Origin of the sequence: Microbacterium sp. CPCC 204701 (genome assembly GCF_004010105.1) — a bacterium.
Lineage (GTDB): Bacteria > Actinomycetota > Actinomycetes > Actinomycetales > Microbacteriaceae > Microbacterium.
Window position 1 is genome coordinate 1 of the sequence record NZ_RRYE01000003.1, and the last position, 56,161, is coordinate 56,161.

Genomic DNA, 56,161 nt, shown 5'->3' on the forward strand with positions numbered 1-56,161 from the left:
ACACCCGTCGTCGCCGGCTGCGAGCAATCACCCTCCGCACCACCACCACCGATCGCGGATCCCCCCGCACAACCAGCCAACCCGACCACCGCCACCATCACGGCGGCAACGGCCAACGTTCTCCTCATATCCATGCTTTTCCTCCTCAGTGAGATGTCGTACAGGTGTGGACTCGGACACACGCCACGTTCCGAGTGGCGGGGTCGTCAGCGGCCGGAGGCATCGACGACCTGGAACGGCGATAGCGTGCCGGCGCCAGCGTCATATACATCTAGGCCCTCGCCGCGGACGATGTAGGGCTCGCCTGGCGAGGTGTACAGAGGTATCCCGTCCTTCACCACCGTGATCGCGTCGTAGCGGAAGTCATGGACCGCGTCGATGAAGCTTTCACGATCGACGGACTCCAGCGACTCCAGCACCTTCACCGTCAACTCCCCCGCGATCCATCCGCCGAGAGCATGCGCTTCGGAGTACCCGCTCGCGTTTGGCTGCTTGGCGAACTCCTCGAGGAAGAGCCTCATCGCCGGATCGTCCGCATCGCGCTCGGGGTCCTTGAATACATTCCCGATCAACGCTCCGTCCGCCGCCCCCGGATCGAGCTTCCGCAGAACGTCCAAGCTGACAGCGGCCCCCTGGGGGACCAGGATCTGCGGCGTCCAGCCCAGCGAGTGCGCGTTGTTCATCGCCTGGAGCACGGCGTTGCCCGTACCGACGATAAAGAACGCGTCCGCACCCGAGGCTGCGAGCGTGGTCACCTGGGCGCGCACGTCGGTATCAGTGGGCTCGTATGTCTGCGTGTCGACGATCGTGACGCCGCTGCCCTCGATCGTCTCGGTGAACCCCTCGACGAACGGCACCCCGAAGTCGCCGTTCTGCGCGAGGATCGCCACTGTCGCATCGGGCATGTTCTCCCGCAAGTACTGAGCCATCACCTGCCCCTCCACCACGGTGAGGACCCCGATGCCGACAAGATAAGGGTGCTCCGGATCGGAGATCGCCGGGTTGCCGCTGGCGATCCATACCGACGGTGCACACGCCTCCTCCAGCACCGGCCGCGCCGCGAGTTGCTGCGACGTGCCGAAGGCGTGACTCAGGGCGAACACCTCCTCGCGGTTGACCAACTCGTCCGTGTTCGTCTTCGCCTTCGACGGGTCATACGCATCGTCTAGCACCACGAGCTCGATCTGACGGGTCTTCCCGTCCTTGGACGTCACCCCACCCTCCGCGTTCACCATGTCGAAATACGCCCGCTGCGCCGCGATGGCTCCGCCGTAGACGGACAGCGCCCCCGACAGCGGGACAGTGGCCCCGATCTTGATCGTGTCGTCATCGACACCGGTCGTCGGAGGCTGGGAGCAGTCGGACTCTTCGCCTGCGCTCAGCGCCGACCCGCCGGCCGCGCATCCGGCCAAGCTCGAGCACACCACGATCGAAGCGACGGCGATGGCCCTGCGGATTGTTGATTGCATGCTGCTCTCTTCCTTGAGTTCGCATGAGCGCGGGCGCGCTCGTCAGGTCCTGTCGCCAGTAGCGGCAGTTCGGTTACGGATGAACCGCCGCCAAAGTTCGGCAACGCGTGACGGGATGCCTGCAAGCCCTTGAGGGAGGAAGAGGAGCGCGAGGATGAGGATGACGCCGGTAACCGCCGGCGCCAGTATCAGCGGAACGCCTGCCGCATCGCTCACGTCGGGAATGAACCGAAGGAAGATGGCGCCTAGGAGCGGGCCGGCCACCGTTCCCGCTCCACCGAGCGTCATGGCGAGAAGGATGTTCAGCGAGAGGAACACGCCGAAGTCCGCGGGACTCACGAAGTGGTGCTGCGCGGTGAACATCCAGCCGGCAAGCCCCGCGAGCCCGGAGGCACCAGCGAAGGTTACGACCTTGACGACGCGCACGTTCGTTCCCAATGCGGCGGCCAGGAGAGGCTGGTCTCGGATGGCGAACAGGGTTCGCCCGGTCCGACTCTTGAGCAGATTGTGGGAGGCGAGGAGGACGAGGAGCATGACGATCGCGAGCACCCAGTATGTCCACACCGAGTCGGCGAACGGGAACCAGGGCGGCATCTCGAGCGACTTGTCAACCGAGAGCCCGGCCGGTCCACCACCCGCGTCGCCGAGCCGGAGTATTGCGGTGGGGAAGACCAGCGCCAACCCCAGGGTCACCAGCGCGAGATGCAGTCCCGCAATCCGAAGCGCCGGAAGGCCTGCAATGGCTCCGACAGTCGCCGCGACGAGCACGGCTATCGGAAGGCTCGCCCAGTAGCTCATATCAAGGTTCTGCACCAGCATCGCGGTCGTGTATGCACCCATGCCGAAGAACGCGCCCTGTGCGAGTGAGATCTGACCGGTGACGCCCGTCAGCAGGTTCGAGCTCATGATCACGACGGCGAACACTGCCACATCGCCGACTGCTCGCATGGTGATGCGATCCGTCAGGAGCGGCACGAGGAGGACGATTAGGGCCACCGCGATCCACACACCCGTTCGCGCCCACCGCGTCGGATCGGCCGTGACGACGGACGTGCGGACCGTTCCCGTCGCGACGACTTCCTTGATGCTGGTCATACTCGCTCCAATCGTGCGCGCCCGAAGAGGCCTTGAGGACGAATGAGAAGAATCGCGACGACGACCACCAGCGCGGATGCCAGCTGCAGTTGCGTCCCGATGAAGTCGATGTAGCCGCTCGACAACGCCTGGACCAGCCCGACGAGCAGACCACCGACGACCGCGCCGATGGAGCTGTCGAGTCCGCCGACGACTGCGGCAACGAAGCCGTAGAGCATGACGTTCGCCATCAGATTCGGACTCACGTACAGCGACGGGGCGATCATGATCGCGGCCGTCGCCCCGAGCAGACCGGCGAGTCCCCAGCCCACCAGCAGATTGCGGCGGACATCGATGCCAAGCAGTTGACTGCTGTCGGCGTTCTGGCTGGAGGCTCGGAGCGTGACGCCGAGGGTCGTGCGAGTGAACAACAGCCAGAGCAGGAGTGCGACCACCCCGAGTACGACGAACTGCCCGAGCGTGTCGATGCCGATCGTCGCGTTCCCGATCTGGACGCTGCCGTTTCCGAAGATGCTCGGCAACCGCTGCGTGGTCGTGCCGAAGATGAAGGCCGCCAGGGAATTGAAGATGAGCAGCAGACCCATGCTCGCGATCCCCAACCGGAGATGATCGCCTCCCTCGAACGGTCGGATGACGATCCGCTCAGTGGCTGCGCCCAGGACGAACCCCGCCACGATCCCGACCAGGATGGCGGCGGCGAGGGGCCAGCCGAACCCCAGATTCGGGTCGAAGAACTTCCATGCGATGAATGCGCACACCATGGCCATCTCGCCTTGGGCGAAGTTGATGAACCCCGTCGTTCGGAAGACGAGGACCACTGCGAGCGCGAAGAGTGCGTAAACCGCACCGTCGCTGAGGCCGTCGAGAACACGCTGCAGAAAGAGGTCCATAATCAGATTCCCAAGTAGGCGCGACGAACGTGGTCATTAGCGGCGAGGTCGGCTGCCGCCCCTTCGACGGTTACTCGGCCGGCTTCCAGGACGTACGCTCGGTCAGCGATGCTCAACGAGGCCGTGGCGTTCTGCTCCACGATCAGGAGCGCCGTGCCGAATTCGCTGTTTATGCGCTTCAGCTCCGCGAAGACGCTTTTCACCATGAGGGGAGCGAGTCCGAGCGACGGCTCATCCAGGAGGACGAGCTGCGGATTCCCTGCCATCGCCCTCGCGACCGCGAGGAGTTGCTGCTCACCGCCGCTCAGGCTTCCCGCCATCTGGTTGCGTCGTTCTCCAAGACGAGGGAAGACATCGAACCAGTGCGCGATGATCTCCTTGCGCTCTCGGCCAGATGCATGCGCGCCGGCCCAGAGGTTCTCGGCGACCGTGAGGTGAGACAACGTGCCGCGGCCCTGGGGCACATGAGCGAGCCCGGCGCGTGCCCGCTTGTACGGCGGGCGTCCGGAGAGCGACTGTCCGAGGAAGACGACCTCGCCGCGGGACTTGAGGAGGCCGGAGATCGACCGGAGGAGGGTGGTCTTCCCTGCCCCATTCGCACCGAGGATCGCGACGGCTTCGCCACCCGAGACGGAGACGCTGATGTCCACCAGGACGTCGCCTGCACCGTATCCCGCATGAAGCCCCGAGACATTCAGGATTTCGCTCATGCCGCCACCCCCAGGTAGGCCTCGATGACTTTCGGGTCGGATGACACTTCGCGCGGTGTGCCCTCCGCGATCTTCCGTCCGCCGTCCAAAACGATCACCGTCTCCGCCAGGGACATCACAAACCCCATGTGGTGCTCCACGAGGAGCACCGCAGTCTGAAAGTCGTCCCTTACGCGGCGGAGCAGCTGTGCGAGTTCGCCGATCTCGTTCTCGTTGAGGCCACCGACGGGCTCGTCAATGAGCAGAAGAGTCGGTTCCAGTAGGAGAGCGCGCGAGATCTCAGCACGCTTGAGAGTGCCGAACGACAATTCCTTCGGCTTCCGCTGGGCGGTGTCCAGCAGATCGAGCGCGTCCAAGGCGGCCAAAGCACGGTCGCGGAGACGCTTTTCTCGAGCGACCGACCACGGCAGCCGCAGCGTGTCCCCGAAGGAGCCGAGCCGGCGCGCGGTCGGATCGGCGATCATGAGGTTCTCCAGAACGGTGAGGCTGGGGACAAACGAGATGTTCTGGAATGTCCTGGCGATTCCGATCCGCGAAATCCTGTGCGCGGGGAGATGCAGGACAGATTCCTCCCCGTAGGTGATCGAACCGCTGTTGGGTGTGTACAGCCGGTTGATGCAGTTGAAGAGGCTGCTCTTGCCTGCGCCGTTGGGGCCGACGAGCGCGACCATCGCGCCGGCCGAGACCGTCATCGACACGTCCGTCAGCGCGTTTACGCCGCCGAACTTCAGGGTGAGGTCGGTGATCTGGAGATCTGGCACTTGATCGCTCCTTTGCGAGTCACGCCGACGATTCGGGTGAGTCAATAGTAGATCAGCATTCTAGTGAGGTCCAGCGATGGACCTGAAATGCCTTGGGCCCCGAGTCGTGTAACCTCATGGGATGCGGGCCGCGGCGATGGCACGGTGTTACGACACCCCGCACAGAGCCGCCCGTAGTCAGCCCCGAGGCCGACGTAGAGAACTGGGTTCTAGTTCAGCGGTCGGCGTCGAGGCCCTGGACCGCCCACCGGATCTGACGTCGAGCTAGGTCAAGGCCATCCGCCATGCTCCTGCGGCCTACGAACCACTGAGTGAGCAGGTCCCACCACAGCGACTGGACGAGCTCGGAGAGGGCGAATGCGTCCGCCTCGGGGTAGCCGGGCATGCTGCGCACCAGCGCAAGCCTCGTGGTCCGCCTCAGCTCCGCCATGATCTCGCTGACGTATGGATCGCTGGAGACCGAGGACTGCACCATCATCGCTAGCAGGTTGGGGTGGCGGAGGTACGCGTGGGTCCCGCGCCTGACGGTCGCGACGAGCTGCTCGTCGAGGCTCTGCTCCGGATCCGGGTCGGGAGTCCTGGCCGCAAGGGGCTCACCCCAATACGTGATCGCTGATGCGAACAGGTGCTCTTTCGAGGAGAAGAATCGGTAAATGGTGGCAAGGGCTATCCCCGATTCGGTGGAGACCGACTTGACGCCGACCGCATCCACGCCGTCTCGATCGACGAGTTTGATAACGGCGTCGAGGATCAACTTCCGCTTCCGGAGTTGCACCGGCGACATGGCCTCCACCGGCACGATCTCGTACATCGCTCCACCATAGCCGTGCGACGCGGGTGCTAAATCGACCCGCGCGCGATGAGCGCGTCGGCGATCTCCACGCGATGGCGCGCCGCATCGCCCTCCCACGCCGAGAGCAGCATGGCGCGCTTCAACCAGCGATGGATCGGGTGATCCCAGGTCATCCCGATTCCGCCGAGCACTTGGATGGCCTGTTCCGCAGCGAAGACGGCAGCGCTGCCTGCCTGCGCTTTCGCTGCTCTCGCAAGCACGTAGTGCGTTGCCTCCGAGGCCACCCCCGTCTCGACGGCCCAGGCTGATCGGTACGCGAGCGAGCGTGCGAGTTCGATCTCCTTGAAGACTTCGGACAACCGGTGCGACACACCTTGGTATGTGCCGATGATCTTGCCGAACTGCTCGCGCTCCTTCGCGTAAGCGACCGCGATGTCGAGGGCACGTCGCGCGACACCCACCGCCTCGCAGCTCAGCGCGGAAAGGACGCGGACGTGAAGCGCCGCGAGGTCCAGTCGATCGGTCACCAACCGCACTGGACGGGCGGTGACCCCATCGAGGTCGATCTCGAAGAGACGCCGGGTTCCGTCAAGCGACTGCAACGGCCGTCGCACGTCTGGACCAAGGGCCACCTCGCAGAGCAGGACGGCATCCCCTTGCCGCAACGGGACGAGCGCAACGTCTGCGTCCTGTGCGTCCGGAACGAGGATCTTCCTCCCGAACGCGATTCCGTCGGCCTGAATCTCCGCACGCGTGTCGACGATATCGAGGACCGAGGTGTTCCCGGCGTTCTCCGCCCACGCGAACGTCGCTCGCACCTCCCCGGCATCGATGCGGCGCGCGAGCGGATCGTCGTTCGAGAGCAGCGGGCGCACGAAGGCCGTCGTCATGAACCATGCGCCCGCAAGCAGGGCGTAGCCGGCCTCTTCAAACAGCACGGCCTGGTCTAGGAAGGAGAGGTCTGCGTCGAACCACCCCAGCCCTGCCAGTTCGTTCACCAAGTCCGGATTGCTGCCGCCCTCGCCGTCGGCGATCTCGGCCACCCGCGAGGGCGGAAGATTTGCTGCCAGGAACTCTCGCGCATAGGCACGAAGCTCGCCTTGTTCTTCGCTGAAGGAGAAATCCATTCGAGGTGCCTATCTGCTTCGGGGAAGGCCGAGTACTCGCTCGGCGATGACGTTCTTCAAGATTTCGGACGAGCCGCCCTCGATGGTGTTCGCTCGTGCTCGCAGTCGCTGCCCCTGCCAGAAGCCGTTGCTCCAGGCATCAGCACCGTCGAGCCCGCCCACGAGCCCCTGTGCATCCAGCGCCGCCTTCGTGAGCGCCTGATTGGCGTCGCTCCAGGTGAGCTTTGCAACGGAACTCTCCGGTCCGGGCACCCCATCGACGTTCTTCGGATCGCTGAGCATCCGCATATTGGTGAACCGAAGGGCATGCAGACGAACCCACGCGTCGCCCAGGGCTTCCCGCAGTCGAGGATCCTCCGTGAGGTCACGCTCGACCAGGAAGTCGAAGAATGCCGACAGCTGCTTCTCGAGGCTGAGCGCCATTCCCATGGCGGCTGTGCCGCGCTCGTGTCTGAGCGTCGTCATGGCGACCTTCCATCCTTCGCCGCGTGCGCCGAGCATGCTGTCCCTCGGCACGCGAACGTCGTCGAAAAACATCTCGTTGAACTCCGGTACGCCCGTGATCTGCGGCAATGGACGGACATCGATGCCCGGACTTTTCATGTCGACCAGGAGGAAGCTCAGTCCGAGGTGCTTCGGGGCGTGCGGCTCCGTACGCACGACGAGGATGCAGCGGTCCGCCATGTGAGCGAACGACGACCACACCTTCTGACCGTTGACGACCCACTCATCGCCATCCAGGACAGCCTTGGTGCGCGCGCTTCCGAGGTCGGATCCCGCTCCCGGCTCGGAGAATCCCTGGCACCAGACCTCATCGCCTCGGAGAATCGCCGGAAGGTAAGTCGCCTTCTGCTCTTCCGTGCCCCAGTTGATGATCGTGGGCCCGGCGAAGCCAATGCCGATCACGTTCACGTGGTCGGGAGCATCGGCACGCGCGAGTTCCTCCAAGTAGATGTTCTGGTAGGACGGCGCGAGACCTCGCCCGCCGTACTCGACGGGCCAGGTGAGACCGACCCAGCCTGCGTCGGCGAGCTTGGCGCTCCACTCGCGCAGGAACGTCTCGTCGTGCGCTGCGAAACCCTCGCGCTCGCGCCACTCGGTAGGGATGTTCGCTTCGAGCCACGACCTCAGCTCCAGCCGGAACCGCTGCTCATCCTCGGACTCCGTGAAATCCATTCCTATTACCGCCTCGTAACTAGAACGCTGATCTAGGTATAGGTTTCACCGTAGCTCATGAAGCGACCTCGGCAAAGCTACCAGACGAGCGTGATCGGTCACGTTGACATTGACGACGAGTAGAACGGGCATCTAGTGTTGGTGTGCCGGCAACGGTGAAGCAGCGTAGCTCAGCGAATGGAGTCTCCTCATGAGGACGTACGAGCAGATCCTGGTGGATCGCGTCGGAACGGACGGGCGGGTCGCCCGGATCACCTTAAACAACCCCGAGAAGCTCAACATCCTCTCTCCTCAGATGGTCGCGGAACTGATGGACGCGCTCCGCGTCCTCGAGTCCGACATGACCGCACGGGTCATCATTCTCCGTGGCGCGGGAAGAGCGTTCAGCGCCGGGTGGGACCTCGGCAACCCCAACGTCGGCAACGAAGACCCGGCGTATACGGGCGGCGCCTACCCGATCTTCGACGGGGACGGTCGCCCGCTCGCCATGAACTTCGCCAACGGGCTGAAGCGCGGCGCCGAAGCGCAGCTTTACATGTGGAGCATGGCCAAGGTGACGATCGCGCAAGTTCACGGGTTCTGCATCGCCGGGGGTCTTGAGTGGGCAGCGATGGCCGACCTCGCGACCGCATCCAAGGACTGCATCATCGGGCACCCCGGGAGCCGCGGCCTAGGAGTCGCTCGCAACGCCGCACTTCTCCCGCTCGTCACGAGTTGGCGCAAGGCGAAGGAACTGCTTCTTACCGGTGACTCGGTTTCGGGTGAGCAGGCGGCGGAACTAGGCATCGTCAACTACGCGTGGGACGAGGAGGAGCTCGACAGCCGCACGATCGCCCTCGCGGATCGGGTTGCGAACATGTCCGCCGACCACCTCGCCGTCACAAAGGCGGCCGCGAACAGGTTCGTCGAAAACATGGGCGTGCGGTCGTCGATCGCCTCGGCCACCGAACTCGACGCACTCGGACAGAACACCGTCGCGAATCATGCTTGGACCGACAAGCTCCGGAACGAAGGCCTGAAGGCCGCTCTGGAGTGGCGCGACAAGCCGTACGGCGACTATGGTTTCCGCCCGCGGTGACGCGCTGCCTCCGCTGAGAGCCACGAGCCTCGTGCGCCCGTCGGATCTGCAGGAGTTCGGCGCCTGGAGTCGGAGGTCCATCCCCGACGTCTCACGCGTCGCGGAGCACGTCTGGTCGATCCCCGTCCCGGCGCCAGGGTTGCCGATTCGCTACACGCTCTGCTACGCGGTCCGTCGCGCGAAATCCTGGGTGGTCGTCGACCCCGGCCTCTCCAGCCCGCAGGGCTGGGATGCCCTTGTGGAGGGGCTGTCGCGCGCGGGGGCGACGATGACATCCGTGCGCGGAATAGTCGGAACCCACGCACACCCCGATCATGTCGGACAGGTAGGACGACTGCAGGAGCTGACTGGAGCCTGGTTCGCACTCGGAGACGGCGAGGTGATTCCCGTGCGTGATGGAGCGGACGCCGCCGCACGCGACGACGCGCTTCTCAGAGCCTGGGGGGTACCGGACGGATTACGCGACGCTCTGAACACCTATCGGTCGCCGGAGGCGATAGCGTCGGTGGTTCCTCCGGTGGACATCTTTCTCCAGGACGGCGATGTACTTCCCGATGTGGGCCTGATCACGGTCTCCACGCCCGGCCACACTCCCGGCCATGTGTGCTTCATCGACGAACGGTCGGATGCTGTCTTCACCGGAGACCATGTTCTCCCGAGAATCTCGCCCCATGTATCCGTCTGGACTGACGGCCTCACCGACCCGCTGAAACGCTACCGCGCTTCGCTGCGCCACTTGCTGTCGAGGCCGGCATCCCTCGTACTTCCCGGCCATGAGTACCGATTCGAGGGACTGAGCCAGCGGGTCGAGGAGCTGGACCACGCACTCATCCGAAGGAACGCCGAGGTGGCCGCGGTCGCACACGAGTCCGAAGCAACGGATGTGTGGGGCCTTGCACCCCTGATCAGGTGGTCCCGCGGCTGGGATTCACTTCACGGTCTGACCCGGCGGCTAGCCCTGTCCGAATGCGCCAGCCACGTGGAGTACGCGAACGGCGTCAACGCGATGACAGGACGAATTGCGACCCGCCCTCGTTCTGAAGCGGGCCAGCGGGATGCGCTCCTCAGCCGGGACGGGTCGTGACGATGTTCGATCGAGTCGGGGTCATCGGACTGGGTCTCATGGGAAGTGGGATAGCCGAGGTGGCGGCGACGGCAGGCTGCCAGGTAGTGGCGATCGAGTTCGATCAGTCCCGCCTTGCCCGGGGGACGGGGAGGATCGACGCGTCCCTGGAAAAGGCCCTGGCACGCGGCCGGATCGATTCGTCAGCGGTCGATGCTGCGCGCGGTCGGATCCGGGGCGCGACGGACTTGAATGCTCTAGCCGATTGCGACCTGATCATCGAGGCGGCGACGGAGCTTCTCGACGCCAAGCTTGCGATCTTCCGCACGCTGGGAGCGGTGAGCCGACCCGACGCGGTCTTGGCATCGAACACATCGTCTATCCCGCTCACTGATCTCGCCGCTGTGGCCGACCGCCCGGAGCGTGTGGTGGGGCTGCACTTCTTCAACCCTGCTCCCGTTATGGCGCTCGTGGAGGTGGTGTCCGCGGTACAGACCGATCCGGCCATCGCCGATGCGGTCGCGGACTTCGCTCGCAACCGGCTTGGGAAGACACCGATCGTCTCACCCGACCGGGCGGGGTTCGTCGTGAACGCCCTGCTGATCCCGTACCTGCTGTCCGCATTTCGAATGCTGGATTCAGGCAGGGCGACGGCCGAAGACATCGACACGGGCATGCGGCTGGGATGCGGGCACCCGCTTGGGCCCCTGGAGCTGAGCGACTTCGTCGGGCTCGACGTGGTGGCGGCCGCCGCAGAGTCCATGCACCGCGAGTACGCCGACGACGCCTACGCCGTCCCACCGCTGCTCCGAAGGCTCGTCGGGTCAGGGCGATTGGGGCGCAAGAGCGGGCGTGGAGTTCTCGACTATCAATAGGGCGATCGAACGCCAGCGCGACCCGCTCACGGTCTGACCAGCACGTTGGGACTGTCTGCTAGCTCGCGGCGCGGGGGCTGACGCGCGAACGGTGCCCGCACGGCGCTTGACTCGGCCTTGGTCAAAGCTGGACGATCACCGCTTTCGGCTCGGTGAAGAACTCGCGGCTGAAGGCGCCACCCTCACGGCCGATGCCGGAGTCGCCGGCACCGCCGAAGGGTGCACGAAGATCCCGGATGAAGAAGCAGTTGACCCACACACTGCCCGCTTTCAGCAGCGCCGCAACACGATGGGCCCGGCTGAGGTCGGTCGTAAACACCATCGCGTTCAGGCCGTAGGGTGTGTCATTCGCAAAGGCCACCGCTTCACCCTCCGTCTGGAATTCCGAGAGCGTCACGACCGGGCCAAAAATCTCCTCGCGCATCACCCGAGCGTTCGGGCCGGCGCCGGTGACGACGGTTGGAGCCACGGACCATCCGGCACCTCGGCCCCCTGTGACGATCTTCCCGCCGTCTTCGGCCACCGTGTCCAGGTACGACGACACCTTCTTGAAGTGTGCCTCGGACGAGAGGGGCCCGAGTTGAGTCGCCGGATCCTTAGGGTCGCCGAACCGCATGGCTTCGGACTTCTCGACGAACCGGGCGAGGAAATCTGGATAGATCCCGGACTGCACGTACAGCCGACTTCCTGCCAAGCACACCTGCCCCGTGTTCGTGAAGATGGCGCGCATGGACCAGTCGACGGCGTTGTCCAGATCGGCATCGTCGAACACGATGTTCGCGCCCTTCCCGCCGAGCTCGAGGGAGACGCCCGCAAGGTTCCCTCCCGCCGCTCGAGCGATGGTCCGCCCGGTGGCCGATTCGCCTGTGAACGTAACCCGATCCACGCGGCGGTCGGCGGTGAGCGCTTCACCCGCAGATGAGGGACCGAACCCCTGCACAACGTTCAAGACGCCGGGCGGAAGACCGGCTTCGAGGGCCAGCCGTCCGAGGATGGTGCCGCTCACGGGGGAATGCTCAGAGGGCTTCAAGATGACCGTGTTTCCCCAGGCGAGAGCCGGCGCCACCTTCCATGTCGCCATCATGAGTGGGAAGTTCCACGGCGCGATTGCCGCCACGACGCCGGCCGGCTCGTACCGGCTGTACGCGTGGAAGCCGTCACCCATCGGGTAGCTCTCAGCAGTGGCCAACCGGGCGTGGTCTGCGAAGAAGCGGAAATTCATCGCGCTCCGAGGGATGTCGTTGCCGACGCTCTGCGCGATCGGCTTGCCCATGTCATGAGTATCGGCCAATCCCAGTTCTTCGCCGTTCGCCTCGATGAGGTCCGCGATTCGATGCAGAATCTGCCCGCGTTCCACCGAGCTCATCCTTGGCCACGGGCCCTCGTCGAAGGCGGTTCGGGCTGCATGGACAGCGCGCTCGGCGTCCGGCGCGGAGCCGAGCGCGACGTCCGCCCAGCTCTGACGAGTCCACGGATCGACCGTGGGGAAGCGCTTCCCGTCCACTGAGTCGACCTCTACTCCGCCGATGACGTGCCCGTATCGATTCATGACGCACCTCCTGAAACTCGTACCTCTACGGAGCCGAGACGACCAAACCGCGCCGCCACCGCAACCCCCGCCCGCAACGGGATCGCGTCGGTCATCCCGCCGGTCAGCACGATGGATCCGCGAGGCACTGCGAGGCCTTGCTCGGCAAGCGCGTTCACAGCCCAGGCGAGCGCCTCGCCGGGGTGGCCGTACACAGCCGCACCGGTCGCGCTGTCCACCACGATCCCCGCTTCGGTCAAGAGAACTGGCTCGAAAAAAAGATCGACGTCATTCGGCCGGAGCCCTACGGGGCTGATGACGAAGCCGCCCGACGACGAGTTGTCCGCGATTGTGTCCTCGATGCGGAACTGGAAGTCGGTGTACCGGCTGTCGATGATCTCCACGGCTGCGTGGACCCGTTCGACGGCTGAGAGCGCCTGCTCCGGAGTCACTCTTCCGCGGAGTTCTCTGCCGAGGACGAACGCGATCTCCGGCTCAGCCCGGGGGTGAATGAATCCGGAGGCGGCCACGGGCTCATTCAGCCGGAGCCGCATCGCATCGGTCAGCCACGAGACCGTCGGCGAATCGATCCCCATCGTCGTTTGTTTAGCCCGAGACGTGAGACCGAGCTTGATCCCCACAACCGACTCGCCGCGGGCCACCCGCATGCGCAGCGTCTCACGTTGTACGGCGTACGCGTCCGCTTCGGACATGTTTGGCCACGCGACGGTGAGCTGAGGAAGCGGCCGCCCACTCCGCTCCGCCTCTAGGAGAATGCCGGCGGCCTTGGCGACGTCTGACGCGTTCATCGGGCGCGGCTCCGCTCCGCGGACAGTTGCAGCGCCACATCGATGATCATGTCCTCCTGTCCTCCCACGTAGCCGAGTTCACCGACTTTCCGCAGGATCTCGTGAGGAGGCACGCCATACCGCGCGCCCGCGCGCTCGGCGTGGAGAAGGAAGCTGGAGTAGACACCGGCATAACCTTGGATGATCGAGGACCGATCCATCTTCGGCCAGCGACGGATGTAGTCGGCCACGATGTCGTCCGCGGCACCGAGCACGCCGTCGAGGTCGACGCCCGTGCGCACGCCCAGCTTGTCGAAAACCGCCGTCAGCACCTCCGTGGGCGAATTGCCGGCGCCCGCTCCAAGCGCGTAGAGGGTGCCATCGATCTGGCGGGCACCGGCGCGGTAGGCCAGGATCGAGTTCGCCACTCCCAGCGACAGATTCTGATGACCGTGGAAGCCGACCTGCGCGTCGACACCGAGCTCGGCGACAACGGCCGCCACCCGGTCTGCGGCATCGTCGAGGATGAGGGCGCCGGCTGAGTCGACAACATACACGCATTGGCATCCAGCGTCGGCCATGATCCTCGCCTGCCGCGCGAGGATCTCCGGCGCCACCGAATGCGACATCATCAGGAAGCCCACGGTCTCGAGCCCGAGGTCACGAGCAAGTCCGAAGTGCTGGATGGAGACATCGGCCTCGGTGCAATGCGTCGCGACCCGAAGCACCGATACCCCCGCATCACTCGCCCACTTCACATCGTCGAACGTGCCGACTCCCGGTACGAGGAGGCACGCGATCTTCGACGAGCTCGCTTCTTCCACGGCCGCGGCGATGAGGATCTTCTCGTCCGTTCCAGAGAATCCGTAATTGAACGAGGATCCGCCCAAGCCCTCGCCATGCGAGACCTCGATGACTGGGACCCCTGCCCCGTTCAAGGCTCGCACCGTGTCACGTATGTTCTCCTCCGTGAATTGATGTGACATCGCATGACTGCCGTCGCGAAGCGTCGTGTCGGTAAGCCGTACGTCGATGCTCGGAGAACTCAACACACGACTCCTTCGTTCGGCGAAACCAGAATGCGGCGGGCCACCAGCTCGCCGACTTGTGCGGCGGCGGCCGTCATGATGTCGAGATTGCCCGCGTACTCCGGCAGGTAGTCTCCATTGCCCGCCACCCGGAGGAAGACGGCGACTCTGCCACGACCGCCCCATTCCTCACGGGGATCGTCGAACTGGGGTTCAGTGACGAGTTCGTACCCCGGCACGTACCGTTGGACGTCGCGGACCGCACGCTTGATCGATGCGGTCACAGCATCCTGATCGGTCCCCGGCTCCAGCGAACAGTAGACGGTGTCACGCATGATCATCGGCGGGTCGACAGGGTTGAGGATGACCACCGCCTTGCCTCGTTGCGCTCCTCCCACGCGCTCGACGGCAAGTGACGTCGTATGCGTGAACTCATCGATGTTCGCGCGGGTGCCGGGTCCTGCGGACCGCGACGAGATGGATGCGACGATCTCGGCGTACGCGACCGGTGTCACACGCGATACCGCGTCCACGATCGGAATCGTGGCCTGACCCCCGCACGTGATCATGTTGATGTTCTGCGCAGCCAGGTGCTCGTCGATGTTGACCGCCGGTGACACATAGGGCCCGATGGCGGCAGGAGTCAGGTCGACCGCGACGATGCCGGCATCGCGATACTTGTCGGCGTTGGCTTCGTGCGCTCGCGCCGAGGTCGCTTCGAACACGATTCGAGGGCGCGGCTCCTGTGCGAGGAGCCAGTCGACGCCGTCCGCGGACGCGTTGAGGCCGGCTTCACGGGCTCGGCGGAGGCCGTCCGACGAGGGGTCGACTCCCACCATGTAGCGGAGATCGATCAGCTCGCTCCGTCGCAGTTTGACCATCAGATCGGTGCCTATGTTCCCGGGTCCCACGATCGCTGCGATCACCTTGTCCATGTCTTCTCCTTTGGTGTGGCAATCACGCGAAGACCGCACTGACGTGTCCGAGGCCCGCGACCTGCAGATGAAAACTGCATCCGCGTGTGACAGGGACAGCCTTGGTCATCGACCCCGGAAGCACGACCGATCCCGCCGCGAGCGACTCGCCGAATCCACCCAGCGTGTTCGCAAGCCACACGAGTGAGTTCAACGGGCCTCCGAGAACCGCACCGCCCGCTCCCGTTCCGACGATTTCGCCGTCGCGAGTGAGCACCGCACCCGCGAACGCCAGATCCACCTCGCGCAAAAGACGTGGACGCTGCCCCACCACGAACCCACCCGAGGAGGCGTTGTCCGCGACGGTGTCCACGATTCCGATCCGCCAGTTCGCGATCCGGGAGTCGATGATCTCCAACGCCGGGAGGACATAGTCGACGGCGGAGATCGCCTGCGCGAGCGTCACCCCAGGTCCGCTTAGGCCGCGACCGAGCACCAGCGCGATCTCTGGTTCGATCCGGGGCTGGAGAAAACCTGCCGTGATCGGCGCCTCGTCCGTGAATGCCATCGACTGGGTCAGATGACCGAAGTCCGGACGGTCGACGCGCATCTGACGCTGCATAGCGCGGGAGCTCAGCCCGACCTTGTGGCCGACGATGCGGTCGCCGTCGGCCACCCACCTCCCGACCTGGATCATCTGTACCTGGTAAGCATCCTCCACGGTGAAATCGGGAAAGTCGGCGGAAAGCGGCGACGTCGCCTGCCCAGACCGGTAAGCCTCGAGCAGTCGAGCGGCGGCGGATTCGTGCGCTGACGATGTCATATCCGGCTCACCCGTCAGTTGATGCTTTCGGTCACCGGAAGCTTCACGAACTCAGGGTCGAGCTTCCGCACCCGGCTGGGTACGTTCGAGGGCGCCAGCAGGCTCTTCTGGTCAGGCAGCGGCGGAGTCCCGTAGATGAAGTATGTCTCGGCGGGCAGCTTTGCGCCGCCGATCGCGAGGCCGGTGTCGAAGTCGGCGAGATCCCACGTCACCGTCTCGAAGTCGGGCTCGAGCTCGAGGATGCCGGAGTTGCCGAACAATTCGATCCGGTTGCCGCCAGGCTCAAAGACGTAGAGGAAGGCTCCTTGGGTGATCCCGTGGACGTCGGGGCCGGTTTCGATCTCGATCCCGTACTCGCGGCATAGCTCCGCCGCATCGGTGTTGTGCTGCGGCACGCCGTACCAGAAAGCGAGGTGATGGAGCCGGCCCTTCGCCCCCGTCATGTCACGCATGATCGCCAGCTCGTGCCCCAGGATGTTGACGCTCATCCACGCCCCGATCTCGGTGTCCGTCGTGAAGTCCACGACGCGCTCGCGCGTCTCGAAGCCGAGTGCCGACTCGAATACGTCTTTCTGCACCGTGACGTCGGATGCCATCAGATTGACGTGGTCGAGTCGGCGGGGCGGCATACCTTGGAGAGGGCGCTTCGAGCGCCGGGTCAGGATCCTGCTACGAAGATCCTCCGGCGCCTGATACTTCTCCACATCCCAGATGATCTCCATCTGGTGCCCGTCGGGGCTCTCGAAGCCCCAGGTTCGGCCGACCCCGAGATCGCCGCTCTTCCACCCCGTTCCAAGACCGGCCTTGTCGAGCGCGTCGGCACGACGTTCCAGCGCTTCACGGGAGGTCGCGCGCCAGGCCATGGAACCGAGGCCGGGTTCGTCCGCTGCCGTCAGTTTGAGACTGTGATGATAGGGGTCCTCGTAGCACCGGAGGTAGACGGAGTCTTCCTGCCGAGCGACCTCGCGCATTCCGAGCAGCTCCTTGAAGAACCACAGACTGCCCTCCATGTTCGGTGTCAGCAGCTCGACGTTCGCGAGGTGGGCTAGTTCGTGTCGTGGGTGACTTTGGATCATGGTTGACTCCTCTTCGAGTGATAGCGCGTGTGAATCGTGCGTGTGCCGCTCAGCGGTCGGTGACTGCGGCGGACGGAACGCCGCCGACTCCCCAAGCGGTCGCGGGAAACTGGGTGATGTAGGTCCGCACGCTGTCGAGAGGCACTTCGACGATCTCTGACACCACTGTCGCGAGACGCCGGTGCAATTCTTCGATCTGAGCAGGCGTGCGTCCTTCTTTGAGGTCAACTCTCACAAGAGGCAAGGTCGTGCGTCCTCCCTATCCGCGGCGCGAGTCAGCCCGGAGAACGATGTTTCAATCGGGCATTCGATTCGTCGACTTGTTTGGACCGTACGCGCTACCGGAGCCCTCGAACCGACGCGTCCGGAATAGCAGAACGGTGGCGATTGCCAGGAGAACACCATGTGCGTACGGGTTCGGATGAGAGGAACTCGTTTCCTGATCGTTCTAAGTAGATTAGGGTTCTATTACATGCAGAGCCGGCAGGCCGTCGCGACGTCGCGCTGATCAGCCGATACGGACGGCCGCCGCCACCAGTTGAGGACTGACACTGATGTTAGGAACCGTGAATCGCGTGGGATCCGTCTTGGACCTATTCACCCAGGAAGAGCCGGAATGGGGCACCACCCGCCTCGCTCGTCGTCTCGGCTTGGCGAAGTCGCAGGCGCACGAGATCTTGGTCAGCATGACCGCGATCGGACTGCTACAGCGGACTCCCGGGGCCCGCTATCGCCTCGGCTGGCGAACCGTTCGACTCGGCGCGGTGGCGATGCGCAACGAGGGGCTCGCCACTGTAGCCGCCCCGTGGATGCGACGCCTCGTCGGCATTCATCCCGAGCTCTCCGCCCATCTCGCCGTCTGGGATCTCGACCGCGCGATCTTCGTTGGCCGCCAAGTCGGGCGGGAAGTCGACTCTGAAGTCGCGCAGACTTCCGCTGCCGGCAGTGAGGCTCCGATTCACTGCACCAGTCTCGGAAAGGTGCTCGCAGCGGCGCAGAGTGACGCACGCATCGACCAGACGCTGGCGAACGCTTCGCTGGATCGTTTCACCGATGAGACGATCACGGGAATCACGGCGCTCCGCGATGAGCTCGCGCGCGTCCGCGAGCGCGGTTTCGCGACGGATCTCGGCGAGCTCAGCGACCGCATGACCTGCATGGCCGTCCCGATCTCGCACGACGACCAGGTGGTCGCAGCACTCGGCGTCGTACTGCCGCGTCGTGAGTGGCAGCCCGGGGCCGATCGATATCTGAGGACCGTTCGTGAGATGTCGACATCGATCTCCCGGAGCCTCAGGGTCTACAACCGTACCGCGGCCGTACCCGCGTGATCATGTTGGGCGGGCTGCGCTGACCCCGCGGCGTCCACGCGGCGAGCGTGGCGCCGCCGGCCTGACGGTGAGCTACGTCGTGGTCACGGACGCGCGTTCGGCATACGCGAACACCGGCCCCGGAGGTCGGCCGGGGAGTGCCAGCATCGCTCGCAAGCCACAGTGCCGACGTCTGAAGTCGAGCGCGGAGCAGCGGTATACGAGGAGATGCAATGACGCAGATCGCAACGGTTCGTGGACCTATCGATGCGGCTCGACTTGGTAACACTCTCGTGCACGAGCACCTGTTCGTGATGAACACCGAGTACACCGAGAACTATCGGCCGGACTTCGAAGAAGCCGCCATGGAGCACACCGCGGTCGAGCAGCTGACGGCACTCAAGGCGGCCGGCATCGACTCGATCATGGATCTGACGGTCCTGGGTCTAGGGCGTCACATCCCCCGCATCATCAAGGTCGCCGAGCAGGTTGAGATCAACATCCTCGCCTCAACGGGCATCTACTCGTATGACTCCGTCCCTTTTCCGTTCATGCATGTCGGCCCGGGTCGTCTCGTCGACCGTCCCGATCCCCTCGCCGACCACTTCATCCGTGACATCACCGAAGGGATCGCTGGAACGAGCGTGAAGGCGGCCTGTCTCAAGTGCGCGATCGACAAGCCGGGGCTGACGGAAGGCGTCGAACGCATCATGCGTGCGATCGCTCGCGCTCATCTCGTCACCGGCGCACCCATCTCGGTGCACACCGACGTGGGTTCGCGCAACGGCCTCATCGCCCAGCGGGTTCTGGCCGAGGAAGGGGTCGACCTCCGGGATGTCATCGTCGGCCACTCCGGGGACACACAGGATCTCGACCACCTTATGGAGATCGCGGATCAGGGTTCCATCCTCGGCATGGACCGGTTCGGGATGCACACGACGATGACCCACGACCAGCGCGTCGACATCGTCGTCCGCCTCATCGAGCGAGGCTACGTCGATCGCATCGGCCTCTCTCACGACAATTTCTGCTACGCAGATCACTTCCCCGCCGGCGAGCCCCATAACGGCGTGTTCAAGGGCTTGCGCTACACCTACATCAGCGAAGAGGTCCTCCCCTCCCTGCGGGAGCGAGGAATCACCGAAGGCCAGATCCATCAGATGCTCGTCGAGAACCCGCGCCGGCACTTCGAGGACTCCTACCGCCGTGCCGCGGGACGCGACATCGGGAGCGCGACAGCCTGACACAGCCCCGATCGCCGCGCCGTGCGCATAGAGGCGCACGGTCTACGAGTTCGCGATCGCGGACCCTCGATCACTCAGAGAAACGAGGCATCATGCACAGCCAGGCATCGACCTTGAGAACGGTCAGAGTCGCGCTTGCCGCTGCGGTAGTAGCGACAGCGGCCGTCGCTTTGAGCGCATGTAGCGGAGGGGAGGCGGCCAAGCCCAGTCCGGCCGTTTCCGTGAGCTCTTCACCGCTCGCCGAACTTACAGGCTCCAACCCCGATGCCCTCGGTGGAGACCTAACGCTGAAGCTCGGCGCTGTCCTCCCGCTCACCGGCCCCCAGAACTACTACGGCCGCGGTCCGCTACGAGCTGTCGAGCTGGCGATCGCTCAGGTCAGGGCGGCAGGAGGGCCGCAATTCGAGCTGATCACGAAGGATCACAAATCTGGCGACGCGCAAGCGGCCGTACAAGCCACTCGGGAACTCGGACAGGATCGGGTGCCCATGGCGATTTACTCATTCGCGGCTGTCAACGGAGCCGCCTTGCCCGGCATCGAGCAGTACAAGATCCTCTCGCTGGACGGGATCGGCGGAACCGGCAGCTTCGGGCAGGGGAAGCCGTGGTTCTACGGCACGCGATCTCTCGTTCCGGAGGACACCTATGCCGGGGTCGCCGAGTACCTGACCACGAGCTACCCGGATGTGAAGAAGGTGGCGAGCGTGCTCACCGATTACGGTCCCGAGGTCGTAGACGGGCAGGTAGGCGCCATGGAGGACGCCTTGAGTGATGCCGGTATCGAGGTCATCAGCCGCGACATCGCTCCGGCTGGCACGACGGACTTCTCCGCGATCATCTCGAAGATCAACGCCTCGGACGCCGATGCCGTCATCACGGTGCAGTTCGGTGCCGACCCCGGCGCGTTCTACAAGCAGTACCGCGACTCGGGTGCCGACGAGCTGGTGATCGGATCCGACATCAATTCGGACATGATTGCGAACGCCGGCGCGGCCTTGGAGGGCTGGGAATTCGCCTCCGAGTACTTCGACCCGTCCGTCGCACGGAACCCTCTTGGTGAATACTTCGTCGAATCCTATGAGGATGCGTACCCGGACGCAGGCCCGCCGGACTCCTACGCCGCGGGCGCGTACGAGGACGTGTTGGTCTTCTGGCTCCTGGTCCAACGAGTTATCGCCGCGGGCGGCGACCCGAGCGACTCTCAGCAGCTGCTCGACGCGCTCGAGGCCGATCCGGTGTTCCCCACCGTTTACGGCAACGGAGAGACCGGCACGTTCTCCATCAATCTCGACACGCACACCGTCGATTCGCGCTTCCTCGGTCTGTACTCGTACGACGGCTCGAAGGTCGTTCCCATCGCGTCATACAACATCGGCGGGCGCGATTTCACCCTGCAGTAGTCCTCGGAGCGGAGCCGAGTTCCCCGCTCCGCCGTCGATCATGTAAAGGACGATCATGGACCTGGGCACCACCGCTCAGCTCGTTCTCAGCGGCATCATCAGCGGCACGCTCATGGGAGCTCTCGGGTTGGGTCTGGCTCTCATCCTCGGAGTAACGGGGCGCTTCCACTTCGCCTATGGGCTCACCTTCACGGGCGGCGCGTACACGGCGGCGCTGCTCGTGCGCGACCTGGCCGTGCCGCCCTGGCTCGCGCTCGTGGCGGCGAGTGTCGCCGCGGCCGCCATCGGCCTCGCGATCGAACTGTTCATCTACCGTCCGCTCGACCGCGGCGGCGCAAAGAAGTCTCTGCTTCCCGTGTTTGTGAGCTCCCTGGGACTGACGATCATCGGCACCAACCTGATTTCGCTGCTCTGGGCAGGGAGCAGCCCGAGTATCGCGTTTCCTCTCATGGGTGCATCGACGATGCACTTCGGCTCCGTGTATATCACCGCGCTCGACCTCACGGTCACCATGGGGCTGCTCGCGCTGGTCGCTCTGCTCAGCATCATAAGATCCGCGACTCCGTGGGGTCATGCGGTCAGAGCCGTCCAGAGCAATGTCGTGATGGCGCAGACCGTCGGCATCCGACCGTCGCTCGTCGCCGCAGGCGCGTTCGCAGTTGGCTCGGCCATCTCGGGCCTGGTCGGAGCGTTTACAGCCGCAGACCTCGCGGCGAGCCCCACCATGGGCGTTCAGCCGCTCTTTTCGGCATTCATCGTCGCCTTCCTTGCCGGCACGACGTCGCCGCCATGGAAGGTTCTTCTGGCAGGCATCGCACTAGGGCTCCTTCAGACGCTGAGTTCCCTGTGGATACCGACCCAATACACGTCGATCGTCGTATTCGCGGTGCTGTTCGTCTTCTTGGTCGCGCGAGCCATCGCGACGTACCCGTTCGTTCACGCACTGCGGGCAACCCGGCGCGTGCGCTTCGCAGGAGGGAACTGACGTGGACTACTGGCTCGGATACCTCACCCTCACCGTGATCTTCCTCAGCTTCGCCGTGCCGCTGAACATCCTGGCCGGCTACACCGGCGTCTTCAGCGTGGCCAGCACGGGGTTCGGCGCCCTCGGTGGGTATATCGCCGCATACCTCACGTCCCTGGCGGGCTGGGATTTCGGGGCTGTCCTGACACTCGCGCTCGGGGTCGGAGCCGTGGTCGGACTCCTCATCAGCTTTCCCGTCGTGCGTCTACCGGAGGAGTACGTCATCCTCTTGACTCTGGCGTTCTCCGCCCTCATCGTCTCGATCATCACGGCAAGCCCGTTCTTCGGCGGACAACTGGGTTTGATCGGACTTCCGTTGCCAGGGCTGTTCGGATGGCGGCCGTATTCGGCGCTGGAAACTTTCTTGTTCTTCTCTGTGCTCGCCGGTCTCATGGTCGCCGTCTGTTGGCGCCTCGGCGAGTCTCCTTTCGGTCGGCTGCTCCGCGCCATCAAGGGGGATGAACTGGCCACTCGGTCCCTCGGCAAGCAGACCACCATGATCAAGCTCGGGACGTTTGCCGCCATGTCCGCCTTCTCGGCGGTCGGCGGGGTGCTGCTGGTCAGCTATTACTCGGTCGCGTCGCCGACCTTGTTCTCGTTTGACCAGACGATGCTGATCTTCGCGATGGTGATCATCGGAGGACTCGGTTCGATTCCGGGCACCATTCTCGGCACCCTCGTCATCGTGATGAGCGAGCCGGTCCTCATCATGCTCCTGTCCTTCGACCAGCAGGTGGCGGCCATCATCCGCCCGATTCTCTTCGGCATCCTCATCATCCTGGTTCTGCGATTCCGCCCCGGCGGAATCATCCAGCGCCGGCGACAAGGCCTCCCGCCGCACCGCGAGGTGACGGCGATCGTTCCGCTGGGCGAGGGGGAGGTGGCGCGCACACCTCCAGCACTCCTGCTCGTGGTTGAAAGCGTGTACAAACGGTTCGGAGGCGTGAAAGCCGTCAATGATCTCTCCCTCTTGTTGGCTCCCGGAAGGATCACCGCACTGCTAGGACCCAACGGAGCCGGCAAGAGCACGGTCTTCAACCTGGTTACGGGCGCCCTGACACCTGACGCAGGGCAGGTGTTGCTCGACCGCGAACCGTTGACCGGCTCATCTCCCGAGAAGGTGGCCCGCAAGGGGGTCGTTCGATCGTTCCAGGACGTGCGAGTATTCGGCGACCTCTCCGCCTTGGAAAACGTGATGGTGTCCGACCAGCGCAATCCGGGCGAGAACCCGTTCATCACTTTGTTCTTGCCCCGGCGGGTGGCCCGCCACGAGCGGCGAGCACGAGCGCGAGCGATCGGGTGGCTGCAGTTCGTCGGGGTCGAGGACATGCACCGGCCCGCCGACTCCCTCTCCTTTGCGCAACAGAAGCTCGTCGCCATCGCCAGGGTACTCGCGACCGATGCCGAGATTCTGCTGCTCGACGAACCACTTTCCGGCCTGGAAGGACGATCGGCCGAACATATCCTTGAGGTGCTCGAGAGGATCCGCGAGCTGGGGCGAACAGTCTGCATCGTCGAGCACAATGTCGCTGCCGTTCGCCGGCTGGCGGACCACGCCTTCTTCATGGAGCAAGGAACAGTCACGGCTGCGGGGACGGTGGCCGAGCTCCTCGCCGATCCTCGCCTGGAGGAGGCGTACTTTGGCGCGCACTGAATCAGCCGAGCCTGTGCTCGAACTTCGCGGCATCGGACTCGCCTACGGCAGGACACAGGTCGTCTTCGACCTCGACCTCGCGGTCGAGAAGGGACAGATCACCGCTCTGCTCGGCCACAACGGCGCGGGGAAGACAACCACTCTCGCCGGCGCATTCGGTCTCGTGCCGGCGCGCACGGGGACTGTCTCCCTGTCGGGTACACGTATCGACGGCTGGTCCGCCGCGAAGCGTGCACGCGCGGGACTCGCGTTCATCCCGGCCGTCGACTTTGTCTTCGCCGACCTGACCGTGGAGCAGAACCTGCGGCTTTCGGCCTTCGCGGCGAAGTCCGGTACGAGCGAGTCGCATGATCGCCTCGCCGAAGTTCTTCGTCTTTGGCCGATTCTCGAAGAGCGTCGGTCGCAGGTCGCCGGGACCCTGTCCGGTGGTCAGCGACGGATGCTGAGCCTGGCCATCGCCCTCATGACCGACCCGTCGGTACTTCTCCTCGACGAACCGTCACTGGGACTGTCTCCGGTCCTCGTCGACCAGCTGTTCGACGACCTGCGCATTCTGGCGAACGAACGCGGGATCGCTGTGTTGCTCGTGGAGCAGGCTGTGCACAAAGCGCTCAGCGTGGCCGATTACGCGTATGTGATCCGTTCCGGGAGGGTGATCGCGCATGAGCCCGCGGCCATCCTCGCACGCAGCGCCTCGCTGTGGGAGCTGTTCTGACCCCCACCCACCACAACACGAAGGATTCCCATGGACCCGCATCCCCGACCGAACTACTCCGCCCGTGACGACCTCGCTCGCATAGTCTCTGTCGCCCCGACTCAACGACGTCGTGACCTCACGCCCGAGATCGCATCCGGATACTGGCGTGACGTGCACGGGGTATCGATCACTGCCTGTGGGCACCTGAGCGTGTATTTCCAGCACCACCTCGAGAACGACCGGGGGCACCTATGGCCTATCCTTCCCGGGATCTCCAGTCAGATTGAAGACCGGTATCAGCTCGACGGCCTCGCCGAATTCGGCTGGGCATCGGTGGAGGACAGCGCAGCCTTCGGCAGCGTCTTCGCCGAGCGACGGCTCTCCTCCGACGAGCAGAACATTTTCGAGTCGCTGGTCGTTCAGACCTCGGCCGAGGGTCAGAACAAGACGCTCGTGGATTCACTTCCGGACCCCTACGCCCGAGGCACTGAAGGTCACCTACGCGTGTTCCTCGCATTTCGTCGAGCTGAAGGCGTCACACACGAAGCCTTCCGCGTGCACCTTCGCGACCGGTTCCTTCCTCCCCTCGCCGATCTACCCGAGGTCCTCCGCCTTCGCTATACGTTCGTCGACGACTTCATGCTTGGTGACTGGGACTCCCCCAACGTCGACAACGACATTCCCGTCACCGAGCAGTACCAGGCATTCATCGAGGTCGTGGTCCGAGACGCGACCGCGCTGAACCGTGTGTACACCGGTGAGGCATTCGCGGGCGCCGCGGAGGGACTCTCGGCTGCCGTCCGACACGTCAACGCGTACCGGTCGACGGCGACGTACGGGTTCGTCTTCCGAAAAGAACCGACGCTGATCGGCCGCTACGGCGTCACACGTGCTGCGCTCATCGAAGCGACCGGCGCCACGAACATGATCGACTGACCGACCACCCACCCTGGAAAGGACGCTCACACATGGATGTGCGGAATCTCAAGTCAAAAGACCCGATCGTCGAGCATGGCGGCACCTGCCTCTCGTACTTCTTCTACGACAAGGAGGAGCTTCGAGAGCAGACCATGGGCAGCTACCTCGAGTTCGTCGCCGAGTTCGAGCTGAAGGACGGGGCGCGGCTCGAACCGCACTATCACGACTCGGATGAGTTCTACTACATCCTTCGTGGCAGCGCCGTGATGTGGATCGAGGGAGAAAGGCGCGTGCTGGAGCAGGGCGACCTCGTCCACATTCCTCGGAATGCCGTGCACTCGATCTGGCCGAGCGAGGAGGACGGGTCCTTCCGCGCACTGTCCTTCGCGACGAGCTTCATGCTCGAAGGTAGGACAGGACACATTCCGGTGCCCGAGCGCGCGGCCGAACTCGACCGTTGACCCACCCGCGAACGAGAGAACCCCTGATATGACTGCAGTCTCCACCCTCACGGGCACGATCGACAGCTCCGCGCTCGGTCGCGTCCTCGTGCATGAGCACCTCTTCGTCCTGAACGAGGAGTATCGCTACAACTACCGTCCCGACTTCGTCGAAGAGGACATGATCGAAACCGCCGTCGAGCAGCTGGCTGAGCTGAAAGCCGCAGGCATCGACACGATCATGGACCCGACCGTCCTCGGTCTCGGCCGCTTCATCCACCGGATGAAGGCCGTGGCCGACCGCGTGGAGTTGAACATCATCCCCGCGACGGGGATCTACACCTACCGCGACGTACCCTTCCCCTTCACCTACGTGGGCCCCGGCCTCGGCTACGACGTTGACCGTGCACCGGGGCAGCCAGCCGACTTCATGGTCGACCACTTCGTAAACGACCTCACTGTAGGTATCGCGGGGACGGATATCAGGGCCTCATTTCTGAAGTGCGCCATCGACACCCATGGACTCACGCCGGACATCGAACGCATCCTCCGCGCGGTGGCGCAGGCACACCTCGCAACGGGAGCACCCGTCACGGTGCACACGGACTCCCACTCGCGTAGCGGCCTGCTGGCTCAGGACGTCCTGGAGGCGGAGGGGGTCGACCTCCCACGCGTCATCATCGGACATTCCGGTGACACCAAGGATGTCGACTATCTGCGGGCCGTGGCAGATCGGGGATCCATCCTCGGCATGGACCGCTTCGGCCACGGCGGTGAGGAGTTCGGCGGGTTCACCTTTGGTGATCGAATCAACACGATCGTCGCCCTCGTCGAGGAGGGATACTCGGACCGCATCACGCTCTCTCACGACAACTTCGTTTTCGCCGACTTCTACCCGCCGGGCGAACCACGCAACCGCCTGGAGAAGGACCTCACGTTCCTTGTCGTCTCTCAGCAGGCTGTTCCCGCGCTTCTCGACCGCGGAGTGACGCAGGCCCAGGTCGACGAAATGCTCATCCATAATCCGCGTCGCTACTTCGAGCGATGACTCTCCACCTGCGCCCCGCTGCGAGGAAGTGCGAACCGTGAGTGATTTCCGCCTCTTGGCTTCCTACTGGACGATCGCCGGCGACGCGGTGCCGCTGCGTCCCGGCCTTTCCGAAGTGAGTCCCTTCCCGTTGTATGACCGCATCGAGGCGGCCAGCGCGGCGGGTTTCGTCGGTATGGGTTTCTCCTTCCAGGACCTCGAAGCCTCGCTAGAGCGCTACGGGCTGAAGAACATCGCCGAGCGCCTGGACGCGAGCGGGATCGTGGACGTCGAGGTCGAGATGCTCGGCGACTGGTTCGCCGACGGCGACGCTCGCATCGAATCGGACCGCGTCCGGGATGTCCTGCTCGACGCGGCTGAAGCCTTCGGAGCGCGCCATCTGAAATGCGGGGGTCCGCCGCATCCGGTCGACGACGCGCAGCTCGCTGAGAGATTCGCCGAACTGTGTGACGTCGCTGCCGCCACCGGCCTCAACGTCGCGATCGAACCCATGCCGTTCACCACGGTTGCCACGCCGGCGGACGGACTGGCCTTGGTGAACGCCGCCGGGCGCGCGAACGGGGGACTGTGCATCGACATCTGGCACGTCGCACGCTCGGGCACGCCGTACGGGGACGTCGCGCGCCTTCCGGCAGACCGCGTGTTCGCGGTGGAGCTCAATGACGCGGCCCGAGACCCGGTCGGAGACCTTCTCGATGACACCCTCGATCGTCGACTGCCGTGCGGCCAGGGCGACCTCGACGTGCGTGCCTTCGTGGAGGCGGTCCGTCGAGCGGGGTTCCAGGGTCCCTTCGGTGTCGAGATCATCTCGTCGGCGCACCGCACCCTCCCCCTGGATGAGGCGGCGCGCCTTGCGTTCGAGACCACCGCTCACGTGATTCGGAAATCGAATGGAGAGTGACGAAACGAAGGGCGGTCCGGCTGACCCGGACCGCCCTTCGTTCTCATGCCGCGTTCAGTCCCCCTGCGAATTGCGGAATGATTCGGGCGCAGGATTTCCCTCGACCTCGCGCGCATCGAAGTACTCCCGCCAGTTGATCAGCAAGCCGTCGTCCGTGAGTTCCATGACGCCCGCAAGCGGAACGTCGACTTTGCGTCCATCGTGGAATGTGACGTGTTCGATGCGCTCGGTATAAACAAAGTTGCCTCTCGAGGCGATGCGAAGAGTTTCGATGTCGAGATCGAGCGTCGTGAAGCAGTACGCGATGAAGTCGCGGATCTCCTTCTCCCCGCGTCGAGGCTCATACGGCATGTCCGTGTAGACGCAGTCGGGATGGAAGTACGGCATGAGCAGGTCGACATCCGACTTCACCCAGAGGTCGAGAAACTCGACCATCTTCTTCTCGTTCGCATTTTGAGGCACAGCGGCCATGGTGTCCCCTCGTTCGGTACGGCGATGATGTTTGCGACGAATCCGAGTACGGTTCGCTTCAGCCCATCGTGCGATCGGCGAAGATGCCGCGCGCGCGATGTTCGTCAGTACCGAACGGGGGCGTTCACCCGCCAGCATCATCCGGGCGAGGGTAGCCTTCCGCGACGTGGGCGTAACCGGAGATCTTCCAGTCTCCGGCCTCGTTCAGGAGGTAGTAGATGACCCTGCCACCCTCGATGAATGCCCCATCTGTGGTGCGCCGCTCAAAGTCCGCCAGGATTGACGCTGTCCGTTCGGTGAGGAGGGTGATCCGCGTACGGAGCACTCGAGAGGTGCCAGCCCAACCCAACTCGGAGATGCGATCGATCTGATCCTGGAAGTGAGCGGCCATTTCGGCGCTCGACGCGAAGATGCTTTGGCCAGGACGGCCGTCGACGACGTGGAGGTCGAAGCAGGGTGTGTACACATGCTCGGCGGTTCGAGACGCGTCGCGAGAGTTGAATGCCGCAACGTAGGAGACGAAGAACTTCTCCAAGTTCTCGACGGTTGCACGCTGGTCCGAGGTCATCATTGCTCCCATGATCACCGTCGAAGATAGGACCTCGACGAACGTGCGCCGCATGCTGTCCGAAATGGATGAACGGCATGGCGCGTGATGCGGGCGGCGTGCTGTGGACGCCACGTGCGGGCCGGCAGGGTAAAACGAGAACCCGCGGACATCCTGTCGACGACGTTCGAAAAGTAGGCCATTGCGACGACCGCTGGAAGGCAAGCCGTCGCTATGGCCTCGTTTTCAACCGTCGCCGACAAATCCGCGGGCTCTCGAGGTTCACTGTCTCAACACAGTGCGCGCCCGAAGGGACTCGAACCCCTAACCCTCTGATCCGTAGACAAGCAGTGCCAGCCGTTGAGCCCTCTGAACTACTCGGTGTCATGTGTCAGAAATGGGCTCTCGGCGGACCGTCTGGTCACGATCGACGTTCTTGGCGAAGCTATTCTCCGACTGCGGGTGGAGCCGCGAAAGGGGGTAGGCAACCGCTCGGTCCTCGTACGCCAACCTCTACTCCGCGACGAGAACATCGAAGTTGAACGCCTGACCGAGGCTTCTGGGCCCCGAGCAGAGGTGGATGCGCGTAGGGTGCACCCCGGCCTCGGCCTCCGCCCGTGCGGCAGTGGTTCGTACGAATCGAACACGGTGCGCCACTCGGCATAGATCTCGTGAAGGTCGCCGCGGTAGATCAGCGGGTCCCGGACGACCTCGCCCGCGGCCGACGCTTTCGGCGGCGCGTCCAGCCCGCTCGAGAGACCCAGAGCGGGCCGGACGAGCCGCTGACGCTCAGAGCGCCGCGCGCAAGCCCTCGTCCAGGGGCGTCGTAGGGCGACCGAGCAGGAGCGAGAGCGTGCCGTCGGTCTCGGCGAGTGCGCCGTCACGGATGTTCGCGTCCAGCGCCGTGACGAAGCCGACCGTGCTGGCGTCGAGCCCGGCGGTCTCGAGTGCGGCGGTGTGCTGCGCGGTCGTGAGCGGCATGTAGCGAACCTCTCGGCCCGTCAGGTCTGAGGTCACGGCGGCGAGCTCGTCGAAGCTCCACGCGGCGTCCCCACCGAGCTCGTAGACCTGGCCGATGTGCCTGTCCTCGGTGAGCGCGACAGCCGCGGCCACGGCGTAGTCGATGCGGCTCGCAGAGGCGACGCGGCCCTCGCCGACGCTCGCGGCGATGACGCCGGTCTCCCTCGCGCGTGCCACGACGGCGACGTAGTTCTCCGTGTACAAGTTGTTGCGAAGGATCACCGCGGGGATGCCGGACGCCGCGATGGCCTCCTCGGTCGCCTTGTGCTCGGGTGCGAGTACGAGGTTGCTCGTCGCCGCATTCGACGCGCTCGTGTAGACGAGCTTCGCGACGCCTGCGACACGAGCTGCACCGATGACGACCTGGTGCTGCGCCGCGCGCTTGCCGACCTCACTGCCCGAGATGAGCAACATGGCGTCGACGCCATCGACGGCCGCCGCAACAGTCTCGGGAGCGTCGTAATCGAGTGCCACGACCTGCACGCCGCGGTCGGCCAGGTCAGCGGCTTTGGCGACGTCGCGCGCGCCCGCGCGGACGGCCGATGGCTCGACACCGCGAGCGAGGAGACTGTCGACGACGAGGCGACCGAGCTGGCCCGCGGCACCGGTAATGAGGATGGTCATGAGGAGTCCTTTCTCAGGGGTCCTCCACGACAACGGGGCATCTCCCGTTTACCTTCCGTAAGATCGGTACCCACTTTTGGGTAAGGTACTGACATGATGGTTAGTTCCGCGCAGAATCGCGCGCCTCGGGACGGTGTCTTCGGGGAGGGCTGCGGCACGCGCGTCGTCCTCGACCACATCATGAGCAGGTGGGGCGTGCTCGTGCTCTGCGCGCTTTCTGACGGAACGCTGCGGTGGAGCGAGCTGCGCCGACAGGTCGACGGCATCAGCGAGAAGATGCTCGCGTCGACGCTGCGCACCCTCGCCTCTGACGGACTCGTGCACCGGGACTCGTTGCCGAGCGTTCCGCCACACGTGGAGTACAGCCTCACACCGCTCGGCCGCGACCTCATGGAGCAGATGCTCCCGCTCGTCGCGTGGATTGCCGACCACGCCGACGCGATGGTCGGGAGTTCGTCGGCCCGTTGACCACGGACTTGAGCGCGTTCCAGTCACGCCGGGCGCCACGAACGATCGGCGGGAAACCTCGCCGTGGGCCGTGACGAGGTGAGCGTACCGGCGGGTGACTGCTGTGCCTCCAGTCGAGAACGTACTTCTGCCATGGCTCGGAAGGCATCGGCAGTTCAAGTCCACATGCCTTTTTGGATCTCCTACTCAGCCGAATACGTTCGTCAGGGTTGTCCTCCGAACGCTGCGGAATCGATCGGAGCCGGTTGATCGGAGGCGGTGACGATCGGCGTCAGACGGTCGTCAGTTGCTGCTTGGACAATCGCAGCCACGTCTCGACGACGGTGTCGGGATTCAACGACATCGATTCGATGCCCTGTTCGACCAGCCATTCTGCGAGGTCGGGGTGATCGCTGGGACCCTGGCCGCAGATGCCGACGTATTTGCCGGCGCGGGCGCAGGCGTCGATGGCCAGTGAAAGCATCTTGAGCACTGCTGGGTCTCGCTCGTCGAACGTCGCCGCAACCAGCGCGGAGTCGCGGTCGAGTCCGAGCGTGAGCTGCGTCATGTCGTTGGACCCGATGGAGAACCCGTCGAAGTACTCCAGGAATTCGTCAGCGAGCACCGCGTTTGAGGGCAATTCGCACATCATGATCACGCGCAGCCCGTTCTCACCACGCCGGAGTCCGTTCTCGGCGAGCAGGTCGATCACCGCAGCCGCTTCGCTTAGCGTGCGGACGAAGGGCACCATGATGGCGATGTTGGTCAGTCCCATCTCGTCGCGCACGTATCGCAACGCCTCGCATTCCATGTCGAAGCAGGCGCGGAAGTCGTCCGAGATGTACCGGGATGCCCCGCGATAGCCGATCATCGGATTCTCCTCATGCGGTTCGTACAGCTCGCCGCCGAGGAGGTTGGCATACTCGTTTGATTTGAAGTCGGAGAGGCGGACGATGACGGGCTCGGGCGCGAACGCGGCGCCGAGCATCGAGATTCCCTCGGCGACGCGTCGCACGAAGTACTCGCGCGGCGAGGCATAAGCGCTGATGCGCTCGGCGATCTCATCGCGCAGCGGAGCGGGGAGGCTTTCGTGTTCGAGAAGCGCCCGGGGGTGGATGCCGATCTGCCGGTTGATGACGAATTCCAGTCGCGCCAGTCCGACGCCCCGATTGGGCAACTTCGAGAATGAGAACGCTTGATCTGGGGTGCCGACATTCAGCATGATCTTCACGGGGCTTTCCGGCATGGCGTCCAGTTCGGTGATCGCCTCGGTGAAGTTCAGGATCCCCTGGTAGACGAGCCCGGTGTCACCTTCCGCGCAGGAGACCGTCACCTCCTGCCCATCGGTGAGGGCGCGTGTCGCCTCGACGGCGCCCACAACGGCGGGAATGCCCAGTTCACGCGCGATGATCGCCGCATGGCAGGTCCGGCCGCCGCGGTTGGTCACGATCGCCGATGCAAGCTTCATGATCGGCTCCCAGTCGGGATCGGTCATGTCAGCGACGAGCACCTCGCCCTTGCGGAATTGATCCATCTGCTCGATCGAGGTCATCACCCGTACCGGTCCGGCGCCAATCTTCTGGCCGATCGCTCGCCCATCCACGATCGGAACACCCGCCTCTTCGAGCACGAACCGGCGCATGACATTTCCCTCGGCACGGGAGACGACGGTCTCCGGACGCGCCTGCAGGATATACAACTCCCCATCGACGCCGTCTTTTCCCCACTCGACGTCCATCGGACGCCCGTAGTGCTCCTCGATGACGAGGGCCTGCCGCGCGAGTTCCTCGACTTCGGCGTCTGAGATGCTCAACCGCGCGCGCTCTCGCGGAGCGACATCGGTGAACACGGTGCTCCCCCCGACATGACGGCCGTGGGCGTACACCATCTTCACGGCCTTCTCGCCTACGGATCGCTTGAGAATCGCGGGGCGGCCAGCGCGCAGCGCCGGCTTGTAGACGTAGAACTCGTCCGGATTCACCGCGCCCTGCACCACCGCTTCGCCGAGACCATAGGAGCTGGTGACGAAGACTGCCCGGTCGAAGCCCGACTCGGTATCCACAGTGAAGAGCACACCGGAGGCTCCGATGTCTGATCGGACCATGCGCTGAACTCCAGCCGAGAGCGCGACGTCGTCGTGATCGAACCCGTGATGCACCCGATAGGCGATGGCGCGGTCGTTGTACAGCGATGCGAAGACATGGCGGATAGCGAGGAGGATGTTCTCGATCCCGCTGATGTTCAGGAAGGTCTCCTGCTGGCCAGCGAAGGAGGCATCCGGAAGGTCCTCGGCGGTCGCGCTCGAGCGCACCGCCCATGACACGAACTCCGGTTCCGCATCACCGGCGACCTGCCGCGCATAGGCACGCCGGATGTCCTGCTCGAACGCTGCAGGGAATGGCTGCGCCAGAATCCACTCCCGCATCGCAGCCCCGACCCGGGACAGCTCGGCGACATCCGCCACATCGACGCCCTCGACAGCGTGACGGATCCGATCGTGAAGGCCGTTCGCCGCCAGAAACTCACGATACGCGTCGGCGGTCGTCGCGAAGCCACCAGGCACCCTCACACCTGCGTCCGACAGATGGGAGACCATCTCCCCCAGGGAGGCATTCTTCCCGCCGACCTGCGCCACATCGGCCATGCCGACCTCGCTGTACAAGAGAATGTTCGTCATGGGGGACTCCTGATCGCTGATCATGTGGGTGAGAGGGATGCGTACCGCGCCGGGTCAGCTGCGGAGGTGCATGGACTGCATGATGACCGCTGACATCTCCTCGACCGATTTCGTGGACGAGTTGAGGAAGCGCACGCCGTTGCGCCGGTACAGGTCTTCGGCTCGACGGAGCTCGAGCGTGCATTGGGCAAGACTCGAGTACGCAGAATTGGGACGGCGCTCGTGCCTCACTTGGCTCAACCTCAGTGGCGTCGTGGTCAGCCCGAAGCACTTGGACGCGTGGGCGTTCACGGTTCGCGGGAGGTCCTCGGTCGGGAAGTCGTCGTCTGTGAGCGGGTAGTTGGCCACGAGAAGCCCGTACTGCAGAGCCAGGTACATCGTGGTCGGTGTCTTCCCGCATCGGGACGGAGCGATGATGATCACGTCAGCGGTGTCCAACCCACGTCTGCTCTGACCGTCGTCGTGTTCGATCGCGTACTCGACGGCCCGCATGCGAGCGAAGTAGCGCTCGATATCCCCCACCCCGTGAAACTGACCCAACTGCTCCGACCTGGTCGTCCCCAGGGCGTCCTCCAGCTCGGTGAGGTGTCCGCTCAACAGGTCGATCACGACCGCGCCAGGCACCTGGAGCTGCCCCAGGATCGCGACGGACTTCACTGTGGCGAAGACGATCGGCTGCCCCCCCGCCCCGATGACTTCCTGGATGTCCCGGGCAATGGCACGGGCCCCGTCGACCGTGTCGATGAAAGGAATCGTCTGCCGGGCGATGGGCACACCCGGAAAATTCGCCAGCAGCGCGCTCCCCAGAGTCTCCGCGGTAATGCCCGTACTGTCGGATACAAAGAACGCCGCTCGCGCCGAAGGTGGTTCGGTCTCGCTGGAGGCGGCGAACAAGCCGGTCGTGATTGAGTTCATGGTGTCGGTCTCGGGGTTGTCTTGAATAGGTCGATCCAACCTATGTCGAACTCCCCAACTCTTACCGAGGTTTACAGCGCAGAATTTGATCGAAATTGACGGTCTGATAACCCGCCTCAGTTTGGAGCCCGACGGCATCGGTCTTCATCGCGCCGAGGCGGCGTATGCCCAGTCCGCAGGCGGCTTAGGACGGGGCCGGAACGCTTCGCGGTGTAACGACCCGCTCCCGCACTCGACCAGTGAGGCGTCCCGCCGACGGAGCAGCAACGCAAAGGCCCGTCCGCATCGTTTAAGAAGCTTGTGCCTTGTCAATCAGCCCAGCAACTCGTCGAACCGGGCCAAGACGTCCTGGATCGCCGGGTCTATGTCCTCGTACGGAGGGATAACCGTCGACTCCGCGAGCGCTTCCTCTGTGATGAGATCAGGCAGGGTCGCACCCTCGATCTGCGGGATGTATCCAGCGGCAGCCAGGGCCGCCTGGCCGTTCTCGCTGATCAGCCAGCTCAGGAAAGCTTTGGCCGCGTCGGGATTGGGCGCGCCGGCGAGCAGAACTGCCGCATTCATGCTCTGCGTCGGCGGAACGTCCGTCCAGCCGACGGGAGACCCCGCTGCGGCCGCGTTCGTAACGAAGCCCGTGCCCCAGAATCCCAGCCCGGACTCGCCGCTCCCCATCGACTGACCGACCGCGGGGCCGCCGTCGACGATGCGTGGGTCCAGCGCGGCAAGGTCGTCCAGCCAGGACTCGTCAATCACGCCCGCATCCAGGAGTGCGGCGATCGAGATGGAGCTGAGCGACAGCTGCCGCGGATCAGGCATCACGAGTTGGCCTCGCCACTTCGAATCGATGACGTCGTCCCAGGATGTCGGAAGGTCCGCCTCGTCGAGCGTGTCCGAGTTGTATGCGATGCCGAAGCCCGAGCTGAAGGGCGCGAACCACCCCTGCTCCTCATTCACGGCGTCCGCGGCCAGTAGGGATGCCCCCTCGGGCAGGAAGGGCTCGAACCAGTCCGCCGTGTCCTCACTTCCCCACGGGCCGAACGCCGATGTCGTCGTGGTGATGACAATATCCGCGACCTGCTGGCCGCTGGTCACCTCGCTGCGCACACGTGTACCGAGTTCCTGGCCGACGAGACGTACCGGATTGATCTCAATGTCCGGGTGCTCCATATTGAAAGCCGCGTACACGTCGGTCAGCTCGCCTGCCGCCGGAGAGTAGAGCGTCACCTGGCCGCTCGCCGGCCCCGCTGCCGACTCCCGGCTGCCTTCGGCAGGAACTGATTGCGCGGATGAACCGCAGCCGGCGAGGACAAGAGCAAGCGCCGCGGTGCTGGCTGCGATGTGGGGTCTGCTCAATCGACGTGCCATGTCATCTCCTTCGACAGCGGGGGCGGTTATGTCCCCCCCGGACACCTGGTAGCGAGAGCCTAGGACCTGCTCGCGTCCTCGCGTTACGATGGCGGGACTGTTCCGGCATAAGGGACGACGGATGCGGTCAGCGCAGCGCGACAGGCAAGGACGCCAGCGCGCGGATGACGGTCGGCATGTACTGCAACTCGGCGTCGCTGATCGTGCGGTCGTAGTCGGGAAACCGTTCGAGCAGTGTCCCGAGCGCGAGCTGTGCCTCCAGGCGCGCCAGCGGTGCTCCGAGGCAGAAGTGCACGCCCTGCCCGAAGGCAACGTGCCGCTCCATTTCACGCGTGATGTCTAGTTCGTCGGCGTCGGCGAAGACCTCGGGATCGTGATTCGCTCCGCCGATGAGCATGGACACGATGCTGCCGGCCGGGATAAAGTGCCCTGCGATCGTGATGTCCTCCGCGGCCACGCGACCCGTCGAGCGGAGCACCGGCCCATCGAAACGGAGGAACTCCTCCACCGCGCCAGGCATGAGCGACGGGTCCGCGAGGAGCAATTCGCGCTGATCTCTGCGGCGGCATAGAGCGAGCGCAGACGACCCGATCAGTCCAACGGTCGTCTCGTGGCCCGCTATCAGGAGCAAGAATGCCATCCCGACGAGTTCGGAGTCGCTGAGGCGATCGTCTGACGTCTGGGACACGATCATCGCCGAGAGGACGTCGGGCGCCTGCGCGGGGTCGGACACGCCGGCCATTGCAATGCGCTTGGCGGCGATGTGCTCGACGAGGTAGTCCTCCAGAGCAGCAGCACCGGAATCCCTTGCGGCAGTGGAGGCGATGCCAGGTGTGGTTGCAGCCGATGACCACTCTCGGAACCCCGTCCGATCGGCAGCGGGCACGCCGAGCAGCTCGCAGATCATGGTGATGCTCAGCGGGTAGGCGAAGTCCTGGATGAGATCCGGCTCGTCCTTCTTTTCCATGCCGTCCAGGAGTCCATCGACGATCTCCTGGATTCGCGGACGCAGGGCGCCGATGCGTCGCGGAGTGAACGCCGGGGAAACGAGACGACGGAGCCTCGTGTGATCAGGAGGATCTGTGTTGAGCAGGTGTCGGTGCGCACTTCCGCTGAGCACGAACCCGGACTGCTGGGGATGCACGCCCGAGCTCTCGAACACATCGCGCATCCGCTGCGGATCCTTCAGAAGCCTCGGATCCTGGAGCGCATCGATTGCGTCCTCGAACCGCGTGATGACGTAGTTGTCTACACCGGTGCGTGGTACGCGCACTACGCGCCCGTACTCACGTAGCCGCGCGTAGTAGGGGAACGGATCGGCGGACCCTTCGAATCCCCAAGTGTCGAGGGAGAACGAGGCCGTCGGCGGAACGAGCGCCGCGCTCATCGGCCGACGGTCGCGGGCACGGAAGCCCGGTGCACTTTGAGGACGCGCAGCTGGCTGGCCTCCTCGAGGCCCTGCAGTCCGAGCTCCCGCCCGAAGCCGCTTCCTTTGACGCCGCCGAACGGGATCAGTGGGTCAGGCGGGCCGGCGTGAGTGTTCACGAAGGACTGCCCGACCTCGAGCCGCAGGCTCGCGTCGATCGCAGCATCCTCGTCACGTCCCCACACTGACGCGTCGAGGCCGAATTCTCCGGCGTTGAGATCGGCGATCGTGCGGTCCAGGTCGTCGTAGGCGACCAGCGGCAACGACGGACCGAACTGCTCCGTCGCGGCGAGGGGCCAGTCCGCCTCGACACCGGCGACGATCGTCGGCATGAGGAAGTAGCCAGGAAGGTCGGCGTCGATCCGACGACCCACCGTGTGGACGATCGCCCCGCGCTTACGCGCGTCGGCGACGAGCCCCCTTACCGTCTCGCGCTGGGCGAAGTTGTTCACCGGCCCCATCGTGACACCTTCCGTCAGCCCGCGGCCCACGACGAAGCTCTCGTTCGCGAGCGTGACGAGTCCGTCGACGACGTCCCCATACAGGTGCCGGGGCACCATCACGCGCTTGATCGCCTGGCACACCTGGCCGGCGTTGTGGAACGCACTGCGCAAGATCATCGGCAGGGCCGCGTCGAGGTCCACATCGTCGAGAAGAATCGCGGGGTCGTTGCCGCCCAGTTCCAGTGTAAGTCGCTTGAGCCCGGGGGTGGCGGCACGCATCACCTCACGGCCGACCTCGGTTGAGCCGGTGAACGACACTTTGTCCACGAGCGGATGCGAGGCAAGATGCTGTCCGACGGCGCCACTCCCGGTTACGGTGTTCACCACACCGGGGGGAAGCACCTCTGCGATGAGCTGGACCATGCGCAGCGTACTGAGCGGTGTCGTCGACGCCGGCTTGATGACGGTCGTGTTCCCCGCCCGCAGCGTTGCCCACAGCTTCATGCCGAGGATCGTGATCGGGAAGTTCCACGGGGTGATCATGCCCACGACACCGATCGGCGTCAGCTTTGTGAGGACCCTCTCTTCGGGGGTCTCACGCAGGATCTCATCGGCGTCGGCGAGCGCCGCGTACCAGTCGAGGATCCGACGGCTGCCGCGGAATTCCTGATACGCCTGCGCGAGCGGCTTGCCTTGCTCACGGCTGAGCAAGATCGCGAGCTCATCCTCGTGCGAGGCGAGCACCGCAGACACGCGCGTCAAAGCGGCCTGCCGATCCTCGCCGGAGGCGGCCCAGCCCGGGAACGCCGCGCGCGCCGCTCGCACGGTCTGGTCGATCCCCTCCGGCGCGCAAACCTCGACGCTGTCGACCACCTCGAGTGTCGCCGGGTCTTCGACTTCCCGTCCTGCGTCGGTCCCCACCTCGACGCCATCCGCTACGTTGCGCATTACAGTCCTCCTACTCGTGCCGTGTCGACGCCGATTTCCCCCGTGATAAGCGATCCGCGCGGGCTGCCCAGGGGCTCGGTGCGCCCCGGGAGGATCTCGATGAAGAACTCGTTGTTGTCGTTCAGGGCCGTCCTGCTGTCGTCGTCTAGGGCGGGCGTCTTGCCGATCGCCTTCACGGGGCACACCTGCAGGCAATTCCCGCAGTCGATGCACTTGACGGGATCGATGTAGGCGCGCCGATCGCCGACGTAGATGCAGTCGACCGGGCATTCCTCGGCGCACGACTGGTCGAGCACGTCGAGGCAGTTGTCTGTGATGTAGTAGCTCATACGAGCGCTCCTGATGTGACCTGGTCGGACGAGTGGCCGGGCATGAGCGACAGCTCCGGCCGCAGTGCGACCGCGAGGTTGTTGATCGCGGTCGCGGCCTCGCCGAATCCGACTGCCAGCAGCCGGACCTTGCCATCGAAGTCGCTGATGTCGCCCGCGGCATACACGCCGCGGCGGCTGGTCGACATGTGCGGATCGACGGCGATGTGCCGTTCTCTCATTTCCAGCCCCCACTCCGTCAGGGGACCGAGGTCGGCGATGAAGCCGAGTGCGGACACGACATGGTCGGCCTTGCGCGAAAGCGTCTCACCAGCGCAGACGACGTCGACCGCGTTGAGGACGTCCTCCCCGTACGCGGCTGCGATCTGCGCGCTGGTCAGCACTTCGACTCGCGACGCACGCAGGAGCGCCAGCGAGTGTTCGTGAGCGCGGAACTGGTCTCGCCGGTGAACCAGTGCGACCGATCCGGCGACATCTTCGAGGGTGAGCGCCCAGTCGACGGCGCTGTCGCCGCCGCCCAGAACCACGACGTCCGCGCCCCGGAGGAGTTCGGGATCCTTGACGAAGTAGGACAGGCCACGGCCCTCGTACTCTGTCGCGACCGGTGGTCGCCGCGGCGTGAAGGTGCCGATGCCGCCGGTGATGACGACCGACCGGGCATGAAAACGATGGCCGGAAGCGGTCGTGAGCTCAAAGTCACCGAGCTCGCCCGCAAGAGACACCGCCTGCTCGCCGAGCAGCACCGGATGTGCGAATACGGACATCTGGGCGGTGAGGTTCTCGACGAGTTCGCGGCCCTTGATCCGGGGGAACCCGGCGATGTCATATAGGTACTTCTCGGGGTACATGGCGGAGATCTGTCCGCCCACCTCGGGAAGCGAGTCGACGACGATAGCCGACATGCCGCGGAACCCGGCGTAATAGGCGGCATAGAGGCCCACAGGCCCCGCACCGACGATGAGGACATCTGCCTGATCACTCACGTTTGCGCTCCTCGACGTTGAGATGCACTGACGCTATGTCGACTCCGACGAGGTCAGCGCGCGCCAGGTGTAAAGTTCTTGCATGCGGAATCCAACGCTGGACTCTGTGGTGAACGCGCTGCGGGTGGTGCAGATGTTCCGAACGAACGCGACGCTCACCGTCACGCAGGTGGCGAAGGAGCTCGACGTGGCCAAGTCCACCGCCCATCGCCTCTTGTCCACGCTCGTGACGGAGGGATTCGCCGAACGCGACCCGTTGAAGCGCGTGTATCACCCGGGCGCGACCCTGGTCGCGGTCGGACTGTCGTCGATGGGAACTTTCGATGTTCAGCGGCGTGCGAACCAGCCGATGGCGGATGCCGCCGCGCGCATCGGCGAGACGGTGAAGCTCCTCGTTCTGCAGGGGCGCTTCTCACGGTGCATCAGCTCCATCGAGGCTGAACACGCGTTGCAGGTCGGCGGGGGTATCGGTCGGATGCTCCCTGTGCACGCGACCGCCGGCGGCAAGATCCTCCTCCAGAACGCGACCGAGGACCACCTCCGTCGTCTCTTCCCGACAGGTCTGCCCGCGCTCACGGAACACACCATCACGGACTTCGATGACTTGATGGTCGAACTGCAAGCGACGCGCAAGCGTCGGTGGGCGACCAGCCGTCAGGAATCGACGGTGGGCGTCGACGGCGTGGCGGTTGCGGTGACGGGCGTAGCGAACAAGATCGTCGCCGCGCTCGCGGTCGCAGCGCCGAGCGCGCGGATGAACCCCACGCGCCGGCTCGAGATCGCCCGCGAGCTGCTCGAGGCCGCCGAGCGGATGCGTGCCAACCGCGCCGACGCCGCGACACCCGCGTAGGCGCGGTTGGCGTCTGCGGCGGGACCGCTACAGCGAATGCGCCCATCGCGCGATGTGGTCGCACATCGCCTGACGCAAGTGCGGGGTTGTGCGAAAGTAGTGGTCTGCCCCTTCGAGGACGATCATCTCCTTGCGTTCGGAGCGGATCGCCTCGAACATCGCCTTGGCGTGGCTCGGGAAGACCGCATTGTCGGCGGTCCCGTAGACGATCTGCACGGGCACGGTCACGTGCGGCAGCTCGGCGATGGCATCAGAGCGACTGTCATCGATGCTCCATTGACTCAGCCAGGATCGCAGGCTGGAGTAGTGCCCGAGGCGTGCCGGGAGGAAGTTCGTCTTCCATGGGTCGCCGAGAATGGTGTTGGGAACCCGGTCGCTCGGATCGATCATGACGTCGAGGAACCGGGGGTCCGCCGCCGTGCCATGGACGACGAAAGGCAGGTCGTCAGGACCCGAAGGGTCTTCCGCCAACCGGGCCAGCTCATCGCGCACCCACGCCGTGATCCGGCGGTTGCGCGCCTCCTGCGCCGCTCGGTACCGCTCGACGAAGTCCGGCGAGTAGGGGGGGCCGTGCTCGGCACGGAACATGTCGAGCTCTGGGTCGCGATCGAACGGGTTGTGCTCGTCGCGGATGGCGGCATCCAGACTGTCCGTGTACACCCGGGCACGTCCGGGATGCGCCATGGCCAGACTGAGGCCGTCCAGCGGCGGCAGCCGGTCGACCGTCAGGTCCGGCGGATCACCGGCCGGCGTGGCCGTGATCGTCGGGTTCTCCGCTTGGCTCTGATAGAGCGCGGCGAGGCTACCGCCGCCCGAGTTGCCGACAAGCAGCACCTTCGCATACCCGAGATCCTCACGCAGGTACCGCACGACTGCCCCGATGTCTAGCAGGCAGTTCTCCGTGATGAGGGCGCTGTCGTTGCCCGCATACCGCGTGGCCATCCCGATAGCCGCCAGGCCGCGCGCGGCGATCGAGCGGAGGGCGTAGTGCCCCATGAAGTTCGATGTCGGGTGCACGAAGACCACCGCGGTGTCGACGTCGGCATCCGGATCCTGCCAGCGCGTCGCCCACAGTGTCGCGCTCATCCGCGCGACGCCGGAGGCGATGTCGATGCGACCGCTGGTGAAGTCCTGTGGCACCGCCAGGAGGTCGCGGACGGGCTCAGCCATTCGCGCCCCCGAACGAGCGGTCCCAGCTGGTGACGTAGGACGGATCCTCAACGGCGAGAGCCGCGGAGGTGAGTTTCAGCGGCTGGAATGTGTCGACCATCACCGCGAGCTCGTCGAGCATCACTCCGGGTTTGCGCTTGCCGTCGGGGAGCTTCTGCGGACCGTGTGTCCACCCGAGCGGGTGCAGTGACATGGAGCCGAGTCCAATGCCCGATCCAGAACGCGCGGCATAGTCGCCGCCTGCGTAGAACATCACCTCATCCGAGTCGATGTTCATGTGTGCGGCGGGACCGCCGACCGCGTCGGGGTCGTAGTCGGACAGCCGCGGGACGAACGAGCACAGCACGAAGCCGGGACCCTCGAACGTCTGGTGTACGGGCGGCGGCTGGTGGATGCGGCCCACGATCGGCTCGAAGTCGTAGATCGAGAACGCGTACGGGTAGACCATGCCGTTCCAGCCGACGAGATCGAATGGGTGGAAGCGATAGGTGATCCGGCTGAAGAGACCGTCGCGCTTGACGATGACATCGGCCTCGCCGACCTCCGGCTCGGGCAGCTCCACCGGCCCGCGCAGGTCGCGCTCGCGGTACGGGGCCATCTCGAGGAACTGACCGGCCTTCGACAGGTAACGCCGCGGGGGCTTGATGTGGCCCTTCGATTCGATCGTCAGCGCGTCGACGCCGTCCTCGCCGGGCACCCACTGGTGCACGACACCCGCAGGGATCACGACGTAGTCCCCTTGTTTCACCTCAAGAGGACCGAACATCGATCGCAGGGTCGCGGAGCCTCGGTAGATGTAGATGCACTCGTCGCCGCTCGCATCGCGGTACAGTTCGCTCGACTCCGTGGCGGTGACGAAACCGATCGTCACGTCACTGTTGGTCAAGAGCGGTACCCGGCCCATCACAACGTCCGAGCCCGAAGAGATCTCGCCTGTGCGGATGTGGCGCGGGATGAGCGGCCAGTTCTCGGTCGTTTCGATCGGGTCACGCTCGACCCGCTCCGCTTTTACGATCGCAGTCGGGGGATTCACGTGATACGCGTGGGAGAGGTCGGAGCTGAATCCTTCCTCACCCACAAGCTCCTCGGAATAGTAGCCACCGTCGGGCTTGGGGAAGAGGGTGCGTCGCTTGGTGGGCAGTGATCCCATCGTGCGGAAGTAGGGCATGTTCGACCGCCTTTCTGATCTGAATCGGGCGCGGCGATCAGGCGCGCGGCCCGCTTGCCGCCGCTTCGACGACTGACCGGACACGGGACGGTGCGGCATCCAACAGCGGACGAACCGCCTCGTCGAGTTCTTCGAGCGTCCACTCGCGTTCGCCGTCGATCTGCTCGGCGATCGACCACGTCTTGTACAGCTCGACCTTGCCGCCGGCGACGCCGAAGACGTTGCCGGAAGGCATCGGGCACGCGGCATCGGCCAGCCAGATGACGAACGGTGCGACGTTCGCGGGAGATTTCGAGTCCCACTCCCCCTCGGGCGCTGCGAGGCCGACCGTCTTGGCGGCATGCGGCGTGGAGAGAGTCAGCCGCGTGCGCGCGCCAGGTGCGATCGCGTAGCTGCGGACGCCATACTTCTCGTTGAGCTCCCGGTCCACGAGCTGCGCGAAGGTCGCGATGCCGGCCTTGGCCGTACCATAGTTCACCTGGCCGATGGAGCCGCGCAGGCCGCTCACGCTGGACGTCGAGATCACGACGCGGTCTGCGCCGCGACCGGCTTTCTCCTCCTCGCGCCAGTAGGCGGCAGCGTGGCGCGTGGGCGCGAAGTGGCCGCGTAGGTTCACCGCGATCACGGCGTCCCACTCCTCGACGCTCATGTTGAACATCATCCGGTCGCGCATGATCCCGGCGTTGTTGATGAGGACGTGCAGGTCACCGAACTCGGATACCGCTCGGTCGATGAGCGCCTTCGCACCCTCCCAGTCGGAGATGTCGTTGCCGTCCGCCACGGCGCGGCCGCCCGCGGCGCGGATCTCGTCGACCACGTGGGCCGCGGGGCTGTCTTCGACCGTGGCGCCGTCCAAGCTCGCGCCGAGGTCGTTGACGACGACGCTCGCGCCGTGTTCGGCCGCGAGGAGAGCGTATTCGCGGCCAATGCCGCGTCCCGCGCCTGTGACGACGACGACGCGCCCGCGGAGCCGGCCGCTCATCGGACGACCTCGGCCACGAACGAGCGCGGGCCGGTGGTGTAGGGGGCGACCCGTCCGACACCGATCGGGTGTCGGCGGACGCTGGCGATCATCGAAGACTCCATGAGCCACTCCTTTGCTTGCTGCGAATCCTGGGCTATTGCACGTACGTCGTCCTGTTTTCGTCCGCGTGCCACATCGTCGGGCTCGCCGAGGTCGACGGTGTTGCGTCTGGACACACGGTGCACCTCCTCGACTGCTGCGCGACGGCGGCGGTCGGCCCACGCATCGAGCGCGCGGTCAAGGTCTGCGCTCTCAGAGGTCAGTGTGGTGATGAGATCGAACGCGTCGTGGATGCCACTGTTGAGGCCCATGCCACCCGTCGGGCTGTTCGCGTGCGCGGCGTCGCCCACGAGCAGCACACGACCGCGCCGCATAGACGCGGCGACCTTCTGATGGATGTAGTAGACCTGGGTCGACACGACCTCGGGCTGGACACCGAGCAGCTCGCTCAAGCGAGAGCCGTAGTACTCGACCGACCTTGCGGTCGCATCGTCGATGCCGCTCGGGATGGTGAACATGACGCGCCAGAGATCCGGGATGCGCAGAACCATCCCGGCGCCCACCGGAGCGTAGACGTAGTTGACGAGATCGAGGTCGGGGACGAGTTCGTTCAAGGATTCCTCGATGCTGAGCAGCAGGCGCCGCGACGGGTACGTCTCACCCTCGAATGCGATCCCGGCGAGTTCGCGCACGATGCTCGAGGATCCGTCGCCGGCGACGACCCACGATGCGGTCAGCGTCTCGGAGCCGTTGATCTCGAGCTCTACGTGGTCGTCATGAATGCGCATGCCGGTCACCGCGGATGAGAAGCGGATCTGCGCCTCGGGCCGCGTCTGGACGGCGGCGGCGACGATGTTCGAATACTTGTACTGCTCGAGCTGCAGCCGGAACGGCCACGCGGTCTCGTCCGAGATGGCGTTCAAGTCGAAGCGCGCAACGATCCCGGTGCGGAAGTCGCGCAGCTGGTACATCGGCGCGACCAGCCCTGCCTCGAGCATGTCGTCGACGATTCCGAGGTCAGCCGCGACATCGAGCGACGGTGGATGGAAGGTCGAGGCGCGCCAGAAGCGACCCAATTGTTCATCCTTCTCGAGAAGCACGACGGAAACACCGCGACGCGCCAGCCCTAGGGCCGTCGTGAGTCCCACCGGTCCTGCTCCGACAATCGCAACTTCGACCGTAGTCATCGTCAAAGAACTCCTTCACCGCACGGCGATCCCGACCGTTCCGCGCCCGATGCGGGGCGTGCAGGGCCCACGCTATGTCTCGACCGGGATTCCGCGAATGGGTGGCGGTGTTGTTCCATGGACCGGGACGCCCAGCGAGCTGTCCACTCGCCGCGACCACTTCTGGACGCCTTCGAGTGGATGGCCGCGCGCCGATCAGCCGGCACGCGTCGATCCGCAGCGATCGCACGACTCGGTCCGCGGGGATACCATGGCGCCGAAGGGAGATCTCGTGCCCGATCCGCAGCTGTATGCCCTGGACTCCGCCGCCAACGCGCTCCGTGTGGTCGGCATGCTGCGCACGCGGCGGACGATTACCGTCACGGAGGTGAGCCACGAGCTCGGCGTCGGCAAGTCGACAGCGCATCGGCTCCTCGCCACCCTCGTGTCCGAGGGGTTCGCCCTGCGCGATCCGGTGCATCGCAAGTATCACCCTGGACGTGCACTCGTCGAGGCGGGACTTTCGGCGCTCGGTGAGTTCACTCGTCCGACGGGTGGGTCGGGACTCGCCGCCTTGGCCGAGCACACGGGCTACACGGTGAAGCTCCTCGTGCTCGACGGACCGTTCGCCCGCGTGGTCGAGATCGCCGAGGGCGACGAGCACGGTCGCGTCGGCGGATCCGTCGGTCAGCTTCTCCCTGCGCACTCGACCGCGGGCGGCAAGGTTCTCCTCAGCCAGGAGAACCGCGAGTCGCTGTGGCGCCGATTCGGCGGGCGCCTCGAGCTGCGTACCGACCGCACGATCTCGAATTGGGCCGCCCTGCTCACTGAGCTCGACCTCGTTCGCGACCGGGGCTGGGCGACGAACGACGCCGAAGCGACGAGCGGCGTGCGCGGACTGGCCGTGCCTGTGCGCGGCCGCGATCAGCAGATCGTTGCGGCACTGGCAGTCGCGGGACCGGTCGAGAAGATGGTGGAGGAAGACCGGATGCAGACCCTGAGGCATATGTTCGCGACGGCATACGAAATTCAGGTCGACTCCTCGTTCGGCTGATGGCGGCGACCGCCCTTCCGACGGCATCCATGAGTCGATGACCGCAGCGATCGGCGCGGCCGTGGACTCCGTCATGGACCCGGAGCTGCGTCGCCCGCTCCCGGGCGAGCGCGGCGCCCTTACCGAACGCCTGCGCGGTGGTCCCGCGCGTCAGCCGGCGCGGCGGTTCGTCGACGCGGATGCCGAGATCGGGTTCGATCGCTCCGCCGTTCCGCCCATCACGCGTCCGAGCTGGCGTGCGACGTGCATCAGCTGATCGAGGATCTCAACGTGGCGCGCACGGGTCAGGCGGCCCTCCGGCGCGGCGACCGCCAGGGCGCCGATGATCCATCCGCCCGCGCCCACGACGGGGACGGCGATGCCGTTCACGTGTGGCGTGGACTCGCCCTCGGAGAGCGCCCAGCCCCGCTTGCGGATCGCTTGCAACTCGACCGCCAGATAGTCCCAGTCATCGATCGTGTGGTCGGTCAGGGCAGGGAGCCGGTCGCCGAAGCGATGACGCAGGCTGTCCTCGCCGTGCGGGCTCAGGAGCATCTTTCCGCCCGCTGTGGCATTCGCAGGCAGAAGCTTCCCCAACGACGAGCCGACGTGCAGTGATCGGACCGTTTCCGCGACATCGAGCACGCGGGCGTATGGTCCGTCCAGCACCAGGAGCTTCACGGTTTCGCCGATGCTCTCGGCCAAGCGCAACAGCGGCGCCGTTGTCCGCTGCCGGATGTCGAAGTCCCACAACGTGGAGAGGCCGGCCGACACGGCATTCTGACCTGCGTAGTAGCGGCGACCGGCGGGATCGCGTGTCGCATAGTCCTGCGCCAGCAGCGTCATGAGCAGCCGATGTGCCGTGGACTTGCTGACGCCGAGTTGGATCGCCGCCTCCGCGAGTGTGATCGAGCCCTTCGCGCCGATCAGTCGCATCAGTCGCAGCACGTTCGCCGCCGAGTCGAGCGTCGATGTCGCGGTCGTTCGCATCATCATCTCCTTCGATGACTGGCTTTCGGGATATGCCCACGGTTACCCGTGCGGAAGGAAGTGGTGCCGGTGCTCCATCACCCAGCCCCGCACGGTCGTGGGCTCGCGCCCAAGCATGCGACGGGCGAAGTCGTTCAGACTGAGGAACGCACCGTTTCCCTGCTCGTACGCGATGAATTCGAGCACGCGCTCGGCGGCATCCGGTCGTCCGCGGCGCCTCGCCAGCTGATCGCGATTGAGTTCGACGAAGGCCTCCGGGCGTGTGTAGGCCGTGATCTTCGTCTTGAGCACATCGCTGAAGATCTCGGCCAACTCCTCGGTGGTGAGAAGGTCGTTGCCGTTGTTGACGGTGTAGAACTGGTCGAGATGCCTCGCGTCCGTTGACGTGAGCAGGTTGGCGGCGATCTCACCCACATCGCGGGGATCGATGAACGGGATGATCCGCTGGGGCAGCACGATGACGCGGTCCGATTTGACCGTGCGTGCGAGCGGCAGCAGATTGTCGAGGTAGGTCGCGCCGATATTGAGGTAGGTCACCGGAAGGCCGCTCTCGTCGAGAAGGCGCTTGGCGACGTAGTGCTGCTGCGCGGTGCCCTGATACTCCCGTAACGATTGAGGCACGCGCTCGGGTCGTGACTCAGGCTCGTATCCGACCACGCGCACGAGGTGTGTGAGCGACCCGTCGGCCCTGAGCGCGGCGATGAGGTTCGCCATCGCCACCGACTCGTCGAAGGGTGACGGCGTCACGACGAAGACGCCCTGGCTGCCTTCGACCGCAACGCTGAGCGTCGCGGCATCCATCAAGTCGGCGATCACGACCTCGGACTCGGGGAACGCGACGCTCAGCCCCACCGCTCTGTCCGACGACGTCGTGATGAGGCGCAACGCGACATCGGGTGCCGCAAAGCGCAGGTGCTCCGCGAGGGGGCGGCCGATGTGCCCCGCGGCCCCAAAGATGGTGACGGAACGGGGCCGCTCCTTCGTGCGGGGGTACTCACCGTATCGTTGCGGAGCAGGCAAACCTGGGCCGATTCGCGTCACCGTGATCCTCCTCGTCCACCCATGGTTCACCGTATGCCGTCCAACGGACGCGGGCGCGCGGGCGGGCGGAATCGTTCCGCTCCGCGGTACGCGCGTCGGCCGCTGCCGTCCCGCTACGCGGGAAGCGACGCGACGGCGTCGGCCGCGGGAATGCATCAGCCATCATGGGATCCATGACCCTTCGCCATGATCTCGTCGGAGTCCCCACGGACCCGCTCCTGCGCGAGTGGACCGATCGCGAGACGCTGCTGTACGCGCTCGCGGTGGGGGCGGGCGCCGCCGATCCGGCCGCGGAACTCGACTACACGACCGAGAACTCCGCCGGGTTCGTCCAGCGCGTCGTGCCCACCTTCGCCTGCGGACTCGCCTCGGCCCGCAGCCCACGCTCACTGGGCGACTTCGATACGTCGAAGCTCGTGCACGCCGAGCAGACCGTGGTCTTCCACGGGCCGGTGCCGACAGCCGGATCAGCGAAAGCTGTCTCGACGCTGACGCACGTCTACGACAAGGCGAAATCCGCCCTCCTCGTGCAGGAGAGTGTCGCGACGGATGCTGTGACAGGCGCGCCTCTCGCCACGACGACGGGGACCTTCATGGTGTCCGGCGAGGGCGGTTTCGGCGGCGACCGCGGACCGAAGGCGCCGGAGTGGACGCCGCCGGACCGTTCCGCGGATCATCAGGTGGAGTACGCCACCCGGGCTGATCAGCCCTTGTTATACCGACTGACCGGCGACCGCAACCCGCTGCATTCGGATCCCGCCGTGGCCCGCCGCGCCGGATTTCCGCGCCCCATCATGCACGGCATGTGCACGTATGGATTCACTTGCCGCGCGCTGGTGGCAACGGCGGCGGGCGGCGACCCTGACCGGCTGCGCACGATGAGCGCGCGCTTCTCCAAGCCCGCGCTTCCCGGCACGGTGCTCACCGTCGAAGTCTGGACGCACGGCCACGACGTGTGGTTCCGCACGCTCGACGGCGACGGTGAAGTGGTCCTCGACCGTGGCGTCGCGACGATCGCGGTCTGAGCGGGTCACACACGCGAGAGACGGTGCGCCGGGCGAATCCGACGCACCGTCTCTCGCGGCTGTGGTCAGCGGTCTGCGAGCTGCAGGCGCAGCGCCTGCACAGGACAGGACTCCACCGCCTCGTCGGCGAGGTCGATATCGTCGCTCTGAACGTGGGGCGTGAGCACCTTCACCCGCCCGTCCGCCTGGTCGATTCCGAACATCCCTGGCGCGACCGACACGCACTGCCGCGTGCTGGCGCACTTCGTCTTGTCGGTGATGATCTCCGCTGTCTCCACGAGTCCTCCTCATTCAGCGCGGACGTCACCCGGGGTGAGCGTCACCGGTAGAGCGACGAGGGCGCGCAACACGGTCGGGTGATAGGTCAGCTCGTCCTCGTCAACGGCCATGGTGTACTCGGGGAACCGCTCGAGCAGCGACGAGATGGCGATCTGCGCCTCGGCGCGGGCGAGCGGTGCGCCCAGGCAGAAGTGGATCCCTTGACCGAACGCGACGTGCCCGGTGGTGTCACGGGTGATGTCAATGACGTCCGGGTTCTCGAACTTACTCGGGTCGTGGTTTGCCGAACCGATCAGCATCTGCGTGACGGAGCCGGCCGGGATGAGCGTGTCTGCGATCACGACGTCTTCGAGCGCCACGCGCAGGGTCGACCGCTGTACCGAGCCCTCGAACCGCAAGAACTCCTCGACGGCGTTCTGGATGAGGTCGGGGTCGGCAAGCAGAAGCGCCCGCTGGTCGGGATGGGAGACGAGCCCGTGCGCGATCGCGCCGATGAGGCCGACGGTCGTCTCGTGCCCGGCGATCAGGATCAAGAACGCCATCCCGATGAGTTCGGAGTCGCTGAGGTTGTCGTCGTTCTCGTCGCGTGCGGCGATCATGGCCGACAGGATGTCGTCGCTGGCGGCATCCGGGTCCGCCGCGATCTCAGCGCGGCGCTTGCCGATGTGCGCGACGAGGTAGTCGTGCAGCGACTTCTGCGCCGCGACCTGCGGCGCCACATCACCCCGGACCGGTGCGGTCGTCGACGCGACCGACCACCGGCGGAAGTCGACCTGATCCTCAGCCGGCACTCCGAGGATCTGACAGATCATCGTGATGCTGATGGGGAACGCGTACTCCTCGATGAGGTCGGGCGTCGGCTTCTGCGACAACTCATCGAGAAGTCCGTCGACGACTTCCTTGATGCGCGGCCGCAGGGCTTCGATCCTACGCGGCGTGAACGCGCGCATCACCAGCCGGCGGAGACGGGTGTGGTCGGGCGGGTCGCTGTTGAGGAGGTGTTTGGACGCGGAGCTCGTGAGGGCGAACCCCGCCTTCTTCGCCCCGGCTGCGAGCTCCGGGAACTTCTCATCGATGCGGTCGAGATCCTTCGCGAGCGCCGACTCCTGGAACGCCGCGATGACGTCGTCGTATCCCGTCACGACATACGCATCCCCGCCGCCAGCGCGCCTGTGCGCGACGACGCGCCCCCGTTCGCGAAGCTGATTGTTGGTGTGCCAGGGGCACTTGGATGCTTCGATCCCGGCGAGCGACACGTCGACGTCGTCGACGCGCACGGCTTCGTTCGGACTCATGTCAACTCCTTCGTTTCAGTCGGTGAGTGAGACGCGGACAGCCGTGCGCAGGCCGATGCCGGCGCGGAGATCGGCGAACGCCTGGTCGATTTGATCAAGCGGACGACGGCCGGTGACCATCGAATCGAGGTCGAGCAGGCCGTGCTGCCAGAGCCGCACAAGGCGGGGGACATCGCGACGAGGAATACCGTTGCCGAGATAGCAGCCCATCACGCGCTTCTGACCGGCCACGATGTCGGCCGTCAGCAGGCCCTCCAGCGGAGTCTTCGACTCGGTGATGCCGAGGATCACGAGGGTTCCCTTCGGCCCGGTCAGCGACGCCGCTGTCGGCAATGTGCGGGCGGACGACACGGTGTCGATGACCGATCGGAAGAGCAGCGGTCCGGTGAGCGCTCGGGCCTCGTCTACCGAGACCTGTACCGGGTCCCACGTCGACGTCGCGCCCAGGCTCTCCGCAAGCGAGCGGCGGCTCTCGATGGGGTCGATGCCGACAATGGTGGTCGCGCCGGCGATCCGCGCTGCCTGGATGGCCGCTAGGCCGACGCCGCCGAGTCCGAACACAGCGACCGTGGATCCGGCAGCTACCTCCGCGATGTTGACCACCGCACCGAATCCGGTCTGCACCGAGCACCCGAGGACCGTCGCGAGATCGAGGGGAAGCTCGTCCGGCACTTTCACGACAGCCTCCTGACGGGCGATCGTGTACTCGACGAAGCCCCCGACGCGCGTGATGCGCATGACCGGCATCCCGCCACGCGTCATGCGGGTCGAGCCGTCGGCGGCGACGCCGCCGCGGCCGTACTGCCGCTCGCACCAGGCAGTCGCTCCGGAGAAGCACGCTTCGCAGTCGCCGCACGGGCCGAGCATGCTGACCACGACGTGGTCTCCCGGCGCGAGGTCGGTTACGCCGTCTCCGATCGCGTCCACGATACCTGCCACCTCGTGCCCCAGGATCGCGTGCGGCACGTTGGACGGGGTGTCCCCGTCGAGAACGTGCAGGTCGGAGTGGCAGACACCGCACCACTCGACGCGGACACGCACCTCGCCCGACTGCGGCGGATCGACGACCACGTCGTCGACCAGTTCTAGACTGCCGGAACCCGTGAGCACCGCAGCCCGTGTCATTTCGCGCGGCCCGTGCTGAGTCGCCACGCCTGCCGTCACCGTTCTCATTCGTCCTCGATTCCGCGCTCTGCTTTGAGCCTCTGCGCCGAACATAAGATCCACTCCGACACCGACCGCCAACCGAGGAGATTGTTCCGCAGCATGGAACCATCCGCGGCCGGTGCGGGTCTTTGGTTGCGGTCGTTGCGCGCCGTCGATGATGGGGTCAGGCCTCGTGCCGAGGATGACGTGGTCGAGGTCGGTGTGGCGCGGATGCCGGACGAGGGGAGTTCGTCCAGCGCCGTGAGCGGCGAGTGCCCGGACCGGTCGGCCCCGGTCGTCTGGATGACCGCGGCTGTGCTCGTCGTCATCACTTCCGCTCGGGTGGCCCCGGACGGCTCAGGGGGCGTCAGTACGCCTTGATGTCGGCTGTCGCATCGCACACGATGTCGACGAGCAGGGGTGTGCGGCCCGCCTCGATGTCACCGGCGACCGCCTCGAAGTCGGCGAGGGCTCGCACAGTGCGTCCGGTCGCGCCGAGCGCCTCCGCGAGGACCGCGAGGTCGGGCCATGTGTAGAGGGCGTGGGTGGGGTCCTGACCGTAGTCGCCGAGCTTCTCATACTCGGCTCCGTAGCTGGAGTCGTTGAGCACTGCGATGATGAGTGGAAGTCCGCGTTGCACTGCCGTGTGCAGCTCGAGAAGGCTCTGCATCGCGCCGCCATCGCCAGCGATGACGACCGTGGTGCGGGAGGTATCGGCTACTGACGCGCCGATGCCCGTCGCAAGGCCGAGACCGATCGAGCCGAAGTGCACGGCGTGGGTGAAGGTCAGCGGTTCGAGCACCTCGAGGTGTCGGAAGACCGGGCGCTGGAAGCGACCGCAGTCGGTCACGACGTAGCGGTCGCGCGGCAAGATCTCGTTCAGCGCGCGGACGGCGGACCGCATGTCAACGACGCCGGGCTGCTCCTGGTCGGCCAGTCCCGCCAACGGGCGGAACGCCTCAATCTCCCCCGCGATTTCGGTGACTGCGCTGGTCGGTCGCCGCGCGTCGGCGGCCTCGAGGGCCTCGATCAGGAGATCCACAAAGCCCTTGACGTCGGCCTGGATCGCGACAGTGGCCTCATCCGTGCGCGCGAGATTCGCGGCATCCGCATCGCAGTAGATCACCGTCTTACCCTCCAGCAGCGCGCCCGCCTCGGTGGTGTGCCTACTCAGCGACGCCCCCAGCACGAGGATGCAGTCCGCTGCGGCGATCGCGCGCTCACCGACCGGCGTGCCGAGGCCACCGAACAGGCCCACGTTGTGCGGGTGACCGGCGAACAGACCGCGGCCGAGCAGGGTGGTCGCGAGCGGCGCGCCAAGCAAGCCGGCCAGCGTCACCACGGACTCCTCCGCACCGGCCAGCGCGACGCCGCGTCCGGCCAGCACCAGCGGGCGGTCCGCCGAGACCAGCAGACCGAGCGCACCGTCGACGGCATCGCTCTCGAGGTCTGAGAGTGGAAGCCGCTCCTCGACGATCGGCCTCGGTGTAGGCGTGAGCTCGACGTCTTCGAGCAGGTAGTCGACCGGCACGTTGAGGAGGATCGGACGCCGCGTGCGCGCAGTGCGCCGGATCGCACGGCGCAAGTCCCGGAGGACGAACTGGGCGCGCGTGCTGCGCACGTATTCCGCGCCGGCGGCCGTCGCCACGGCCGCGAGGTCGAACGCCTGTCCGTGCTCCGGAATGCGCGAGGGCGTGTCGCCGCAGAGGAGGACGAGCGGTGTGCGAGCCCGCACTGCCTCGGTGAACGCCGTCAGCGCGTTGGTGATCCCGGGGCCGTGGGTCACGCTGGCGACGCCGACCGTACCGGTCACCCGCGCGTACCCATCGGCCATCGAGACGGACGCACCCTCGTGCAGGGCATCGACGAACACGCCGCCCGCCTCCTTATACGACGCCGCGTACAGCATGTTGGCGTCGCCCATCAGGCCGAACATCTCGGTGATGCCCGCGTCGAGGAGGGCCTGCGCGATCGCGATGTAAGCTTTCATGTTCCTCTTCATTCGCAGGCTCGTCGGTGGGCCGATGCCCGCGATTCAGGGGGCTTCGTTGCTGAAGATGAGGGTCGCCGCCGCGGTGAACATGCCGCCGACGCCCTGGACAAGGCTCGTGGTGATCCCCTCTACCTGGGAGAACGCCTCGCCGCGCAGCTGGCGCACGGCCTCCTGCATGGCGAACATGCCATACATTCCCGTGTGCGTGTAGCGCAGGCCGCCGCCATTCGTATTGAGTGGCAGCTCCCCGCCCGGGCGGGTGCGACCCTCCGCGATGAACGCCCCGGACTCGCCGCGTCCCACGAATCCGAGATCCTCCAGAGCGTAGAGCGGCAGGTGAGCGAAGGCGTCGTACACCATGAGGTGATCGATGTCGGAGGGCCGGAGGCCGGCCTCGCGGAACGCGAGCTCGGACGAGATGCGGAACGCCTTCGACGACGTGGCATCCTCGAGGTCGTGCACGAGAGGTGCGTCGGCGGCTTCACCCGTGCCGAGCACGTAGACGGGTGGCTTGACCACTCCGCGCGACTCCGCGAGCCGACGTGAGGTCACGACGAGCGCACCGCCGCCGTCTGTCACGACACAGCACTCGAGCTTGTGGAACGGGTAGGCGATGATCGGCGAGTCCAGCACGTCCTGCACCGAGACCTCCCCCTTGCGGAATGCGCGCGGGTTGTCGGCGGACCACGCGCTCTGGGCGGCGACGACCGCGGCCATCTGCTCCTCGGTGTTGCCTGACTTCTCCAGGAAACGCTTGACGGGGAGGGTGAACATGTTCGGCGGCCCGGCGAGGCCGTACAGATTCTGGAACTGCGCCTGCATGGAGCTCGGCGATTTCGCCATGAAGCCCCCGCCCTTGCCGACCTTGGAACGGCCGGACTCGCCGTGCAGGACGAGCACCGTCTCACAGAGGCCCGCCGAGATCGCCGCGGCCGCGTGGCGCACGTGGATGAGGAAAGAGCATCCGCCCACGCTCGTACCGTCGTACCACGTAGGGGTCAACCCGAGATAGTGGGCCATCTCGATGGGCGACTCGGCGGCGCACGTGATGCCGTCGACATCGGCCATGCTGAGGCCCGCGTCGGCGAGCGCGGCGTGGGCTGCGGCCGCCCTCAGGTCGAGCTCGCTCATGTCGGGTATAACCCCGAGCTCCTCGGTCTCGGCTGCCCCTACGATGACGATGTCTCCGGGCCTCATGCGGCCACCTCCGTGTTCTTCTCGTCGGGTACGAACTGGACGATGGAGAGGCCGCCGCGCGGCTCGAACACCGCGCGCAGCGGCATCCCGATCGAGAGCGCCGCGGGATCGGGGTCGAGCTCGTGGAGGTTGGCGAGCACGCGAGGCCCCTCTTCGAGCTCCACGATCGCGATCACGTACGGCACCTCATCGGCGTACCCGGGGCCCGGCAGGTAGTTCACGACGTAGGAGTAGAGCGTGCCGCGGCCGGAAGCCCGTACCCATTCCACCTCGCCGTTCACGACGTAGGGCGAGAACCGGCGGGGGTAGGTGAAGTACGCACCCGTCGTCACGCAGCGTTGGATCCACAGTTCGCCGCGCGCCGTGCCCTCCCAATAGGGAACAGTTGTGGGCGTGGGTACGGGTACGGGCTTCGGCTTGGCTGGTGCCACCATGGCGGGTGCCTCTCGTCAGCGGTAGGGGTTGAGTATTCGGGGCTGCATGGCGGCGCCCTGCACCACGGTGCCGGACTCGATGAGCCGCTCGATGGCTCCGTCGCCGAGGCCAATCTCGTCGAGCACCTCGCGTGTATGCTCTCCGGCGCCGGGCGGGTACATCTCCTGGTCGTAGCGGGTGCGGCTGAAGGCCGCGTACTCCTGCGGCCGGAAGTACGTGACATCTCCGAAGGGGCGGCGCAGCGTGAAGCGTCCGACGTGGTCGCCGGAGACCACCACGTCCTTCGCCACACGGGCGATGACAGCCGGCACGCCCGCGAGCGTC

General features: G+C 65.6%; 55 protein-coding genes (1 of these 55 cut by a window edge). 17 read left to right on the forward strand and 38 right to left on the reverse strand.

What is annotated here, in order from left to right:
• Positions 1-206: 206 nt before the first annotated feature.
• From EIO58_RS00660 to EIO58_RS00695, 8 genes are all read right to left on the reverse strand, one after another.
• Positions 207-1,469 carry an ABC transporter substrate-binding protein gene (locus tag EIO58_RS00660; protein WP_127817771.1) on the reverse strand — a complete coding sequence of 421 codons (1,263 nt, stop codon included), beginning with the start codon at positions 1,467-1,469 and terminating at the stop codon, positions 207-209.
• A 42-nt stretch (positions 1,470-1,511) separates the two neighbouring features.
• Entirely contained in the window at positions 1,512-2,564 is a 1,053-nt protein-coding gene (locus EIO58_RS00665; RefSeq protein ID WP_127817772.1) for a branched-chain amino acid ABC transporter permease, read from the reverse strand.
• Entirely contained in the window at positions 2,561-3,454 is an 894-nt protein-coding gene (locus EIO58_RS00670) for a branched-chain amino acid ABC transporter permease (protein WP_127817773.1), read from the reverse strand. The genes EIO58_RS00665 and EIO58_RS00670 overlap by 4 nt, the downstream gene beginning before the upstream one ends.
• 2 nt (positions 3,455-3,456) lie before the next feature.
• Positions 3,457-4,164 carry an ABC transporter ATP-binding protein gene (locus EIO58_RS00675; protein ID WP_127817774.1) on the reverse strand — a complete coding sequence of 236 codons (708 nt, stop codon included), beginning with the start codon at positions 4,162-4,164 and terminating at the stop codon, positions 3,457-3,459.
• Complete coding sequence (locus EIO58_RS00680) at positions 4,161-4,925, reverse strand: ABC transporter ATP-binding protein (protein ID WP_127817775.1); 765 nt, start codon at positions 4,923-4,925, stop codon at positions 4,161-4,163. The genes EIO58_RS00675 and EIO58_RS00680 overlap by 4 nt, the downstream gene beginning before the upstream one ends.
• 214 nt (positions 4,926-5,139) lie before the next feature.
• Positions 5,140-5,736: a TetR/AcrR family transcriptional regulator gene (locus EIO58_RS00685; protein ID WP_127817776.1), complete on the reverse strand. Its 597-nt coding sequence runs from the start codon at positions 5,734-5,736 to the stop codon at positions 5,140-5,142.
• Between the two features lie 29 nt (positions 5,737-5,765).
• Positions 5,766-6,845: an acyl-CoA dehydrogenase family protein gene (locus EIO58_RS00690; protein WP_127817777.1), complete on the reverse strand. Its 1,080-nt coding sequence runs from the start codon at positions 6,843-6,845 to the stop codon at positions 5,766-5,768.
• A 9-nt stretch (positions 6,846-6,854) separates the two neighbouring features.
• Positions 6,855-8,021 (reverse strand): acyl-CoA dehydrogenase family protein, encoded by a 1,167-nt coding sequence (locus EIO58_RS00695; protein ID WP_127817778.1) that lies wholly within the window; start codon positions 8,019-8,021, stop codon positions 6,855-6,857.
• A 190-nt stretch (positions 8,022-8,211) separates the two neighbouring features.
• Here EIO58_RS00695 and EIO58_RS00700 point away from each other — a divergent pair, with 190 nt between their 5' ends.
• The 3 genes from EIO58_RS00700 to EIO58_RS00710 are packed head-to-tail and all read left to right on the forward strand — an operon-like array spanning position 8,212 to position 11,037.
• On the forward strand, positions 8,212-9,099 hold the full coding sequence (locus tag EIO58_RS00700) for an enoyl-CoA hydratase-related protein (RefSeq protein WP_127817779.1): 888 nt from the start codon (positions 8,212-8,214) through the stop codon (positions 9,097-9,099).
• Positions 9,080-10,183, forward strand: a complete 1,104-nt coding sequence (locus tag EIO58_RS00705) for an MBL fold metallo-hydrolase (RefSeq protein ID WP_127817780.1) — start codon at positions 9,080-9,082, stop codon at positions 10,181-10,183. Before EIO58_RS00700 ends, EIO58_RS00705 begins: the two co-directional genes overlap by 20 nt.
• Before the next feature lie 2 nt (positions 10,184-10,185).
• Positions 10,186-11,037: a 3-hydroxyacyl-CoA dehydrogenase family protein gene (locus EIO58_RS00710; RefSeq protein WP_127817829.1), complete on the forward strand. Its 852-nt coding sequence runs from the start codon at positions 10,186-10,188 to the stop codon at positions 11,035-11,037.
• A gap of 121 nt (positions 11,038-11,158) precedes the next feature.
• Here EIO58_RS00710 and EIO58_RS00715 read toward each other — a convergent pair whose 3' ends face one another.
• The 7 genes from EIO58_RS00715 to EIO58_RS19585 all read right to left on the reverse strand — a co-directional run bounded on the left by EIO58_RS00715 (position 11,159) and on the right by EIO58_RS19585 (position 17,429).
• Positions 11,159-12,586: an aldehyde dehydrogenase gene (locus EIO58_RS00715; RefSeq protein WP_127817781.1), complete on the reverse strand. Its 1,428-nt coding sequence runs from the start codon at positions 12,584-12,586 to the stop codon at positions 11,159-11,161.
• A complete protein-coding gene (locus EIO58_RS00720) occupies positions 12,583-13,374 on the reverse strand; it encodes a 2-keto-4-pentenoate hydratase (RefSeq protein WP_127817782.1) in 792 nt (263 codons plus the stop codon). Before EIO58_RS00720 ends, EIO58_RS00715 begins: the two co-directional genes overlap by 4 nt.
• On the reverse strand, positions 13,371-14,405 hold the full coding sequence (dmpG, locus tag EIO58_RS00725; protein ID WP_240658508.1) for a 4-hydroxy-2-oxovalerate aldolase: 1,035 nt from the start codon (positions 14,403-14,405) through the stop codon (positions 13,371-13,373). Before dmpG ends, EIO58_RS00720 begins: the two co-directional genes overlap by 4 nt.
• A complete protein-coding gene (locus EIO58_RS00730) occupies positions 14,399-15,316 on the reverse strand; it encodes an acetaldehyde dehydrogenase (acetylating) (protein WP_127817783.1) in 918 nt (305 codons plus the stop codon). The genes dmpG and EIO58_RS00730 overlap by 7 nt, the downstream gene beginning before the upstream one ends.
• A 22-nt stretch (positions 15,317-15,338) precedes the next feature.
• On the reverse strand, positions 15,339-15,992 hold the full coding sequence (locus EIO58_RS00735; RefSeq protein WP_240658509.1) for a 2-keto-4-pentenoate hydratase: 654 nt from the start codon (positions 15,990-15,992) through the stop codon (positions 15,339-15,341).
• A 140-nt stretch (positions 15,993-16,132) separates the two neighbouring features.
• Positions 16,133-17,194 (reverse strand): VOC family protein, encoded by a 1,062-nt coding sequence (locus tag EIO58_RS00740; protein ID WP_127817785.1) that lies wholly within the window; start codon positions 17,192-17,194, stop codon positions 16,133-16,135.
• Between the two features lie 49 nt (positions 17,195-17,243).
• On the reverse strand, positions 17,244-17,429 hold the full coding sequence (locus EIO58_RS19585; protein WP_164861450.1) for a tautomerase family protein: 186 nt from the start codon (positions 17,427-17,429) through the stop codon (positions 17,244-17,246).
• Between the two features lie 319 nt (positions 17,430-17,748).
• Between EIO58_RS19585 and EIO58_RS00750 the strand changes: the two genes are divergently transcribed.
• From EIO58_RS00750 to EIO58_RS00795, 10 genes are all read left to right on the forward strand, one after another.
• Positions 17,749-18,525: an IclR family transcriptional regulator gene (locus EIO58_RS00750; RefSeq protein ID WP_127817787.1), complete on the forward strand. Its 777-nt coding sequence runs from the start codon at positions 17,749-17,751 to the stop codon at positions 18,523-18,525.
• Between the two features lie 212 nt (positions 18,526-18,737).
• Entirely contained in the window at positions 18,738-19,748 is a 1,011-nt protein-coding gene (locus EIO58_RS00755; RefSeq protein WP_127817788.1) for a phosphotriesterase family protein, read from the forward strand.
• Between the two features lie 92 nt (positions 19,749-19,840).
• On the forward strand, positions 19,841-21,148 hold the full coding sequence (locus tag EIO58_RS00760; protein ID WP_127817789.1) for an ABC transporter substrate-binding protein: 1,308 nt from the start codon (positions 19,841-19,843) through the stop codon (positions 21,146-21,148).
• A 55-nt stretch (positions 21,149-21,203) separates the two neighbouring features.
• Entirely contained in the window at positions 21,204-22,133 is a 930-nt protein-coding gene (locus EIO58_RS00765) for a branched-chain amino acid ABC transporter permease (RefSeq protein WP_127817790.1), read from the forward strand.
• A 1-nt stretch (position 22,134) separates the two neighbouring features.
• Positions 22,135-23,826 (forward strand): branched-chain amino acid ABC transporter ATP-binding protein/permease, encoded by a 1,692-nt coding sequence (locus tag EIO58_RS00770; RefSeq protein ID WP_127817791.1) that lies wholly within the window; start codon positions 22,135-22,137, stop codon positions 23,824-23,826.
• The gene (locus EIO58_RS00775) at positions 23,813-24,541 is read left to right on the forward strand and encodes an ABC transporter ATP-binding protein (RefSeq protein ID WP_205789055.1); all 729 of its coding nucleotides are present in this window, start codon (positions 23,813-23,815) and stop codon (positions 24,539-24,541) included. Before EIO58_RS00770 ends, EIO58_RS00775 begins: the two co-directional genes overlap by 14 nt.
• A gap of 30 nt (positions 24,542-24,571) precedes the next feature.
• The gene (locus EIO58_RS00780) at positions 24,572-25,459 is read left to right on the forward strand and encodes a hypothetical protein (protein ID WP_127817793.1); all 888 of its coding nucleotides are present in this window, start codon (positions 24,572-24,574) and stop codon (positions 25,457-25,459) included.
• A gap of 32 nt (positions 25,460-25,491) precedes the next feature.
• Positions 25,492-25,902, forward strand: a complete 411-nt coding sequence (locus EIO58_RS00785) for a cupin domain-containing protein (protein ID WP_127817794.1) — start codon at positions 25,492-25,494, stop codon at positions 25,900-25,902.
• 28 nt (positions 25,903-25,930) lie between these two features.
• Positions 25,931-26,929, forward strand: a complete 999-nt coding sequence (locus EIO58_RS00790; RefSeq protein ID WP_127817795.1) for a phosphotriesterase family protein — start codon at positions 25,931-25,933, stop codon at positions 26,927-26,929.
• A gap of 88 nt (positions 26,930-27,017) precedes the next feature.
• Positions 27,018-27,830 (forward strand): sugar phosphate isomerase/epimerase family protein, encoded by an 813-nt coding sequence (locus EIO58_RS00795; protein ID WP_205789057.1) that lies wholly within the window; start codon positions 27,018-27,020, stop codon positions 27,828-27,830.
• Positions 27,831-27,884: 54 nt separating this feature from the next.
• Here the strand turns inward: EIO58_RS00795 and EIO58_RS00800 are convergent, their stop codons facing one another.
• From EIO58_RS00800 to EIO58_RS00810, 3 genes are all read right to left on the reverse strand, one after another.
• Positions 27,885-28,442, reverse strand: coding sequence for a nuclear transport factor 2 family protein (locus EIO58_RS00800; RefSeq protein WP_127817797.1), 558 nt, complete (start codon positions 28,440-28,442; stop codon positions 27,885-27,887).
• Entirely contained in the window at positions 28,426-28,923 is a 498-nt protein-coding gene (locus tag EIO58_RS00805; protein WP_127817798.1) for a hypothetical protein, read from the reverse strand. Before EIO58_RS00805 ends, EIO58_RS00800 begins: the two co-directional genes overlap by 17 nt.
• 714 nt (positions 28,924-29,637) lie before the next feature.
• Entirely contained in the window at positions 29,638-30,492 is an 855-nt protein-coding gene (locus EIO58_RS00810) for an SDR family oxidoreductase (RefSeq protein ID WP_127817799.1), read from the reverse strand.
• A 93-nt stretch (positions 30,493-30,585) separates the two neighbouring features.
• Between EIO58_RS00810 and EIO58_RS00815 the strand changes: the two genes are divergently transcribed.
• Positions 30,586-30,960, forward strand: coding sequence for a winged helix-turn-helix transcriptional regulator (locus EIO58_RS00815; RefSeq protein WP_127817800.1), 375 nt, complete (start codon positions 30,586-30,588; stop codon positions 30,958-30,960).
• 271 nt (positions 30,961-31,231) lie between these two features.
• Here the strand turns inward: EIO58_RS00815 and ppsA are convergent, their stop codons facing one another.
• From ppsA to EIO58_RS00850, 7 genes are all read right to left on the reverse strand, one after another.
• Entirely contained in the window at positions 31,232-33,616 is a 2,385-nt protein-coding gene (gene ppsA, locus EIO58_RS00820) for a phosphoenolpyruvate synthase (protein ID WP_127817801.1), read from the reverse strand.
• Between the two features lie 54 nt (positions 33,617-33,670).
• A complete protein-coding gene (locus EIO58_RS00825; protein ID WP_127817802.1) occupies positions 33,671-34,531 on the reverse strand; it encodes a pyruvate, water dikinase regulatory protein in 861 nt (286 codons plus the stop codon).
• Positions 34,532-34,843: 312 nt separating this feature from the next.
• Positions 34,844-35,896: an ABC transporter substrate-binding protein gene (locus tag EIO58_RS00830; protein ID WP_127817803.1), complete on the reverse strand. Its 1,053-nt coding sequence runs from the start codon at positions 35,894-35,896 to the stop codon at positions 34,844-34,846.
• A 127-nt stretch (positions 35,897-36,023) separates the two neighbouring features.
• On the reverse strand, positions 36,024-37,283 hold the full coding sequence (locus EIO58_RS00835; RefSeq protein ID WP_127817804.1) for a cytochrome P450 family protein: 1,260 nt from the start codon (positions 37,281-37,283) through the stop codon (positions 36,024-36,026).
• On the reverse strand, positions 37,280-38,713 hold the full coding sequence (locus tag EIO58_RS00840) for an aldehyde dehydrogenase family protein (RefSeq protein ID WP_127817805.1): 1,434 nt from the start codon (positions 38,711-38,713) through the stop codon (positions 37,280-37,282). Before EIO58_RS00840 ends, EIO58_RS00835 begins: the two co-directional genes overlap by 4 nt.
• Positions 38,713-39,042, reverse strand: a complete 330-nt coding sequence (locus tag EIO58_RS00845) for an indolepyruvate ferredoxin oxidoreductase subunit alpha (RefSeq protein ID WP_127817806.1) — start codon at positions 39,040-39,042, stop codon at positions 38,713-38,715. The genes EIO58_RS00840 and EIO58_RS00845 overlap by 1 nt, the downstream gene beginning before the upstream one ends.
• The gene (locus tag EIO58_RS00850; RefSeq protein ID WP_127817807.1) at positions 39,039-40,025 is read right to left on the reverse strand and encodes an NAD(P)/FAD-dependent oxidoreductase; all 987 of its coding nucleotides are present in this window, start codon (positions 40,023-40,025) and stop codon (positions 39,039-39,041) included. Before EIO58_RS00850 ends, EIO58_RS00845 begins: the two co-directional genes overlap by 4 nt.
• Before the next feature lie 82 nt (positions 40,026-40,107).
• Between EIO58_RS00850 and EIO58_RS00855 the strand changes: the two genes are divergently transcribed.
• Positions 40,108-40,875: an IclR family transcriptional regulator gene (locus tag EIO58_RS00855; RefSeq protein ID WP_127817808.1), complete on the forward strand. Its 768-nt coding sequence runs from the start codon at positions 40,108-40,110 to the stop codon at positions 40,873-40,875.
• 27 nt (positions 40,876-40,902) lie between these two features.
• On the opposite strand, the gene EIO58_RS00860 is transcribed toward EIO58_RS00855, so the two are convergent.
• The 4 genes from EIO58_RS00860 to EIO58_RS00875 are packed head-to-tail and all read right to left on the reverse strand — an operon-like array spanning position 40,903 to position 45,424.
• Positions 40,903-42,045 (reverse strand): alpha/beta hydrolase, encoded by a 1,143-nt coding sequence (locus EIO58_RS00860; RefSeq protein WP_127817809.1) that lies wholly within the window; start codon positions 42,043-42,045, stop codon positions 40,903-40,905.
• Positions 42,038-43,213 carry a homogentisate 1,2-dioxygenase gene (locus tag EIO58_RS00865; RefSeq protein ID WP_127817810.1) on the reverse strand — a complete coding sequence of 392 codons (1,176 nt, stop codon included), beginning with the start codon at positions 43,211-43,213 and terminating at the stop codon, positions 42,038-42,040. Before EIO58_RS00865 ends, EIO58_RS00860 begins: the two co-directional genes overlap by 8 nt.
• Before the next feature lie 37 nt (positions 43,214-43,250).
• Entirely contained in the window at positions 43,251-44,195 is a 945-nt protein-coding gene (locus EIO58_RS00870; RefSeq protein WP_127817811.1) for an SDR family NAD(P)-dependent oxidoreductase, read from the reverse strand.
• Positions 44,192-45,424 carry an FAD-dependent oxidoreductase gene (locus tag EIO58_RS00875; protein WP_127817812.1) on the reverse strand — a complete coding sequence of 411 codons (1,233 nt, stop codon included), beginning with the start codon at positions 45,422-45,424 and terminating at the stop codon, positions 44,192-44,194. The genes EIO58_RS00870 and EIO58_RS00875 overlap by 4 nt, the downstream gene beginning before the upstream one ends.
• 271 nt (positions 45,425-45,695) lie before the next feature.
• Between EIO58_RS00875 and EIO58_RS00880 the strand changes: the two genes are divergently transcribed.
• Positions 45,696-46,457: an IclR family transcriptional regulator gene (locus EIO58_RS00880; RefSeq protein ID WP_164861452.1), complete on the forward strand. Its 762-nt coding sequence runs from the start codon at positions 45,696-45,698 to the stop codon at positions 46,455-46,457.
• A 150-nt stretch (positions 46,458-46,607) separates the two neighbouring features.
• Here the strand turns inward: EIO58_RS00880 and EIO58_RS00885 are convergent, their stop codons facing one another.
• A complete protein-coding gene (locus tag EIO58_RS00885) occupies positions 46,608-47,426 on the reverse strand; it encodes an IclR family transcriptional regulator (protein WP_164861453.1) in 819 nt (272 codons plus the stop codon).
• A gap of 42 nt (positions 47,427-47,468) precedes the next feature.
• Positions 47,469-48,467: an NmrA family NAD(P)-binding protein gene (locus EIO58_RS00890; RefSeq protein ID WP_164861454.1), complete on the reverse strand. Its 999-nt coding sequence runs from the start codon at positions 48,465-48,467 to the stop codon at positions 47,469-47,471.
• Positions 48,468-48,640: 173 nt separating this feature from the next.
• Here EIO58_RS00890 and EIO58_RS00895 point away from each other — a divergent pair, with 173 nt between their 5' ends.
• Complete coding sequence (locus EIO58_RS00895) at positions 48,641-49,492, forward strand: MaoC family dehydratase (protein ID WP_127817816.1); 852 nt, start codon at positions 48,641-48,643, stop codon at positions 49,490-49,492.
• 65 nt (positions 49,493-49,557) lie between these two features.
• On the opposite strand, the gene EIO58_RS00900 is transcribed toward EIO58_RS00895, so the two are convergent.
• The 7 genes from EIO58_RS00900 to EIO58_RS00930 form a co-directional block, all read right to left on the reverse strand.
• Positions 49,558-49,770, reverse strand: a complete 213-nt coding sequence (locus EIO58_RS00900) for a ferredoxin (RefSeq protein WP_127817817.1) — start codon at positions 49,768-49,770, stop codon at positions 49,558-49,560.
• Between the two features lie 9 nt (positions 49,771-49,779).
• Positions 49,780-51,066, reverse strand: coding sequence for a cytochrome P450 family protein (locus EIO58_RS00905; RefSeq protein ID WP_127817818.1), 1,287 nt, complete (start codon positions 51,064-51,066; stop codon positions 49,780-49,782).
• 15 nt (positions 51,067-51,081) lie between these two features.
• Positions 51,082-52,176, reverse strand: a complete 1,095-nt coding sequence (locus EIO58_RS00910) for an alcohol dehydrogenase catalytic domain-containing protein (protein ID WP_164861455.1) — start codon at positions 52,174-52,176, stop codon at positions 51,082-51,084.
• A gap of 403 nt (positions 52,177-52,579) precedes the next feature.
• Positions 52,580-54,202 carry a thiamine pyrophosphate-binding protein gene (locus EIO58_RS00915; RefSeq protein ID WP_164861456.1) on the reverse strand — a complete coding sequence of 541 codons (1,623 nt, stop codon included), beginning with the start codon at positions 54,200-54,202 and terminating at the stop codon, positions 52,580-52,582.
• 45 nt (positions 54,203-54,247) lie between these two features.
• Positions 54,248-55,402 carry a thiolase C-terminal domain-containing protein gene (locus tag EIO58_RS00920; protein ID WP_127817821.1) on the reverse strand — a complete coding sequence of 385 codons (1,155 nt, stop codon included), beginning with the start codon at positions 55,400-55,402 and terminating at the stop codon, positions 54,248-54,250.
• Positions 55,399-55,836 carry a Zn-ribbon domain-containing OB-fold protein gene (locus EIO58_RS00925; protein ID WP_127817822.1) on the reverse strand — a complete coding sequence of 146 codons (438 nt, stop codon included), beginning with the start codon at positions 55,834-55,836 and terminating at the stop codon, positions 55,399-55,401. The genes EIO58_RS00920 and EIO58_RS00925 overlap by 4 nt, the downstream gene beginning before the upstream one ends.
• A 15-nt stretch (positions 55,837-55,851) precedes the next feature.
• Positions 55,852-56,161 carry the final stretch of a CaiB/BaiF CoA-transferase family protein gene (locus tag EIO58_RS00930; RefSeq protein ID WP_127817823.1) on the reverse strand. The gene runs 1,985 nt beyond the window's last position, so the window shows 310 of its 2,295 coding nt (coding positions 1,986-2,295); the start codon falls outside the window, past its right edge; it ends in the stop codon at positions 55,852-55,854.

What these genes read in the sequence shown, in the direction of transcription:
- EIO58_RS00660 (WP_127817771.1), bottom strand. Translation starts at nt 1,469, where the DNA reads ATGCAATCAACAATCCGCAGGGCCATCGCCGTCGCTTCGATCGTGGTG.
- EIO58_RS00665 (WP_127817772.1), bottom strand. Translation starts at nt 2,564, where the DNA reads ATGACCAGCATCAAGGAAGTCGTCGCGACGGGAACGGTCCGCACGTCC.
- EIO58_RS00670 (WP_127817773.1), bottom strand. Translation starts at nt 3,454, where the DNA reads ATGGACCTCTTTCTGCAGCGTGTTCTCGACGGCCTCAGCGACGGTGCG.
- EIO58_RS00675 (WP_127817774.1), bottom strand. Translation starts at nt 4,164, where the DNA reads ATGAGCGAAATCCTGAATGTCTCGGGGCTTCATGCGGGATACGGTGCA.
- EIO58_RS00685 (WP_127817776.1), bottom strand. Translation starts at nt 5,736, where the DNA reads ATGTACGAGATCGTGCCGGTGGAGGCCATGTCGCCGGTGCAACTCCGG.
- EIO58_RS00690 (WP_127817777.1), bottom strand. Translation starts at nt 6,845, where the DNA reads ATGGATTTCTCCTTCAGCGAAGAACAAGGCGAGCTTCGTGCCTATGCG.
- EIO58_RS00695 (WP_127817778.1), bottom strand. Translation starts at nt 8,021, where the DNA reads ATGGATTTCACGGAGTCCGAGGATGAGCAGCGGTTCCGGCTGGAGCTG.
- EIO58_RS00700 (WP_127817779.1), top strand. Translation starts at nt 8,212, where the DNA reads ATGAGGACGTACGAGCAGATCCTGGTGGATCGCGTCGGAACGGACGGG.
- EIO58_RS00705 (WP_127817780.1), top strand. Translation starts at nt 9,080, where the DNA reads ATGGTTTCCGCCCGCGGTGACGCGCTGCCTCCGCTGAGAGCCACGAGC.
- EIO58_RS00710 (WP_127817829.1), top strand. Translation starts at nt 10,186, where the DNA reads ATGTTCGATCGAGTCGGGGTCATCGGACTGGGTCTCATGGGAAGTGGG.
- EIO58_RS00715 (WP_127817781.1), bottom strand. Translation starts at nt 12,586, where the DNA reads ATGAATCGATACGGGCACGTCATCGGCGGAGTAGAGGTCGACTCAGTG.
- EIO58_RS00720 (WP_127817782.1), bottom strand. Translation starts at nt 13,374, where the DNA reads ATGAACGCGTCAGACGTCGCCAAGGCCGCCGGCATTCTCCTAGAGGCG.
- EIO58_RS00730 (WP_127817783.1), bottom strand. Translation starts at nt 15,316, where the DNA reads ATGGACAAGGTGATCGCAGCGATCGTGGGACCCGGGAACATAGGCACC.
- EIO58_RS00735 (WP_240658509.1), bottom strand. Translation starts at nt 15,992, where the DNA reads ATGATCCAGGTCGGGAGGTGGGTGGCCGACGGCGACCGCATCGTCGGC.
- EIO58_RS00740 (WP_127817785.1), bottom strand. Translation starts at nt 17,194, where the DNA reads ATGATCCAAAGTCACCCACGACACGAACTAGCCCACCTCGCGAACGTC.
- EIO58_RS00750 (WP_127817787.1), top strand. Translation starts at nt 17,749, where the DNA reads ATGTTAGGAACCGTGAATCGCGTGGGATCCGTCTTGGACCTATTCACC.
- EIO58_RS00755 (WP_127817788.1), top strand. Translation starts at nt 18,738, where the DNA reads ATGACGCAGATCGCAACGGTTCGTGGACCTATCGATGCGGCTCGACTT.
- EIO58_RS00760 (WP_127817789.1), top strand. Translation starts at nt 19,841, where the DNA reads ATGCACAGCCAGGCATCGACCTTGAGAACGGTCAGAGTCGCGCTTGCC.
- EIO58_RS00765 (WP_127817790.1), top strand. Translation starts at nt 21,204, where the DNA reads ATGGACCTGGGCACCACCGCTCAGCTCGTTCTCAGCGGCATCATCAGC.
- EIO58_RS00780 (WP_127817793.1), top strand. Translation starts at nt 24,572, where the DNA reads ATGGACCCGCATCCCCGACCGAACTACTCCGCCCGTGACGACCTCGCT.
- EIO58_RS00785 (WP_127817794.1), top strand. Translation starts at nt 25,492, where the DNA reads ATGGATGTGCGGAATCTCAAGTCAAAAGACCCGATCGTCGAGCATGGC.
- EIO58_RS00790 (WP_127817795.1), top strand. Translation starts at nt 25,931, where the DNA reads ATGACTGCAGTCTCCACCCTCACGGGCACGATCGACAGCTCCGCGCTC.
- EIO58_RS00800 (WP_127817797.1), bottom strand. Translation starts at nt 28,442, where the DNA reads ATGATGCTGGCGGGTGAACGCCCCCGTTCGGTACTGACGAACATCGCG.
- EIO58_RS00805 (WP_127817798.1), bottom strand. Translation starts at nt 28,923, where the DNA reads ATGCGGCGCACGTTCGTCGAGGTCCTATCTTCGACGGTGATCATGGGA.
- EIO58_RS00810 (WP_127817799.1), bottom strand. Translation starts at nt 30,492, where the DNA reads ATGACCATCCTCATTACCGGTGCCGCGGGCCAGCTCGGTCGCCTCGTC.
- EIO58_RS00815 (WP_127817800.1), top strand. Translation starts at nt 30,586, where the DNA reads ATGATGGTTAGTTCCGCGCAGAATCGCGCGCCTCGGGACGGTGTCTTC.
- ppsA (WP_127817801.1), bottom strand. Translation starts at nt 33,616, where the DNA reads ATGACGAACATTCTCTTGTACAGCGAGGTCGGCATGGCCGATGTGGCG.
- EIO58_RS00825 (WP_127817802.1), bottom strand. Translation starts at nt 34,531, where the DNA reads ATGAACTCAATCACGACCGGCTTGTTCGCCGCCTCCAGCGAGACCGAA.
- EIO58_RS00830 (WP_127817803.1), bottom strand. Translation starts at nt 35,896, where the DNA reads ATGGCACGTCGATTGAGCAGACCCCACATCGCAGCCAGCACCGCGGCG.
- EIO58_RS00835 (WP_127817804.1), bottom strand. Translation starts at nt 37,283, where the DNA reads ATGAGCGCGGCGCTCGTTCCGCCGACGGCCTCGTTCTCCCTCGACACT.
- EIO58_RS00840 (WP_127817805.1), bottom strand. Translation starts at nt 38,713, where the DNA reads ATGCGCAACGTAGCGGATGGCGTCGAGGTGGGGACCGACGCAGGACGG.
- EIO58_RS00845 (WP_127817806.1), bottom strand. Translation starts at nt 39,042, where the DNA reads ATGAGCTACTACATCACAGACAACTGCCTCGACGTGCTCGACCAGTCG.
- EIO58_RS00855 (WP_127817808.1), top strand. Translation starts at nt 40,108, where the DNA reads ATGCGGAATCCAACGCTGGACTCTGTGGTGAACGCGCTGCGGGTGGTG.
- EIO58_RS00860 (WP_127817809.1), bottom strand. Translation starts at nt 42,045, where the DNA reads ATGGCTGAGCCCGTCCGCGACCTCCTGGCGGTGCCACAGGACTTCACC.
- EIO58_RS00865 (WP_127817810.1), bottom strand. Translation starts at nt 43,213, where the DNA reads ATGCCCTACTTCCGCACGATGGGATCACTGCCCACCAAGCGACGCACC.
- EIO58_RS00870 (WP_127817811.1), bottom strand. Translation starts at nt 44,195, where the DNA reads ATGAGCGGCCGGCTCCGCGGGCGCGTCGTCGTCGTCACAGGCGCGGGA.
- EIO58_RS00875 (WP_127817812.1), bottom strand. Translation starts at nt 45,424, where the DNA reads ATGACTACGGTCGAAGTTGCGATTGTCGGAGCAGGACCGGTGGGACTC.
- EIO58_RS00885 (WP_164861453.1), bottom strand. Translation starts at nt 47,426, where the DNA reads ATGCGAACGACCGCGACATCGACGCTCGACTCGGCGGCGAACGTGCTG.
- EIO58_RS00895 (WP_127817816.1), top strand. Translation starts at nt 48,641, where the DNA reads ATGACCCTTCGCCATGATCTCGTCGGAGTCCCCACGGACCCGCTCCTG.
- EIO58_RS00905 (WP_127817818.1), bottom strand. Translation starts at nt 51,066, where the DNA reads ATGAGTCCGAACGAAGCCGTGCGCGTCGACGACGTCGACGTGTCGCTC.
- EIO58_RS00915 (WP_164861456.1), bottom strand. Translation starts at nt 54,202, where the DNA reads ATGAAAGCTTACATCGCGATCGCGCAGGCCCTCCTCGACGCGGGCATC.
- EIO58_RS00920 (WP_127817821.1), bottom strand. Translation starts at nt 55,402, where the DNA reads ATGAGGCCCGGAGACATCGTCATCGTAGGGGCAGCCGAGACCGAGGAG.
- EIO58_RS00925 (WP_127817822.1), bottom strand. Translation starts at nt 55,836, where the DNA reads ATGGTGGCACCAGCCAAGCCGAAGCCCGTACCCGTACCCACGCCCACA.